Genomic DNA, 57,671 nt, shown 5'->3' with positions numbered 1-57,671 from the left:
GGATGTACAAGTAAAACTTTCCCAACCTATTTTAAAGAGTTTTTATCACTTTCAACACAAGACTCAATCAAGTAAGCTTATCATACTATTGAATGTATTTAACTAACGTGTATGGCTTGTAAGGTTATTTAATTAAAATGAAAAATGAACAAATTGATGTGCCAATTATTACCGTCGATGGACCAAGCGGTGTTGGAAAAGGAACACTAAGCCAAGCATTAGCTCAGCATTTTGGCTGGACACTTTTAGATTCTGGTGCTATTTATAGAGTATTAGCGCTATCTATTCTAAATAAAGGGTTGGAAAATGCACCAGTAAAACAACTAGTGGAAACAGCAAAAGCCTTAAATGTTGAATTTAAGTCTCATGAAAGTTCTATTGAAGTATATCTTGACGGTGTAAATGTTACTAAGGCAGTTAGGCAGGAAAGCACTGGTATCGCAGCCTCGAAAATAGCCACAATTGCAGAAGTAAGAGACGCACTATTACAACGCCAAAGAAATTTTGCAATCAAACCAGGATTAGTTGCTGATGGCAGAGATATGGGTACAGTCGTTTTTCCTAATGCAAGCGTGAAATTATTTATTGATGCTAGCACACAAGCTCGTGCTGATAGACGTATCTATCAACTCAAACAAGCTGGTGCTCCTTGTAATCCAGAAGAGGTCTTGCAAGATATAATAGAGAGGGATAAACGCGATCGTAACCGAGCTGTTGCGCCTCTCATTGCGGCGGTTGACGCATTGATAATTGATACCACTCATTTAACCATTACCGAAGTGTATGAAACTGCTTTGAAGTTTATTATGAATAAATTCAGCTTAGGTAAGTAAATGAATATTTTTTGGTAAATTATAGATATTATCTTGTTTTATTGGCTAAAAAGTGTTAGATTTCTGTGCCTTTTAATCAATTTGAATGTATTGTTTCTGTGCAATAGCACTTAAAATTAACAAACAAATTGTTTATATTATATGTAAATGTTTCATTATGTTTACATTTTTACTCTCTTAGTTATTGACTGTGATTAGAGGCTTCCCTCCTACTCACATTAAAATAGCATGAAGACTATTGTCTCATGTGCAAGGAAGCTGATGGCTAAGAGTTTCATTCACAACCCCAAGCGGCAGGAAGCCTGCTGGCTGTTAAACTTAAAATATTTGAAGATTATTAATATGACTGAATCTTTTGCTCAACTGTTTGAAGAATCCCTAAAAGTTGTTGAAACTCGTCCTGGTACAATCGTTAAAGGTACGGTAGTTGGTATTAACAAAGATGTTGTTTTTGTTGATGCAGGCCTTAAATCTGAATCTGCTATCCCTGTAGAGCAATTTAAAAATGCACAAGGTCAACTAGAAGTAGAAGTTGGTGACCAAATTGATGTTGCATTAGATGCAATAGAAGATGGATTTGGTGAAACTATCCTTTCACGTGAAAAAGCAAAACGCCATGAATCATGGATTGTACTTGAAAAAGCACATAATGACGCTGAGACTGTTATCGGTCTAATCAACGGCAAAGTTAAAGGTGGTTTTACAGTTGAGTTAAATGGTATTCGTGCATTCTTACCAGGCTCGCTTGTTGATGTGCGCCCTGTTCGCGATACCTTACATCTCGAAGGCAAAGAATTAGAATTTAAAGTTATTAAGCTTGATCAAAAACGTAATAATGTTGTTGTTTCACGTCGTGCTGTTATTGAATCAGAAAGTACAGCTGAGCGCGATCAAGTTCTTGAAAACCTACAAGAAGGTGCAGAAGTTAAAGGTGTGGTTAAAAACCTTACTGATTACGGTGCATTTGTTGATCTTGGTGGTGTTGATGGATTACTTCATATCACTGATATGGCTTGGAAACGTGTTAAACACCCAAGCGAAGTCGTTAGTGTTGGTGAAGAAGTTACTGTTAAAGTGTTAAAATTTGACCGTGAGCGTACTCGTGTGTCATTAGGTCTAAAACAATTAGGCGAAGATCCTTGGTTATCAATTGCACGTCGTTACCCTGTTGATTCACGTCTAACAGGTAAAGTCAGCAATTTAACTGATTATGGTTGTTTTGTTGAAATTGAAGAAGGCGTTGAAGGTCTTGTTCACGTTTCTGAAATGGATTGGACTAACAAAAATATTCATCCTTCAAAAGTGGTCAGCTTAGGCGATACAGTTGAAGTTATGGTTCTTGAAATCGATGAAGAACGTCGTCGTATTTCTCTTGGTTTAAAACAATGCAAAACTAACCCATGGTTGCATTTTGCTGAAACGTTTAACAAGGGCGACCGTGTTGAAGGTAAAATTAAATCAATTACTGACTTCGGTATCTTTATCGGACTTGAAGGCGGCATCGATGGCTTAGTTCACTTATCAGATATTTCATGGAACGCAACTGGTGAAGATGCTGTTCGTGATTATAAAAAAGGTGACGAAATTGCCGCTGTTGTTTTACAAGTTGATGCAGAACGTGAGCGTATCTCATTAGGTATTAAACAACTGAATGAAGATCCTTTTAACAACTATGTTACAGCAATGAAAAAAGGTGCGATTGTAACTGGTAATGTGATTGCTGTTGATGCTAAAGGTGCAACCGTACAATTAGCTGATGGTGTTGAAGGGTATGTTCGCGCTGCTGATATTGCTAAAGAAAAAGTTGAAGATGCAACCACAGTTGTTAATGTTGGTGATGCTCTTGAAGCAAAATTCATGGGTGTTGATCGTAAAAACCGTGTCGTGACACTTTCTGTAAAAGCAAAAGATGATGCTGATGAGAAAGAAGCAATTGCAGCTGTTAATACTAAGGCTGAGGAAACTCCGTCAACTAATGCAATGGCTGAAGCTTTTAAAGCAGCTAAAGGTTAAACTATCCTAAATTAGGATATATTTTCCAGTGTGATAGCGCACTGCTATCACACAATTACTCATGAGGTTAATATTATGACAAAATCTGAATTAATCGAGCGTTTAGTTAGTCAATTTAACGAACTGAGCGTTGCTGAAACAGAATCATCTGTAAAAGAAGTTTTAGAATTAATGTCTTCAAACTTAGCTTCAGGTGAAAGAATTGAAATCCGTGGATTTGGAAGTTTTTCTCTTCATCATAGAGCACCTAGAATTGCACGTAATCCAAAAACTGGTGATAAAGTAAAATTAGAAGATAAATTTATACCACATTTTAAACCTGGAAAAGAATTACGTGAGAGAGTTAACACTCTTAGCTAAAGCTAATATATTTTAAGAGACACCCTAGTGATTGACTTAACCTAGTATTTAAGTCAATGCCTAGGGTGTTTTTTGTTTTACAAGATAAATACTAGGGAAAGTGCTAGAAAATTAAATGGATGCATCATGTGGTAATTAAAAAATAATAGAGGTCCAAAATGGAAATGTTATCTGGCGGAGAGATGTTGATAAGGTCATTGACCGATCAAGGTGTAAAATACGTATTTGGTTATCCTGGTGGTGCTGTACTTGATATTTATGACGCAATCCATACCGTAGGTGGGATAGATCATATTTTAGTACGTCATGAACAAGCTGCCGTTCATATGGCTGATGGTTATGCAAGGGCAACTGGGGATGTAGGGGTTGTATTAGTCACCTCAGGTCCTGGCGCTACTAATGCGATTACTGGTATTGCTACTGCATACATGGACTCTATTCCGCTTGTAATTATTTCAGGACAAGTACCAAGTAGTTTAATAGGGTATGATGCATTCCAAGAATGTGACATGGTTGGAATTTCAAGGCCTATTGTTAAACATAGTTTTATGGTTAAGCATGCTGAAGAAATTCCAGAGCTAATAAAAAAAGCATTTTATATCGCCTCAACTGGAAGACCAGGGCCTGTTGTTATTGATATTCCAAAAGATACAGTGAATCCAGCTTTGAAATTTCCTTATGTATTTCCTAAAACTGTTAGTATGCGTTCATATAATCCTACAACTCAAGGACATAAAGGACAAATCAAACGAGCTGTTCAAACACTAATGGATGCTAAAAAACCAGTTATGTATGTTGGTGGTGGGGCAATTACAGCTGGCTGTCATGCAAAATTAATTAAAATTAGTGAGAGATTAAATTTACCTGTTGCAAGCTCTCTAATGGGGTTAGGTGCATTCCCAGCAACACATAAAAATAGTGTTGGCATGCTAGGGATGCATGGCACTTATGAAGCAAATATGACCATGCATGATGCAGATGTTATTTTTGCAGTAGGGGTAAGGTTTGACGATAGAACAACCAATAATTTAACTAAATATTGTCCAAATGCGACAGTTATTCATATTGATATTGATCCTACTTCGATCTCAAAAACAGTAACAGCACATATTCCTATTGTAGGGGATGCGAAAAATATCTTGGCAAAATTAGTCGAAGGTTTGGATGAAAGTTCACACAAACAAGATAAAACAGCAATCAATACTTGGTGGGAATCAATTGAACAATGGCGTAGTAAAAACTGCCTAGAATTCAATCGCAATATGACAGTTACAAAGCCACAAGCTGCAATTGAGATGATATATAAATTGACAGAAGGTGATGCTTATATCACTTCTGATGTAGGCCAACATCAAATGTTTGCCGCTTTATATTATCCCTTCGATAAACCAAGACGTTGGATAAACTCAGGTGGTTTAGGTACGATGGGATTTGGTTTGCCGGCAGCACTTGGTGTTAAGTTAGCTTTCCCAGAAAAAACGGTTATTTGTGTGACAGGTGACGGTAGTATTCAAATGAATATCCAAGAATTATCAACTGCTATGCAATATAATTTACCAGTTATTGTATTAAATTTAAACAACCGTTATTTAGGTATGGTGAAGCAGTGGCAAGATATGATTTACTCTGGCAGGCATTCGCACTCTTATATGGACTCATTACCTGATTTTATTAAATTAGCTGAAGCATATGGCCATATAGGTATACAAATTAATACCCCTGAAGAACTAGAGCCTAAATTAAAAGAAGCACTCAGTTACAAAGATAAATTAGTTTTTGTTGATGTTATTACAGATGAAACTGAGCATGTCTATCCAATGCAAATCAGAGGCGGTGCTATGAATGAGATGTGGCTAAGCAAAACTGAAAATACACTAAGCTCAGAGGGGAACTAATCATGCGTCGTAGAATTATATCAGTACTTTTAGAAAATGAGTCAGGTGCGCTATCTAGGGTAGTTGGATTATTTTCACAGCGTGGCTATAACATTGATAGTCTAACAGTTGCTCCAACAGATGACCCAACGCTTTCAAGGATAACTATCCAAACAGTCGCAGATAATAAAGATGTTGAGCAAATTGAAAAACAGCTTCATAAACTTATTGATGTGTTAAGAGTGACAGAACTTGTACCCGATCAATATGTTGAACGTGAAATTATGCTTGTTAAAGTGAAAACAGCAGGTCATGCAAGAAGCGAAGTTAAAGATATTGCAGATATTTTTAGGGCGCAAATTGTTGATGTTACTTCTAAGCTATATACTGTTCAATTAGTTGGAACTAGTGCAAAGTTAGATGCATTTAATCATGCAATTGGAGAGGTAGCTGAGATTGTTGAAGTTGTTCGCTCTGGAATTGTTGGAATTGCTCGTGGAGATAAGATAATCAGGTAACTAAAAGATATAAATAAAACAATAATATAAAAAACCGCAAACAGAAATGTTGCGGTTTTTTTTTGCTTGCTTGTAACATATTGTAAAAAATATATTTTATCAGTAATACTGTATGAAATTACAGTAATAAAAAATAATGGTAACGAATTTTACAATTTAAATTGGTGTAAATTAAAAGGAAATGAATAAAAAAGTGGGGAAATGTGGTATAAAGTGGTAGAAAATCCCACTGAATTGAAATGAGTCATTCTAAATTAGGATTGTAAATGAGTAACACTGTAAATTGCCGTGCTGATTGAATAGAAATAATGAGATAAAAATACATGGTGGCGAATTGTTAAGAGGTGCATCAGCAGTTAATCTTGATAATAAAGGGCGTATCGCTATACCGACACGTTATCGAGATGAGCTAACAGAGCAAAATGAAGGTCAATTAGTCTGCACAATTGATCTCCACCAGCCCTGTCTGTTGTTGTATCCACTTGCACAATGGGAAGTGATCGAAAAAAAATTAGCTACGTTATCAAGTTTAGATCCGACAGAAAGACGAGTTAAGCGACTACTCTTAGGACATGCAAGTGAATGTCAAATGGATAGTGCCGGTAGAGTATTGATTGCGCCTACTTTAAGGCAACATGCAAACTTAGATAAATCTATTATGTTAGTCGGACAATTAAATAAATTTGAAGTGTGGTGTGAAGCTGCGTGGCAGGCACAAATTGATGCAGATATAGAAGCTGAAAAAGCAATGGAATCAGTGCTAACAGATAGATTAAGAGATTTTTCATTATAACAGGTCAGCATGAGCAATATAGAATGAATGATTTAAAAGTACATACACCAGAGTATTTACATCAGACTGTAATGCTTAATGAAGCGGTAGATGCATTAAATGTTAAAGCTAATGGAATCTATATTGACGGTACATTTGGCAGAGGAGGGCATAGCCGTCTTTTACTTTCTAAATTATCAGACCAAGGGCGATTAATTGTTGTTGATAGAGATCTTAGAGCAATTGATGCAGCAAGAAAACTGAATGATAAGAGATTAACCATCATCCATGATGGCTTTGCTAATTTAAGTGCTCATATAGATGAATTGGGGTTAATGGGACACGTTGATGGGTTGTTGCTAGATTTAGGCGTGTCTTCTCCTCAGCTTGATGATGCAGAGCGTGGATTTTCATTCATGCGTGATGGACCATTAGATATGCGAATGGATACTACTCGCGGATTGAGTGCTGAAAAATGGTTGCAATTAGCAACTGAACAAGAAATTGAAACAGTTTTAAAAGAGTATGGTGAAGAACGTTTTGCAAAACGTATTGCGGCAGCTATTGTCTTAAGAATGCAAACTAATTCTATGACAAGGACATTAGAACTAGCTAATTTAGTGGCAAGTACTGTGCCTATCAAAGATAAAAATAAACACCCAGCCACGCGTACTTTCCAAGCTATACGAATGAAAGTTAATGAAGAGCTTCAGCAAATTGAATCAGTATTAAGTGATTCTTTGGATATATTAAAAAAAGAAGGGCGATTGAGTGTAATTACCTTTCACTCATTAGAAGATAGGTTAGTGAAAAATTTTATTCGTAATCATTCACGGTTACCTAGTTTACCAAGAGGGTTACCACTTACTACCGAACAAATTTCGCAAAGGGCTATGGCGTTAAAATTACGTGAAATCCCAAAGAAAAAACCATCTAAAGAAGAAATTAATTCTAACAATCGCTCTAGAAGTGCGATGCTTAGAATTGCAGAAAAATTAATCTAATATGGCTAAAACGAAAAGTTTAATTAGAATCATTGGTAATGATTTTTTAAGAAGATCAAAACTAACTATTTTGTTATTTATTGGTGTGATCATTACTACTCTAATGACAATTTTAACTACCAATGAAACTCGTATATTAAGACATGAACAAGAAAAAAACACTGTCGTAAAGCGGTCATTAGATATTGAAATGCGCAATTTAATATTAGAAGAAAATACGCTAGGTGAACAGAAAAGAATAGAGTCGATAGCAACTCAAGGTTTAAAAATGGAACATATTGTCCCTGAAAATGAAAGGATTCTGATGATTCCACCAAGACCATAAGGGATAGTAAAATTAATATAAAAAGCAACTATTTGGCAAAATATTCTATAGGTCAGATAGGTAACGTAGTTGATATAACATTTAATATATAAGACAGAAAAAAATGAACGTAGCTTACCATAAAAAAAACTTGCGAAAAGAAACGCCTAAAGCAAATCAAAGTTGGCGATTTATGATCGTTTATACCGTATTAGGAGCGGTATTCATTTGTCTAGCATCTTATATAGCTATGATACAAATTATTTCGCCTGAGTATTCTATTGCGCAAGCTAATAAAAGGTCATTGCGAGTGCAAGAGATCCCCCCTACAAGAGGCATGATAACTGATAGGGAGGGTAGACCATTTGCAGTGAGTATCCCTGTTAAAGCTGTTTGGATTGATCCTAAATTTGTTTTAGAACAAGGTGGGGTAGAGCATAACGATAAATGGCAAGCACTTGCTGATACACTTGGCATTACTGTACAGGAAATTTTAGCTAAAGTGGCTGATAACCCTTCAAGTCGATTTACCTATCTTGCGAGACAAGTTTCGATTGAGAAAGCAAACTACATTCAACAATTAAAGCTAAAAGGTATTGGTTTTAAAGAGGAATCTAAACGTTATTACCCTACAGGACCATTAGTAGCGCAAATCGTTGGAATCACTAACCGTGATGAAAAAGGGATAGAAGGTATAGAACTCAGTTTTGAAAATTGGTTGCAAGGTGTGCCAGGAGAGCGAACAATTCGTAAAGATAAATCTGGTCGAGTCGTTGAAACCTTGGATACAATAGATAGTTTATCAGGACAAAATTTAACTTTGAGTATCGATGAACGTCTGCAAAATATTGTATTTCGTGAAATCAGCAAAGCGGTTGAAGTAAATAAGGCAGTAGCAGCCACAGCGGTATTGCTTGATGTGCATACAGGTGAAGTATTAGCGATGGCAAGTGCACCGACTTATAATCCTAATATGAGACAAAGTGTTGATGATGATTTAAAACGAAATAGAGCAATTACCGATGTGTTCGAACCAGGATCAACTGTTAAGCCATTAGTTGTGATGGCAGGGTTAGAACGCGGTGTTATCCAGCCAAATACGGTTTTAAATACTATGCCATTTGTAGTAAATGGCAAGCAAATTAAGGACGTTTCTAGACAAGCTCAACTATCTATTACAGGAGTATTACAAAAATCAAGTAATACAGGTGTCTCTCGCATTGCCTTAGCTTTGCAACCAGATGATTTAGTGGATATATATAAAAAGTTTGGGTTTGCACAGCCCACTAGATTAGGATTAGTTGGTGAGCAATCTGGATATTATCCAACAAAAAATAGGTGGTCAGATATTGAACGAGCATCATTTTCTTATGGGTATGGATTGATGATAACACCTATGCAACTTGCTAAAGCTTACGCGACAATTGGGAGCTATGGGATCTCAAGACCACTTTCAATTACTCGAGTTGATCCCCCTGTTTCTGGTGAACAAGTTTTCAATCCAGACACGGTCAGAACTGTACTACACATGATGGAAACTGTGACCCATCCTGGTGGCGGTGGGGTTAAAGCTGCGGTAAAAGATTATCGAGTTGCCGTGAAAACAGGGACAGCTAAAAAAGTTGAAAACGGAGTATATGTTGATAAATATATTGCATATACAGCCGGAGTCGCACCTGTGAGTAATCCTCGTTATTCTCTTGTTGTTGTGATTAATGAACCAAGCGCTGGTGAATATTTTGGTGGTGCAGTTTCTGCTCCAGTATTTAGCTCAATCATGGGTGGTGTTCTTAGAACTATGAATATTCCGCCAGACGGAATAGAAATGTCGATTGAAGATCCTAAAATTGTAGTCAATACCCCGCAACCAGTAACGCTTAAAAACAGTCGAGCTGTGGGGGGCTAATGAATTATTCACCTAAAACATCGATGAAATTATTGGCTCTAATAGATAAATTAGAACTAAAGTTAGAGGTTCAAGGCCGTGAGCGTTTACTTCAATTAAATACTGTAATTGAACACTTAACGCTTGACAGCCGTGATGCTACTCATGGAAGTCTTTTTTTTGCTGTGCCAGGTACAAGTTTAGATGGTAGGAATTTTATTGGATCGGCAATTGAACAAGGTGCTAGTGCTATTTTTATAGAGTCGGCAACTGATAAGGTATTTGAAATTACATGGCATAATGATACGCCACTAATTGAAATTCCTAACCTTACCAAACGTTTATCTGAAATTGTTGGGTATTTTTATTCAAATTCATCATTAGAAATGAAGTGTATTGGTATAACAGGCACTAATGGAAAAACAACTACAAGTCAACTAGTTGCTATGTGGGTGAGCTTGTTAAATCAAAAAGCTGCAGTGATGGGTACAATTGGTAATGGCCTATTTGGTGAATTAACAGCAAGTAACAATACAACACCCTCGGCACTCGACATACAATTTAATTTATCAAAGTATAATGATTTAGGTGCTGCACTCTGTGCTATGGAAGTTTCTTCCCATGGTCTTGTACAGCATAGAGTTGAGTCTATTTGTTTTGATGCAGTTGCTTTTTTAAATTTGAGCAGAGATCATTTAGATTATCATGGTACGATGATTGAATATGAAGCTGCAAAGTTTAGATTGTTTAATGAATTGAGTTCACAACATAAAATTATTAATATTGATGATGCAATTGGAGAAAGATGGTTCAAATTATTCCCAGAGGCAACGGCTGTTTCTTTAGAATTCGAAAAATTTAGCAAAACGGTTACTTCAAATTTTGTTTTTGCAAAATCAATACACTATCATCAAAACGGCGCTGATATAGAGCTAGTTAGTTCTTATGGAAAGGCTAGGATAACCAGTCAGTTATTAGGAGAGTTTAATGTCACTAATCTATTAAGTGCAATGGCGATATTACTCTCAATAGGCTATGAATTTGATAAATTAGTTAGCGTTGTACATCTGTTAAAGCCAGTTGCCGGTAGAATGGAAGTATTCGCCAAACCTAATAAGGCTACAGTTGTTGTTGATTATGCTCATACCCCTGATGCTTTAGAAAAAGCACTACTAGCGTTAACCATTCACCAAACGGGTAAGTTATGGTGTGTATTTGGTTGTGGAGGTGATAGGGATAAAGGTAAACGCCCTTTAATGGCTGCAATTGCAGAGCAATATGCTGATAAAGTCATCGTGACGGATGATAATCCACGTACTGAAAATAATACTGAGATAACAAAAGATATTGAGCAAGGTTTTTTAGGTACACATTACCACGTAATTCATGATAGAACAGACGCGATTATTTATGCCCTTAATCATGCACAAGCAAATGATATCGTTTTGATAGCAGGCAAAGGGCATGAAGATTATCAAATTATAGGCCATAAAAAATTAGACTATTCAGATAGGGTTTTAGTCTCACAACTTTATGATAATAAGGTTGGATTAGCATGATTACCTTTAATTATGAATTTTTATTAAAGCAACTTGCTATTATATCGGCGAGTGAAACATCATCTTTAAATAATTCACTAGAGTTTAGGCCAAGTGATGTTGTTATTGATTCTAGAAAAGTGACTAAAGGCAGTCTTTTTATCGCTCTAAAAGGTGATAACTTTGATGGGCACGACTTTATCCAAGATGCATTTTCGAAAGGCGCAAGTCTTGTTATTATGAATGATAATAACAAGGATCAGGTTTTAAATAAGCTTGAACCATATTCTTCAGAATATGTTAATGTTATTACTGTTCTTGATACCAAAATTGCGCTTGGACAAGTTGCTGCATTAGTAAGAAAGTTATCATCTGCAAAAGTTGTTGCATTAACTGGCTCATCAGGTAAAACGTCTGTGAAAGAAATGACGTATAGTATTTTGTCACAAATGGGACGAGTGATTGCAACGCAAGGTAATTTCAATAATGAAATAGGGGTACCTCTTACCTTATTGCAACTCACAGGCCAAGAAGATTATGCAGTTATTGAGCTAGGTGCAAACCACATAGGCGAAATTGCTTATACAGCATCAATGAGTGCACCTCAGTCAGTTTTGATCAATAGCATCTCTGCGGCGCATCTAGAAGGTTTTGGTTCTTTATTAGGTGTTGCTCATGCTAAAAGTGAAATATTTACATTCACCCCGTTGCTTGAGACATCAGCACTTAAGTTCATAAAAACACCAAAAGCATTTAATAACAAAAATGTAGCGCTAATGATGAATGCTGACATTCTTTTAGAAACAAGCATGCTGCATGATGATTCACAATCTATTTCTGCTGTTTGGGCAGATGAAATCAATCTGTTTTGGCAACAAGCTCTAGAAAATCATAAGAATGTGTCATATTTTAGCTCAAAAAGCACCTCGGTTTTAGTTGGATCACAACGATTATCTATAGATTTCACAATCACTAATTTAGTCTTAAAAGGTAATGGCAGCTGCTTTACTCTTAATACACCTAAAGGTAGCATCGAAATCACATTAGGCCTGCTTGGAAAACATGCAATTAGTAACGCATTAGGCGCAGCAGCACTCGCTTTGAGTGTTGGGGCTTCACTTGATGCGATTAAATTTGGTTTAGAGTCGGTAAAACCCGTTTCAGGTCGATTAAATCCAATCTTACTTGCTAAAATTGGGGATCATGAACAATGGCTAATTGATGATAGTTATAATGCAAACGTAGGATCGATGAAAGCTGCTATCGAAACATTATCAGAGTTATCGGGTTATAAAATTTTTGTTGTTGGAGATATGGCTGAATTAGGTGACTATAGTCAAGTCTGCCATAAAACAGTCGGACAGTTTGCATCGCATGCAAATATTGATGCTGTTTATTCTGTTGGCGAGCAAAGTCATTATATTTCAAATCAACATAAAAATGGACGCCATTTTAGTTCAAAAACTGAATTAATTAATACACTAAAAAATGATTTAAAAACTCATTCATCTTCTACTTTCGTTGTTAAAGGCTCAAGAAGTGCCTCAATGGAAGAAATTGTTAAAGCATTAAAGGAGAAATAATCAATGCTTGTTTGGTTAGCCGATTTACTAGTCCCATATTTCACTGTTTTTAATGTTATTTCGTATTTAACATTTAGAGCAATTACGGGGCTGTTAACAGCACTTGTTATTTCTTTATGGTTAGGACCAAAAGTTATTCGTTACCTTCAATCACTACAAATTGGCCAGGTTGTTAGAGAAGATGGTCCTGAATCACACTTAAAAAAAGATGGAACACCTACAATGGGAGGCGTTTTAATCTTATTATCTATCGCTATTTCTGTGTTTTTATGGGCTGATTTATCTAACCCATATGTTTGGTATGCAATGTTTGTGACATTCGCATATGGGGCAATCGGATTTGTGGATGATTACCTTAAAGTTGTGCGTAAAAATAGTAAAGGCCTAATCGCAAGGTGGAAGTATTTTTGGCTTTCTGTTGTAGCATTAATAGCTGCTTTTGTACTTTACGTAACAGGTAAAGATACACATGTTACTATGCTTGTTGTCCCATTTTTTAAGGATGTCATGCCACAGTTAGGTCTGTTATTTATCTTACTTACCTACTTTGTGATTGTAGGCACAGGTAATGCTGTTAATTTAACAGATGGATTAGATGGATTAGCTATCATGCCAACAGTGCTTGTAGCTGCAGGGTTTGGATTAGTTGCATGGGCAACAGGTAATGTGAATTATTCTGCCTATCTACATATTCCCTATATCAGACATGCAGGAGAACTTGCGATTATTTGTACTGCAATAGTAGGTGCTGGATTAGGATTTTTATGGTTTAATACCTACCCTGCCCAAGTATTTATGGGAGATGTAGGCTCATTAGCGCTTGGTGGTGCACTAGGGATTATTGCAGTCTTACTCAGACAAGAGTTTTTATTAGTGATTATGGGCGGGGTATTTGTTGTTGAAGCATTATCAGTTATTTTACAAGTGGGATCTTTTAAATTAAGAGGCCAAAGAATTTTTAGAATGGCACCAATTCATCATCACTATGAATTGAAAGGGTGGCCTGAGCCTCGAGTGATAGTGAGATTTTGGATTATCTCTCTTATGCTAGTACTTATTGGGCTTGCAACATTAAAACTACGTTAAATATTAATGATCTAATCTAGTAAATCATTGGTTATTTTATTTTTTCAGTTAAGGTATAAAGGTAAAACAATGGACTATCAAGGCAAACAAGTTGTTATCATTGGCCTAGGTTTAACTGGCTTGTCATGTTTGGATTATTTTTTATCTCAGGGTGTTACCCCTAAAATAGTAGATACTAGAAAAAAACCTGTTGGGATTGATAAATTACCCCCAGAGATAGAGGTGCATGTAGGTTCACTTAATGCTCAGTGGTTATTAGAGGCTGATTTATTAGTTGTGAGCCCTGGTGTGGCTATCTCTACACCTGAAATTAAAGCTGCGATTGATAAAGGAATTGAAGTTGTAGGTGATGTTGAATTATTTTGCCGTGAGGTCAACCAAGCTAAAGCAAATATTATTGCTATTACTGGATCAAATGGTAAAAGTACAGTCACGACATTAGTCGGTAAAATGGCGAGCTCTGCAAGAATTAAAACGGCTGTTGGTGGCAATATAGGACTACCTGTATTATCTTTTTTAGAAGACAAATATGATCTCTATGTATTAGAGCTTTCAAGCTTTCAATTAGAAACAACCAGCAGCTTACAAGCTAAATCAGCGACGATACTTAATATTAGTGAAGATCATTTAGATAGATATAGTAAAAATCTAGATAAGTATGTAGAAGCTAAACAGAGAATTTATCAAAATGCTACAGTCTGTATTTATCATGAAGGTGATATTTATACCCATCCAAGGCACGCTAAACCTGATGCCAAATTCATCGAATTTGGTGAAAAAGGATGTGCTTATCGATTAGATAAGATAGAGGGTGAACTTTGGTTAATTGTTGAAAATGAACCGCTGATTCGCTGTAGTGAAATTAAAATGACAGGTAGACATAACTATCTGAATGCTTTAGCAGCAGTTGCACTTGCACTCTCGGCAGGAATTTCAAAATCTGTTTGTATTGATACATTAAAGCATTTTAATGGTCTGCCTCATAGGTTCCAGCTTGTTAATGAGGCACATGGGATTAAATGGATAAATGATTCTAAAGCAACGAATGTTGGAAGTGTAGTAGCGGCATTAGATGGTTTAGAAATTTCAGGCACAATGCATCTATTAATGGGTGGGGATAGCAAATCTGCTAATTTAATGCCACTTGCTCCAATTTTAAGGCAAAACAATAAAAAAGTTTATTGCTTTGGTACTGATGGAGAATTGATACATGCAATAAGCCCTGAAAATAGTAACTATTATTATACAATGGAAGAAGCCATGTTTGCCGCTCGTAAGAATGCAAAAGAAGGAGATTGGATTATCTTATCGCCTGCTTGTGCAAGTACCGACCAATTTGATAATTATGAACAACGTGGTCGGGTATTTACAGAGGTTTCTTATAAACTGGCATAAATTAGAATAAATCAATAGTGATAAAATACTTAAGGTGCCAATTTAACAATAAGCACCTTATTTTTTTATCAGTTATTTATAAATTAAACGCAACTTAGGTAGATCAGAACTCCTTCACTTTAGGCAACATTAAGATGTTATTGAATTTTTCAAGATTAAATCTATTTAGTCGTAATAAATTAAAACCAAGACGTGCAGATGTGCTTTATGATTCTGTACTGGTCTGGTGCTCTTTAGTCTTGTTAGCAATAGGATTTTTAATTGTAACATCCGCATCTGTTTATAATCATTCAGGCGATGTTATTTTTTATGCAAAGCGTGATATTGCATACATAGCAATTGCCTTAAGCTGTGGTTTAATTGCTTTAGTCGTGAATATTGGTTTTTTGGAAAGAGCAAGTGGATTTATTTTGTTGTGCTGCTTTTTTTTATTAATTTTAGTTTTAATAATAGGTAGTGAGATAAATGGTGCAAAACGCTGGTTGAGTTTTGGAATCATGAACTTACAACCAGCAGAATTTGCTAAACTTGGATTGTTTTGTTATATGTCGAGTTACTTAGCAAGAAAAGGAGAAGAGGTTCGTAATCGCATTTGGGGATTTTTAAAACCACAGCTAGTTATCGTTCTAATGGCTATTTTCTTATTAATGCAACCAGACTTTGGCACAGTAATTGTTATTTATTTAACAACGTTATCTCTGTTATTTATTTCAGGGGCAAAGCTTTATCAATTTGTTGTACTAGTAGCTTTGGCAAGCATTGCATTTTTGCGTTTGGTTATTTTTACGCCTTATCGACTAGCAAGGTTGACAGCCTATTTGGACCCTTGGGACGATGATATGAAATATAACGAGACATATCAGATTACAAACTCATTAATGGCATTTGGTCGGGGTGGATACTTTGGTGAAGGAATTGGTAACTCAGTTCAAAAATTAGACTATTTACCTGAGGCTCATACTGATTTTGTATTTGCTATTCTAGCTGAAGAGATGGGATATATCGGTGTATTCATCACAATTGTACTACTTCTTGTATTAATTATCAGAGCATTAATGATTACAAAAAAATGTTTATTACAAGAAAAATTGTATGGCGCTTATCTTTCTTTTGCGATAGCAATATGGTTTAGTTTGCAGACTTTCATCAACATAGGCGCTGCGGCAGGTATGTTACCGACTAAAGGGCTAACTCTTCCTCTCATAAGTTATGGAGGGTCTAGTTTATTGGTCATGACCGTTGCGGTTGCTATATTAATTAGAATAGATTTTGAGGCGCGGTTAGATGACGCTCAGGCGTTCGTGAAAGGAAGTCGAGGATGAAAAATCAACCTAGATTGTTAGTTATGGCAGGTGGAACAGGCGGACATATTTTCCCTGCACTCGCTGTAGCACAATATTTAGAACGCCAAGGGTGGAGAATTGATTGGTTAGGGACTCAAGATAGAATGGAGGCAGCCTTAGTACCTAAATATGGTATTAAATTGCATTGCATTGAAGTGCAGGGCTTAAAAGGTAAAAATTTTCTATCATTGATCAAAGCACCTTTAATGTTGTTTAAAGCAATTTTACAAGCTAGAAAAATTATAAATGAGATCAAGCCTGACGTAGTGCTTGGTATGGGCGGGTATGTATCTGGTCCAGGTGGAATTGCTGCATATTTAACTAAAACGCCATTACTTATTCATGAACAAAATGGAGTTGCTGGATTAACTAATCAGTGGTTAAGTAAATTAGCCACAACCGTTATGCAGGCATTTGGAAGCGCTTTTGATCCAAATTACGCAGAAGTAGTCGGAAATCCAGTCAGAGAGATTTTTTTTAAATTACCTTCACCAAGTGAAAGATACCCCTCACGTGTAGGAAAATTAAAGATCTTAATTGTTGGGGGCAGTCAAGGTGCTAAAGTGCTCAATGATGTGATGCCACCAGTTGCAAGTAAATTAAATGAAATGATTACGATAACACATCAAGTAGGTAAGGGGAATGTTGAAAAAGTTAGGCAAGCTTACGCTCAGTATAATATTTTAGATAATATTGTGACAGAGTTTATCGATGATATTCAAAGTGCTTACTTAGAAGCTGATCTGATTATATGTCGTTCAGGTGCTTTAACTGTGAGTGAACTTGCAGCTATTGGTGTGCCAGCTATTTTTGTGCCTTTTATGCATAAAGATAATCAACAATTACTTAATGCCAAGTGGCTAGCTGATAACGATGCAGCTATTATCTTAGAACAAAAGGATCTTACAGCAGATAAATTAACAGAACTTATTACATCGTTAGACAGAACTAAATTACTTGCCATGGCTGAATCTGCAAAACTCAGAAGTATGCCAAATGCAACTAGAAAAGTTGCAGAGAAACTCATTGAGCTTGCTCAAAAATAAATATGTAAATTGAATGACGTAAGAAAATTATTTTAAACTGTAGCAATGCTATTATCTTAACTATTTTAGACACTAATCGTATTATAAGGAAAGTCCGTGAACATAGAAGCCATTACTCGCTTGAGAGCTATAGTCCCAGAAATGCATAAAGTTAAACACATCCATTTTATTGGAATAGGTGGTGCAGGTATGGGCGGAATCGCTGAAGTGTTGGCAAATGAAGGTTACGATATTAGTGGTTCTGATTTAGCTCCTAATGCTGTAACAGATCATCTACATGAACTAGGTGTGACATTACATTTTAATCATAAGCCAGAAAATATTACCGGTGCAAGCGTTGTTGTTGTCTCTAGTGCGATTAATGAGCATAATCCAGAAATAGTTGCAGCAAGAGAATCTAGAATACCAGTTATTCGTAGAGCTGAAATGTTAGCAGAGTTAATGCGTTATCGATACGGAATTGCTATAGCAGGCACTCATGGAAAAACAACCACAACTGCAATGATAACTAATATTTATGCAGAAGCAGGGCTAGATCCTACTTTCGTCAATGGTGGGCTTGTCAAATCAGCTGGTACACATGCCAGATTGGGAATAAGCCGTTATTTAATTGCTGAAGCTGACGAGAGTGATGCCTCTTTTTTACATCTTCAACCAATGGTTTCAGTGGTGACAAACATTGAAGAAGATCATATGGAAACTTACCAAGGAGATGTTGAAAATCTTAAGCAAACATTCATTAGATTTTTACATAATCTTCCTTTTTATGGCCGTGCTGTAGTGTGTTACGATTCACCTTTAGTAAGAGAAATTTTGCCGAAAGTTGGAAGGCATGTGACAAGTTATGGGTTTCATGCTGATGCAGATGTTAGAATAACAGACTTTAATCAATCAGGTTTTGAAACTAAATTTTTAGTTCATAGACGTGATAGAGAGCCATTGCAGGTGCACTTGAATGCACCAGGGCAGCATAATGCACTCAATGCTACTGCTGCTATAAGTGTTGCAACGGAAGAAAATATAGAAGATAGCGCCATATTGCGAGCATTGAATAATTTCCAAGGTACAGGTCGTCGTTTTGATATTCTTGGACAATACCCCCTTATGCCAGTGAATCAAAGCCAAGGGGAAGTAACATTAGTTGATGACTATGGCCATCATCCAACAGAAGTACTTGCAACCATCGATGCAGCAAGAGCAGGTTGGCCTGATAGTCGTATTGTGATGATTTTTCAACCACATCGCTATTCTAGAACAAGGGATCTATATGATGATTTTGTCAATGTACTTGGCCAAGTAGATTTATTGATCATGCTAGATGTTTATTCTGCTGGAGAAGCGCCTATTGCAGGTGCTGACAGTCGTGCATTGTGTAGAGCAATAAGAGGAAGAGGTAAACTCGATCCTATTTATGTACCTGAAATTGAAAATGTGCCATCAGTACTAGCGCCATTATTACAAAATGGAGATTTGATTTTAGTGCAAGGCGCCGGAAATGTAGGTAAGGTTGCAAAAACGTTAGCTAATAATGAACTTGTTGGATAAAAAATAATCCCGTCAAGATGCGTTATTTAAGACCCATAGATATTGAATAAATGTCTGCAGCGATGAAATTAAAATTGAGAATAATGAGAAATTAAAGTTATGTTTACTAAAATTGCAGTGCTTATGGGCGGTGAAAGCTCTGAAAGAGAAGTTTCTTTAAATTCTGGTAAAGCTGTACTCGATGCACTACTAGAAAATGGATTAAATGCAATTGCAATAGATCCAGCTGATTATTCGTTAATTAATTTAAAATCAGACGGATTTACCAGTGCTTTTATTGCGCTTCATGGCAGCGATGGTGAAAATGGAACGGTTCAGGGTGTATTAGATTACCTAAATATTCCATACACTGGAAGCGGAGTTCAAGCCTGTGCTGTAGGATTAAATAAGCATTTTTGTAAGGTATTGTGGAAAGCAGCAGGGTTGCCAGTTGCAGAGTATGTTGCTTTATCACAATCGGAATATCGTGATTTAACTACAGATAAATTAATTGAAAGTGTCAGTAAGCTTGGATTGCCAATTTTTGTTAAACCTAATACAGAGGGTTCTAGTGTTGGTGTTTCAAAGGTATCTGATTATTTGGAACTGAAAGCTGCGCTTGATGAAGCATTTAAATATGATGATTTAGCGTTAATTGAAACTTATTTGCCAGGAGATGAGTTTTCTGTTCCTGTTGTCCTAGGAAAAGTGTACCCGTCGATTAGAATTAAATCTATGAATAGCTTTTATGACTATGAGGCAAAATATATTTTAGATAATACCAACTACCAATGCCCTAGCCTGTTAAGTCAAGAAGAAGAAGCTAAAATTGGGGATATAGCATATAAAGCTTTTAATGTTATTGGATGCCGTGGATGGGCTAGAATTGATTTAATGCAAGATGCTAAAGGTGAATTTGTATTATTAGAGATAAATACATCACCGGGTATGACAAGCCATAGCCTAGTACCAAAGTCTGCAAATTCAATTGGTCAAACATTCCAAGAATTAGTTGCAAAAATAATGGCATCCGCTCAGACATCCTAAGTTCGGTTTAACAATTAAATAGATATAATTATGCATGCACAATACCGAACTAAAAGTTTCTCTAATGATGAATTATTTGAGACAACGAGAATAAGATTTGTTGGTGGAATTGTTTTTTTGCTGATGCTCATATTGAGTGTTTTGATTGCAGCAATTTGGGTATACAAATGGATGGGTGATGAGCAAAGTCAACCGATAGCTGAAATGATTATTTCTGGTGAAAGGTTCTTCACATCAGATGAAGATGTTAGGCAAGCTTTACTTGCTTCTGGAACGCTCAAAACCCTAATGAACCAGGATATTAATGTTTTGAGAACTCAAATTGAGCGATTGCCTTGGATTAAAGAAGTTAAACTAAAAAAACGCTGGCCAAATCGACTTATTATCAATATTGAAGAGTACAAGCCTTATGTAAGATGGAATAAGAATTATCACTTAGATATTGATGCTAATGTATTTAGCATACCGGCTGAGCGAACGATTAAACTTCCACTTGCTTTTTTATTTGGTCCAGATGGCAAAGAAAAAGAAGCATTGAAAGGATATATGGCACTCCAGGCATTATTTAAAAACAATCAAATCGTATTGATGAGTGCTAATATGAGCGATAGGTATTCTTGGTTATTGTCAGTTGTATTAACCACAAATGGACAGCACCAGATTGTAGAAGTTGATTTAGGCAGGACAGACTATATTGGCAGAGCACAGAAATTTATCAATATATTTAGAGAGCTTGAGAAAACACCAGAAGTAAGTCAAAATATAAGACGGATAGATCTACGTTATGAAACTGGTGCAGCTATATCTTGGCATACACCAGCTGATATGAAAGACACACAATAGATCGAAATTTTTTGTTTAATTTACATCACTTGACGTTTTGGGTTTTTATACACGTCATAATAGCGACATAAATGGACGTATTATTGCCCTAATGGCTATTAAAAAATAAAATTAAAGAAGCTAATCAATTCAATGAGTGAAGCCAATGAGTAAATTCAATGATAGAAAAGCCAAAATGGGCTTATATGTAGATAGAAAGCTGATTGTTGGTTTAGAAGTAGGAACAGCAAAAGTGACAGCCGTGGTAGGAGAAGTCTTACCTGATGGCATAATAAATATTATTGGTGTTGGGAATAATCCTTCCCGCGGCGTTGATAAAGGTGGAGTGAATGACTTCGAAGCTGTTGTAGCAAGCGTAAGAAGAACGATTGAAGACGCAGAATTGATGGCTGATTGCCAGATTACCTCTGTTTATTTAGCGCTTTCTGGAAAACATATAGATTGTCAGAATGAAGTAGGAATGGTGCCAATTGCAAATGGTGAAGTAACAGAGGATGATGTCTCGAATGTTGTTCATACTGCTAAAGCGGTAAAAGTGAGCGAAGAAAATCGAATTTTGCATGTCATACCACAAGATTACAAGATTGATTACCAAGAGGGTATAAAAAATCCAATAGGATTATCAGGTGTTAGAATGCAGGCTAAAGTTCATCTGATTACTTGCCATCAAGATATGGCAAAGAATATCACAAAGGCAGTTGAAAAATGTGGTCTGAGTGTTGATCAGTTGATTTTTTCAGGTTTAGCATCAGCACATAGTGTGTTGACTGAAGATGAAAAAGATTTAGGTGTTTGCTTGATTGATATAGGAGCAGGCACGATGGATATCGCTATCTATACTGGTGGTTTTTTGCGCTATTCAGCTGTTATTCCTTACGCAGGCAATCAAGTCACCTCTGATATCGCGTATGCGTTGAGTACACCGCTAAATGATGCGGAAGATATTAAAATTAGGCATGGCTCAGCCATGTCACTATCAGTTAGCCGTGAAGAAACAATTGAAGTTCCAAGTGTAGGAGGGCGTTCTGCTAGAACGCTTCAGCGTGAAACTTTAGCCGGTGTAATTGAAGCACGCTATAAAGAACTCTTATCATTTGCAAATAATGAGGTTTTGAAGGTGCAGAACTCACTTAAAGCTAAAGGCGTAAAGCATCAATTAGCCGCTGGGTTTGTATTAACGGGAGGAGCTGCTCAAATTGAGGGACTAGCTGAATGTGCCGAAAGTGTGTTTCATAATCAAGTCAGAATCGGTACACCACTAAACATTACAGGATTAACTGATTATGCTGCTTCCCCTGCTTTTTCTACCTCTCTTGGGTTGCTTTTTTACGGTAAAAATGTTTTTTCTGACGATGTGGTGGAAAAACAATCAAATATTAAGATAAAATCGTTCTTTAGCAGTGTTAAAAACTGGCTAAAAAAAGAGTTTTAGCTGTATAATAGGGATATTAAATAAATATTAAATTATTAGCGTGTGAGCGGAGAAAATAAAATGTTTGAACCAGTTGAAACGTCAAATCAAGAAGCGGTAATAAAAGTCATTGGAGTAGGTGGTGGCGGTGGTAATGCTGTTGAGCATATGATCCGTGAGCACATAGAAGGTGTTGATTTTTACGTTATCAATACGGATGCTCAAGCATTACGAAAATCAACGGTTAGCCAAACTATCCAGATTGGTAATACCGTTACTAAAGGATTGGGGGCCGGTGCTAATCCAGAAGTAGGGCGTATTTCTGCTGAAGAAAATCGTGAGTCGATTAAGCAAGCACTTGAAGGTGCAGACATGGTTTTTATTGCAGCAGGAATGGGGGGCGGAACGGGAACGGGAGCTGCACCTGTTGTTGCTGATATTGCAAAGGAATTAGGTATATTAACTGTTGCAGTTGTGACTAAACCGTTTAATTTTGAAGGTAATAAACGTCTAGCTCATGCAGAGCAAGGTATCGCTGAGTTATCTAAACATGTTGACTCATTAATTACCATTCCAAATGATAAATTACTTAAAGTGCTTGGTAAAAACATTACATTATTAGATGCTTTCGCGGCAGCAAATGATGTTTTAAGAAGTGCAGTGCAAGGTATTGCAGAGTTAATCACTCGTCCAGGTTTTATGAATGTTGACTTTGCTGACGTAAGAACTGTCATGTCTGAAATGGGATATGCAATGATGGGATCAGCAACTGCTAAAGGTGAAGATCGTGCAGAAGTCGCAGCGCAAAAGGCGACAGCAAGCCCATTATTAGATGATATTGAATTATCTGGTGCAAGGGGTGTGTTAGTTAATATTACTGTAGGATACGATTTTGGTATTGAAGAGTTCCAAACAGTTGGTAATACTATTAAAGCATTTGCATCCGAAAATGCAACAGTTGTAATCGGTACGTCATTTGATCCTGAAATGCAAGATGAATTGAGAGTAACAGTAGTTGCTACTGGTATTAATATGGTTAAGCCAATAGAAAACCAAGTAGTTGTAAATGGCTTAAATAAAACTCAGCCTACGTCTAGTCAAATGGCTCAAAATCAAGCATCAACCTCTAGAGAGTCAGCAGCTGCTTACGAGCGTGCTGTGGGTGGACCAGATACGGCAAGTAAAGAATATGATGTAATCGATATTCCAACATTTTTAAGAAATCAAGCAAATTAATAAATGATATAGGATTTAAGCATGATAACGCAAAGAACCGTCAAAAAAATGACGAAAGCCGTTGGAGTAGGTCTTCATACTGGAAAAAAAGTGACATTAAGCTTTATTCCAGCAAAGGCAAACACAGGCATAATCTACAGAAGGGTTGACTTAAATCCAGCTGTTGATTTTCCGTTAGATGCAAAATCTGTTAAAGATACCTTATTATGCACTTGTTTAGTTAATGAAGATGATGTGCGAGTGTCAACTATTGAACATCTAAATGCTGCACTAGCTGCATTAGGAATCGATAATATTATCATTGAAGTTAACGCACCTGAAATACCAATAATGGATGGTAGTTCAGCACCTTTCATTTTTTTATTACTTGATGCAGGAATTGAAAATTTACCAGCTTTGAAAAAATTCATTAAAGTTAAAGAAACAGTTCGTGTTGAAGAAGGTGATAAATGGGCTGAAATTAGACCTTACAATGGATTCAAGCTTGATTTTACAATTGATTTTGATCATCCTGTTATCAATAAAACTGGACAACAATTTACATTGGATTTTTCTGCTGATAACTTTATCAATCAAATTAGTCGTGCAAGAACCTTTGGATTTATGAAAGATATTGAGTATTTACAATCTAAAGGACTTTGTCTTGGCGGTAGCTTTGATTGTGCAATTGTCGTTGATGATTACAGAGTCATGAATGAAGATGGATTAAGGTTTGAAGATGAGTTTGTTCGTCATAAAATGCTAGATGCAGTTGGCGATCTATACGTAAGCGGTCACACAATACTAGGTGCATTTAGTGCTTATAAATCTGGACATGCATTAAACAATAAATTGCTACTGCAACTGTTACAGACTGAAAGTGCTTGGGAATGGTCAACATTTGATTCAGAAGTTGAAGTACCATTTAAATTTGTTATTAATAACAATACACTCCTTGCTTAATTAGCAGTGTAGATAAAAGCGGCTCTCAGATAGTCGCTTTTTTTTTGTCTCCATTTTAACCTTATCTTAACTAAATTTATGAAAAAAATAATTGTAGTAATACTATGTTTTATTAGTTTAATATCCCCTTTAGCTGCAAAAGATAAATCTTCTCAATTATTTGAAATTGCATCAACTAGTGCATTAGTATTTGATATGCAAGGACAAGAGGTTCTTTATAGTGAGCAGCCAAATAAAATTGTTCCAATAGCATCAATTACCAAGCTAATGACAGCATTAGTGATTCTTGAAGATAACCAACCATTTGATGAGTTATTGACGGTTGATATCGATAAAACTAAAGAGTTAGTTGGAGTGAAATCAAGGGTAAAAGTTGGTAGTCAACTAAGTAGAAAGGATCTGCTTATTATCATGTTGATGTCATCTGAAAATAGAGCAGCTTCAGCTTTAGCACATCATTATTCTAAGGGATACGATGCTTTTATCACACAAATGAATCGCAAGGCATCAGAGCTTGGTATGATTAATACAAATTTTGTTGAACCGACAGGTTTATCCGAAAAAAATATTTCAACAGCAGAAGATTTAACCCGTTTATTAATCGCGCTTAATAAACAGCCTTTGATTCAACAATGGAGTAGAATAGATACATTTGAAGCAAATTTTCAAAAGCCTTCCTATACTCTCCCCTTTAGAAATACTAATCACCTTGTATTTAATGATAAATGGGATATAAGGTTGACTAAAACGGGATTTACGAATGCAGCAGGACACTGTTTAGTGATGTTAACAACAATCAATAATAAGCAGGTTACATTAGTTGTCTTAGATGCATTTGGTAAGCAAACTCATTTTGCTGATGCAAATAGAATTAAAACATGGCTTGAGACAGGAGAAATTAAGCCAGTGCCCGATTCAGCTAAACAATATAAAAAGACACGATAATATAATAAAAGGACTTGATTATGACGGATGAAAAAAACGAGAGTAATTTGATGTCAGCACGGCAGGTATTATTTATTTTTGCTTCAATAGTAGTCTTATTAGCTGGGATTAAAACAGCCGGATCTATAGTCATTTTGATTTTATTAGCCGCTTTTTTTGCAGTAATTCTGCACCCAGTTGCAGCAAAATTACAACAACTTAAAGTGCCAAGAGGGATAGCTATTACTTTTATTGTGCTTGTTATCATTTCTGTTTTTATGGCAATTATGACAATGTTAGCAAGCTCATTAAATGATTTTATCAGGGCTTATCCTGAATATGCACAAATATTAATGAGTAAACTGAATCAGTTGGAAGTTCAAGCTGCTAAGTTTGATATTCATTTTTCCGCTGAAGAAGTCATGAAAATTTTCGATCCTAGTTCATTATTTACTTTTGCTACCGGATTATTATCACATTTGTCAGGCGCAATGAGCAGAATTTTGTTAGTCACCATGCTATGTGTTTTTATGTTATTTGAAGTACGATTAATTCCGATTAAGTTAAAAAAAGTACTTACTGAGCCTGATGTCAGTATGAAACATTTTCAGCGAGCCGTGAATGCAGTTAGTAAGTATTTATTAATAAAAACTTTTGTTAGTATGGTAACAGGAATTATTATTTGGATATTTTTAACTTATATGGATGTTAGGTTTGCTTTTTTATGGGGTGTTTTAGCATTTGCTCTAAATTTTATCCCTAATGTCGGCTCTATATTAGCTGCAATTTTTCCGATCATCCAAGCTTTATTGTTAGGTGGTTTTTATGATGCTATCATTATCGCAATAGGGTATCTGATTGTTAATATTATTATGGGTAATATAATTGATACCAGATTAATGGGAAAAGGGTTAGGGTTATCTACTTTGACAGTTTTTATGTCGCTTATTTTTTGGGGATGGCTGCTAGGACCAGTAGGAATGTTTTTATCTGTACCACTTACAATTATTATAAAAATTATGCTAGAAAATAATCATCATGGGAAAAAAATTGCCATTTTAATGGGAGATGGTAAATCTATTTAATACTTTTGTATCGAAAACTATAAGGTGATTGCATTATGAATAAAATTAAGTTATCAACAGGGCTATTGCTACTAGTTATCTGCTTTACTATTGTACAGCTTGCAAGTTCTGGAATCAGTTTTAATAGAGCTAAACATGCTTTCCATGGATTTGAAACAACATTAGGTGTAAATGAACAGCATGACACGTTAGTGCAAGCATGGGTTGATATTTTACATACGCAAATTCATCTAAATCAAGCGGCATATTTTAAAGCTATTTCAGATAATGCTAGCTTGGAAAATGCATTGAAGAAAACAGCTGATAGTTTAAATAAAAGTAAATCAAGCTTTGAGGCTTTTTTAGATGTCAACCGTGAGCTTGGTTATAATTCAACTGAAACTGAAGTTATAGCTAAAGAATTTAATGATTTACTATCACTTGTTCTTCAAAAAATGGAAATGATAAGGTCTAATGCAACTCAACCACTTGAGTTAGAAAAATTAGTAACCTTGCAATTAACACTTGAAAATAACATGCAAAATTTTGCGATGAAGATGGATGGAATTGTAGGTAAATTATCCATTCAAAATGAAAAAGAGCATAGTGCCTCGTTAGCTCAACTTATTCTTATCATTATTTTATGTTTAATTGGAACTGTTGGTTCTATTTTTTGGATCAGAAAAGCGATTACACACCCATTAGAAACATTATTATCACAATTTAAATCGATTACTGAAGGTGATTTGACGCAATCTATACAAAGTGAAGGTAGTGCTGAAATGGTCAGAATATTCAGTTATTTTAAAAAAATGCAAAGCTATTTAATAGAAACAGTGAGTGCAGTGCGCGATTCAACTCATATCATGGTTGATGGAGTGACGGACATGATGAAACGAAATACTGAAGTAGCAGCAAGAACCGATCAACAAGCAGCAGCTCTTGAACAAACAGCATCGAGTATGGTTGAACTTACGTCAACTGTTAAATTAAATGCCCAAAGTGCACATGCTGCAGCTGAAGTTGCAGCAGAAACATCTAAAGCGGCACAAAAAGGCGGGGAGATTACACAGTCTGTAGTAACAACTATGGCCGAAATTTCGGAAAGCTCTCATAAGATAGGTGCTATCACAGCAGTGATTGATGGTATTGCATTTCAAACAAATATCCTAGCATTAAATGCCGCTGTTGAAGCAGCAAGAGCAGGGGAACAAGGTAGAGGTTTTGCGGTTGTTGCTGGTGAAGTCAGAAATCTAGCACAAAGAAGTGCCCAAGCAGCAAGAGAAATTAAAGCATTGATAGATGATTCAATCCTCCACGTTGAAAAAGGTGTTGAACTTGTTCAAAATGCAGGAGTTACTATCGATGAAATTGTCACAGCTGTCGAAAAAGTTACTGAAAATATTGGTAATATTTCAGACTCTTCAGATGAGCAAAGCAGAGGCATAGATATGATTGCTCAAGCCGTGAACGAAATGGAGAGGGTAATCCATGAAAGTAGCGATTTAATGCATGTATTAGAGCAAGAAAGTATGGAACTTGATAACGAAGCTGATAAGCTCTCTGCTGCTGTAGCTATGTTTAAGCTAGCTTAAGTAAATTTAGTTTACCTAGAGGGCCATGGTACAATTCATGGCTCTTTTGTACTTAGTATTTAATTGTCTTTTTAATACTCACCTTTCACTTACATCCAACAGTAGAATGCTTACTTGTATAATTAGCTATATAGTGCCTCTTTGCAAGGTATGAGTATGACATACTCTGCACATCGACCGATAACTCTCATTGCCACCAATCTGAATTTGTTGAAAGCCAAGATCAATTTCGCCATTCTCGAAATAACGTACCACATGTGTTGCTTTTTTACCACAACGACAAATTGTCTTTACTTCTTTTAAACTATCAGCGTTTGCCATGAGAATAGAAGAAGCCTCAAAAGCTTGGCCTTTGTAGTCATTACGCAGCCCATAGCAAATAAAAGCTTGATCATGCATGACTGCGTGATTTAGAAGGTCTTTAGCTTGGTGAGCCGTTAAAAAATGAATTTCATCAACAATAACAATGTCAGGTTTTTCAGCTAGATCTAATAATAATCCTGAGATAGTTTGGTCTGGTCCTAGTAGCAGGCAGGGCTGGCTTAGGCCAACTCGAGATGCAATTGAAGCATCTGTACCTGTTCTTGTGTCGATACTAGGTTTAATGATAATAGGCACTAAGCCTTGTTCTTTGTAGTTAAAGGCTGCTTGAAGTAGTAAGGTAGTTTTACCAGCATTCATGGTACCGTAATAAAATGTAACTTTGCTCATGTTCTAAAATTATCTTAATTTATTATTTGGAAACTTTGATTAGTAATGATTATATGCATAAAAGTCCACTCATTATACAGATTGAGTAGGCTTATGGCATCCTATTTGTTTTAAGAATTCAACTGCTATTTTATTCAGGTAACGCCTACTGAAGTCAATATCTTAATTTGAATAGATTAGAATATCATTTTCTCATGAATACGCATGACTACATACAAATTAAGTAACTGAAAATTAGACTATTAGTTAATATGTTTTTATTGGGATTTTTGCAGTGCTTTATTTTCAATTGCTTATAATTGAAAATGCTTTAATGTAAGTTTATAGAATAGATATCAACGGCTTAATTTAACGTATTATCTTTAGTTTATCATTAGTGTAAAAATAATTTTATAAAAAAGTTAAAAAATATTGCGTTAAGCTCATTTTCTCATTAAATTATGATATGAGTCACATTTTTATAATTATCACATTCTTTTTAAATACAATCGCTAGAGGTTTTAGCATGACGGAGGTAGTAAAACAATGGATGTTATTTCTGAAATCAATCTTGTAAATACTCTTTGGATTATTCTTTCAACATTACTTGTCTTAATTATGGTCATTCCAGGTATGGCTTTATTTTATGCTGGAATGGTAAGGCGTAAAAATACACTTTCAGTTGTTATTCAAGTTACTACAGCATTTGTAGTAGGGGTAGTACTATGGTTTGTTTATGGATATTCTCTTGTTTTCACGGAATTTAACTCACTAATTGGAGGTTTCAGTCGTTTTGGGTTGAGCGGCATGATAAATTTGGCTGATAATACTTTAATGCTGACTGATGATATACCAGAATTAAATTTTATGCTTTTTCAAGCAATGTTTGCAGGACTAGCTTGTGCATTAATTGTTGGTGCGTTAGTTGAAAGAATTAAGCTAGGGAGTTTACTTATATTTATAGCCATCTGGTTTACACTCTCATATCTGCCTATCGCACATATGGTTTGGTATTCTAGCGAACTTAATCCAGGTTGGTTATTTGAACGAGGAGCGCTTGATTTTGCAGGTGGGACAGTTGTACATATTAATGCAGGTGTTGCGGCTATTGTTGGCGCTTTTCTAATAGGTAAAAGAAAAGGATTTGGTCGAGATAATCTCAAACCTCATAATTTAGTTATGACATATATTGGTGTCGCTTTTATGTGGTTAGGGTGGTTTGGCTTTAATGCTGGCTCGGCGCTTGGGATTTCATTTAGTATGTTAGTTGCATTTGCAAATACCCTAATAGCAGGAGTTGTCGGTATTGTAACCTGGGCAATAATAGAAAAAATGATGCATGGTAAAGTATCATTATTAGGTCTTTGTTCAGGTTTAATAGCAGGATTAGTTGGGATCACCCCTGCAGCTGCATTTGTAGGTTTGTGGGGGGCATTTGCAATTAGCTTGCTGACTACAGTTGGCTGTTATTTTATAGTTGAAATAATAAAACATCGTTACAGGATAGACGATAGTTTAGATGTTTTCGGTATCCATGGGGTAGGGGGGATTTTTGGCGCTTTCCTAACAGGTATATTTTGCTTTAATTTTTTAGGAGGAACTGAACTGGGTAACTTTAAGGATCTAATTTGGCAACTATGGATTCAATTAGAAGGTGCTATTTTGACAATGATTTGGTCAGCTTTAGTCAGTGTTTTTGGTATAAAAGTAGCATGTTATATTTTTAAAGAAACGCGAGTTAATCATGAACAAGAATTAACAGGGCTTGATATCAGTCTTCATGCTGAATCTTTGCATTAATTGTATGATATTTTCCTTTTAATCAACTGATTAAGGGGAACATATAAACTAATTATTTTGTAGAACGTTAACTATCAAGCTTAGCAATATGAATTATTTTAACCATGAAGAATATTAATAATAACGAAATTATTGAAGAGTTATTAATCGGATGGGTTTAGTTTGAATTTAATTTGATATGGTGCGCCCTGCTGGATTCGAACCAGCGACCTACGGCTTAGAAGGCCGTTGCTCTATCCGACTGAGCTAAGAGCGCGAACATTGGGTGTATCTGTTTACGGATGCGAATGATACATAAATTCACTTCATTACGCAATCGTTCAATGTAATTTGTTGTTCAATTGCATAATAATTCCCCACTTTTGGCTTATTTGAGAAATGGGTTATAACGTTTTTCTCTACCAAAAGTTGAACTACTACCATGACCTGGATAAAATTCAATGTCATCACCAAGTGGTAATAATTTATTTTTTATAGAAGAAAGAAGATCTGCGGTATTTCCTCTTGGAAAATCAGTACGCCCTATGCTGCCATTGAAAAGAACGTCGCCAACCCACGCTTTCCCTTGTGTTTTCTCGATAAAAACAATATGTCCAGGTGTATGGCCAGGGCAGTGTAAAACATCAAATTTTAATTTCCCAATTTCGACTGAATCACCTTCTTTTAACCATTTACTTGGTAGGTAAGCTTCAGTTTCGGAACTTAAACCAAACCTAGCTGCTTGCTCAGGTAACGATTCAAATAGAAAAGTATCTTCGATATGAGGACCTAGTATCTCGATATTATATTTATCAGCGTAGTATTTTCCAGCTCCAGCATGATCCCAATGCCCATGGGTTAGCCAAATTGCTTTTATTGAAAGATTAAGTTCGGTTATTTTTTTCTCCAGCTCAGGAGATGAACCGCCAGGATCAACAATCACAGCTTCATTAGTAACAGAACACCAAATTAAACTACAGTTTTGCTCAAATGGTGTGACTGGGAACCAAAGATATTGAATACTTCCGCTTGAATTTACCATGTTCTAACTGGACCCGTATCAATATGTACAAAATTACTTTTAGCATAGTAACCTACACCACCAGCTTTGATTTTGAGCATTGCGTTGCGGATATTACTAAGTTGTACGCCTTCAATTCTAAAGTCCATTGCTTGTGCTTTCGTATGATAACTATCTTTAGCTACACCACGTTTCTTGCCACGCATAGAATTGTTAGTTTCTTTTGCTCTGTAACCAGAAATCAATAAAATAGGTTTTTGAACACCAAGTAAAACTTGTAATCTAAAGAGTTGATCAAATAAACCTGGATCAATAGTCTTAGTTTTTTCACTTCTGTGATCTCTAAACAGGTATGACAGATCAGATAATTGATGTTGATCAACATGTTGTTGTGGAAACATCTCAAATTTTAATGATTCGCCCGTGTTTATATTCTTAATCATAAGCGATTGTGGTCTATCCGTCGAAACAATTGCTAATGATTTTTTTGGCAGTAAAGCTGTTGCACCGAGTGTTAATGCACCTAGTGTCAACCATTTACGTCGTTCAGTATTTATTGTTTTTGTCATAACCTGTTATCCATGTAGATTAAATGTACAACTATACTAAAGTATTTTTTCTGCTATTGGAATGATATTGATCCCATTTTTTGAGATTTTATCATATTGGTAGATATCGGTTCTAAATTGTGTTGTACCTACATCATCAATCCAAGCTGTCATATAATAGAGTTCAACTGGCACCCTGTTTGCTAAATTAACAGGCGTTGTATTTCCTTTTTTAACTGTTCCAGCAATTTTATCACTATCCCAATTTTCAACATTTAGTAGTAAGTTAGCAAGTTCCGTTGATTTATTCACACGTATACAACCAGAGCTTATTGCTCTTATATCTTTTTTAAATAAGTTATGATTTGGGGTATCATGTAAATAAATTGCTTGGTCGTTTGGCATATCAAATTTGTAACGCCCTAATGAATTACCAGAGCCTGGTGATTGTCTTATTGCAAACGGAAAACTATCTGCACTAACATTTTCCCATAAGATATCATCTACACTGATAGGTTGACCATTTGATAACTCAACTAATGAGTAACCGTTTCTGACAAAATAGTGTGGATCTTTAATGCCTTTAGGTGCAATATCTTCTTTTGCTAATCTTGTTGGTACACTCCAAGGTGGATTAATCACAACCCTATTTATTGAGTTAGACATAATCGGAGTTTTTCTTGCAGGCGAACCCACAATTACTTTTGAGTCTAGGATTATTTCACCTTCTTTAAAAAAGCGCAGTGAGTAGTCAGGAATATTAACCATAATCCCAGTTTCAACATTTGCTGGAATTAATCTTAATCGCTGCATGTTAAGGGCTAAAAGTGAAATTTTATGTTCCGGAGTCACATTTAACCATTCAGCTGTACGAGGACCGATTACTCCATCTGATTCAAGTCCATAGCTTTGTTGAAAATATTTAATGCCATTGATTAATTTCTGGTTATATACGCCAGCGGTATTATCAAGTGCCACAACATTGTCTATTTCAGCCGTCTCACTATTATCCTGCTCTTCTGCGTTAACAAACACTGGTAAATCAAGCATGCCATAATAATTTAGAACAAAGGCGATGTTATCTCCTTGGGTTGTTGGGGTATTTGGTTTCAGCGACTTGGATATTTCAATGGTTGGCCATTCAACTTTAGGTGCATTGATCAACGTTTGTAATTGCTGGAACATTTTCTCAAATTGTGCATTTTGTGGGTTGAGGTCATTAATGAATTTTGTTTGTTGATTGGATTTTATTGAATTTATCCAGCTTAACAAAGTAGACTCATCGGCGGCCATAAGATTGTATGAATTATTTTTATACAGCCATTTATCACCCTGTTTAGGTGCATTTTGAGTAAAGTGTAAATAACCTATCATGGCATCAGTTAAAACGAGCTCTTTGACAGAATCAGGAAGGGAATCATTTGATAATGTCATTAACCACTCTTGGTATTGAGAGCTAATACCAGAAAGTGCCATTAAAGATAGTTGAGTTTTAAATGCATTAATATCATTGGTAGAATTCCAAAAATGCATTGGATTTTGTGTGTAAAGCGATTCGATTTTTTTATCAAAGATAAATTTGATATCTAATTTAGATGCCTCTGCTTTTGCAGCTTGGTAATCAAAATCTGTAGCCGATATTTGATTAGTATTTATTTCTTGGCTCGTAATCGATTCAGAAGACTTAGTTTCAGTTGGAACACTATTTACATTAGAAGGCAAAGTTGTTGCTTCTGTAGTCGTTGATTGAGTCTGAATAAGCTCTTGTTGTGTATTTTCACCATCAGAATGCGTAACAACCCCGATTAATTTAGCGCCTTGTGTTTCAACTGGTGTCGATGAGATCTGTTCATTTTCAGCGAATAAAATTGTTGGTGTAGTTAACAATAAGTATGAAGTAAAAGAATTCAGTAAAAGTTTTTTAGTGTAATTTTGCATATCTACTTGTATTATTTAGGTATAGCTAACCAATCGGAAATGTTATGCATCTAATTGAAAATTAAATGCACACACTATTACTCAATCAAATTTGACTGATATTTTACAATGCTTTGCACACATTTGAAACCTTTAAAAAATTAATTTACTTTCATTATTTAATTTTCAGATGTTTGAGCAAATCCCTTTAAGCCGACAACATGCACATACTCATTATTTTGATGAACTTTGCGCATAAGTTTATAAGTTGTTCCTTTCTCTGGGCTAATATTTTCAGGAGCAGCTATTACTAGTTGCATATTAAGTCTATCACAAAGCTCGAATAAGGTTGCTATGGATTTTGCATCTAGTCTCGCAGCTTCATCTAAGAAGAGTAGGCGGCAAGGAAGAATATCTTTACCTCGCATACGCATGGATTCATCTTCCCAGCTTTGAACGACCATAACCAATATTGACATTCCCGTACCAATCGCTTCACCAGTTGATAGCGCGCCACTTTCAGCACGTAACCAACCATCTGTTCCTCTAAAAATTTCAACTTCCATATCTAAGTAATTACGATAATCTAGTAGTTCTTCACCTAAAGTTTGTGGTGCTTTTTGACCAATATCAATTTGTGGATGTAGGCGTTGATACAATTTTGCAAGTGCTTCAGAAAAAGTGTATTTAACATTACTAAATAAATCTTGATTATCTTGTTCATTATCTGAAAGTGCGTCTAGTAATACAGCATGAGATTCCCTGATATTTACATTTAAGCGCACGCTTTGTACTTGTCCAAAGGCAACAGATTGTAGTCCTTGGTTTAATTGTCTAATACGGCTTTGCTCTCTGTGAATAGTTTTTCGGATGATATTCGCTACCGCATGTGAACTTATTGATAATGTTTTTTCTCTAGTATTTAGCTCTTCAGTTAGCCTACCAAGTTCAATTTCCATTTGTTCAATTGCATCTATAGGATCGTCTGTATTGACAATATCTTGCCTAATTCTTTCTTTCAGATGTAAATAAACAGCGATATAGAACTCAACTTTTTTAACAGGATGCTTAGGATCTTCTGACGCTCTTAATACATCTCTTAAATGCTCATTATTCATTACTGCAAGGCGCAATGAACCTAGAGCTTTATCAGACATTGATCTAAGAGTATCAGCATCAAAATATGCATAATCACGTTTATGAAGTCGCTTTTCTATATTATGAGATTTTACTAGTGCCATCACTTTACACCAAGCGAGTTTAGTTGCATTCACCTGAGAGCGTAACTCTTTATAAAGCTTTTCATCTGTTTTTAATTTTTTTGAAAGTGACTCGACTAAAGCCTCACACGTGACTAGTTGTCTGTCAAATTGTTGATGTTTAATCCTGTTTTGATTCAAATTATTTGATAAATAGTCACGTCTTTCAACTGCTCTAGCCTCACTACCTTCATCAGCTGTTATGCCTATAGCAGATTTCTCTTGTTCTAACTCAGATAGCAGATCTTGTTTAGTATCATACGCGCTTTTTAGTGAAGCAAAACTTTGAGAAGCGGCATTTAAATTTGCTTGATACTGTTTTAACTGCTCGCGGGCATGTTGTCTTTCTTGTTCGGCTATTGTCAGCTGTTCTCTTAACTTAGCAATCAGTTCAGGGTTATCCCCTTCATCATTATTCGAGGTGGCTATTAATGATGCATAGGCAAAATATTGTTTTCTCTGAATAAGTTCTCTTAACGCTACAGATTGTTCTTCTAATGTTATTTGAGTTTCAAGTAGTGATTGGTAGGCTGCTTGATTAAAATCCTGTTTAAGTGGGTCAGATTGCAATCCATCAACAATTTGTGCGAGCCTGGCAAGTGTCTTCGCATGCTTAGCAAGATATTGTGCTGATATTTCAGCTTCGATTTGTTCTTCTTTGAATTCTTCAAGTAGGTCTACAAGTGCTTCATCTAAGAGAAGATCAACACGTGCAGATAATCTATTGAGGATAGTTGCCTGCTCCTTAAGTTGCTCAAATTCATTTTTTTGTTGCTGATGTTTGAAATGATGCTCATTTAAAAAACGCTCTAAATTATTTTGTTCTTGCTGTAATGCGCTGATAGTGTCTTCTGGATTTGGAGAAAATACTATTGCTAAATGTTTACCTACGAAAGCACTAAAGATTTGTATTAATCGTTGTGTTTTTTGCAAATCAAAAGAGATAACAGCATAGCTTTCATTAGCTTCATCTCGTAATATGCGCAATTCTTCTAAGCGTTTTTCCCTTGCCGCGTTACCAAATAAAGGCGCCTCAGGAAAACGTGAGTAACGCCATTGATTATCAGCTGCTTTGACAAGAACTGCGTTATTAAGCTCTTCTTTATTGAAAACACTATCATCAAATGCGGTAGGATCTCCTTCAATTAGATAGAGGTCATCTGGGCATTCTTGAATGTCCTCAAGTAAATTTCGCACAGCGTTAAGATCAGGTACAACAATTGCATGTCTAGCAGGACCATATAAAGCAGAAAAATAAGGGGCGTCTTCAAGTGAAATATCATCATAAATTTCAGATAATAAAATACCTCCAAATTTCTCAGCAAGAGCAAGGAGCTGCTGTTCATCACTTCCATTAGCTTGACTTAAATAGTCGATTTCAGATTCAATTTTATCTTTTTGTAATTGAACTTTTTCTCGCTTAATATTGAATTCACGTTCATCGCTAATCAATTTTTGCATATATTCAGTTAATTCATCACTAGAATTAAAGGTTCTATCAATTTGGTTTGTTATTTTCTCTAATTCGTCTTGTGCGGCAATCCAACTTGGTGCAAATCGCTTTTGATCTTCTATCTGAGACTTAATTATTTCAATTTTTTGCTGAAATTCTATTCTTGTTTCATTTGCAGATTCAACTGTATCAGCAAGAGCTTGTGTCATTGCTTCTATATTATCTATATGATCAATAATTTCTTCAGGAGAAAGTGAAAGATTAAAGCGTTTGTTAAACTCATTAAGTTGCTTGCTTGCTTCTTGTTGTTGGTGCAGCTTTTGCTGTATTTCATTAATTTTATGCTGTAAATGAACAAGCTGATCGGCTTGATGAGCATGTTGCAATTGCTCTTGTAGAGCGAGCTTAGCTTGAGCATAGGCTTCATCACGCTCAACCTCACCATAAAGGGACTTAACTAAAGTATAAGCTTCTTCAAATTGGTTTGAGGTAGCATCTGATATGCGTTTTTTTTGTTCAAAGCTAACTAGTTTCTGTGTTAAGTCCTCTAGTTTATGAACAATTGATTTAAGGTGCTGCTCAGCATCATCCACAGTCATATTAGGATCATTAAAGATATTTTTAACTTTAGCTAACGCTTGTTCTGCTTGTTGATATTGAATAACTCGTGTTTGTTGTGCATCTAGAGCTTGTTGATAATCTGCAAGCTGAGATTTTAAATCGTCTACTTCTTCTTCTTTTATGTGTGCTCTTTCTTCACATGCAATTTGGTGTTCTTCGGCATCTGCAACAAGTTCTTGTTGCTCTTCAAGTCTAAAGCGTAATTCCTCTGCTTCTTCTTGGTAACGAATGATTTTTTCTTGGTGCCTTAGCGCATTTTGTACAAGTGATAAATGATCGGCTGCAGCTTGGTAGTCGATTTCAAGATCTCGTTCTTGTTCTGTGATTTCATGTAAGATACGTGCTAGCTCAACTTGCTTATGTTGTTCTGAAATCAGTTGATTACGAGTATTATTAAGTTCTTGTCTTACAGATAGAGCTTGTTCAATGAAGACCCTTCGCTCATTGAGATGACGCATGTAATCAGCAGCGACATATTGTGTTGATTCTGTTATTAGGTGTTTAAATAAATCTCTGTCTGATTGTGTTACTCGAATCGCTTCAAGCGTCATACGGTTTTCACGTAATGCCGATTCCATATCAGCAAATGCTTTTCTCACACCACTATTTTCGGGTAGTAAATAGTCACGTAATGAACGAGTGATAGCACTTGATATACCACCATAGAGAGAAGCTTCAATCAACCGGTAGAATTTACTTCGATCAGCACTACTTCTTAATCGTCTTGGAAGTAAGCCTAAATCAAACATTACAGCATGGTAGTCTGTAATTGCATTAAACTGCTTGAATAATATTCCCTCATTGGCTTCACATTTATCTTTTAGTTCTTGTAAGGTCAATATTCTGGCTTGTTTATCGTTAATGCGCTCTGTTACCCACTCTGTTGGGACAACGGACATTGGTAAACCTTGAATAATAAAAGGTTTGATATCAACTTTTTTATCTCTACCAGCAACTTGTTGTAACCTGACACCAGCAATCACTCTTTGATTTCTGGAATTGACTGTGTCAAGTAGCGAGTAGCAGACGCCAGCTTTTAATTTACCATGCAATCCTCTATCTCTTGAGCTAGACGTTGCTCCTGCTTCTGTTGTATTTCTAAAGTGAAGTAGGGTTAAGTCAGGTATTAAAGCGGTCACAAATGCTGCCATTGTAGTTGATTTACCAGCACCATTTCCACCAGAAAGCGTTGTCACTAACTCATCTAAATCAAATGTTCGGGCAAAAAAGCCATTCCAGTTAATTAAAGTAAGTGATCTAAATTTTCCACGCTGTATCATTCGCTAACCTCACTGTCTAAATCATTTGGAAATGTATGTGCGCTGTGTCTGCTTGCATCCCGAGTTTCATCGTCAATTACTATTTCTGATGGTGAATCATCAATTATAAGTGGACTTTGTAATGAAATTGCCTCACCATCTCTAATTAAACGTAACTGTGCCTCAAGAGGATCATCACCTGCTCTAACATCTGCTCCAAATCTAAATACAGATTCACTTATTGTGAATTTACTGGTATCTGTTCCTAAAAAGCGGACCATGCCTAAACGTCTAAGTCTATTAATAGATGAACGTAATTTTTCTTGTAATTTCTGTCTATCAAGATCAGAGCCAGTTGAACGTTGGTTAACTAGTCTAAGTAGCTTTATTTCATCTGTTAACGTCAATAATTCTTCATACATGTCTTGATAGGTAAAAATGCCGTTATTAGCTAATCGTTCTGGGCTCAGATAGAGATAGCACAGTATTTTACCAACAAGCATATCAAGTTCAGTGAGCACTGAACGAGGAATAATAGTTGTTGAACGAGGTCTTAAGTAAAAGAATCCTTCTGGTGCTCTAATAAGCTCAACACCATATCTACTATAAAATTCCTCTAAAGCTTCTTGATAATCCATTAAATAAGCATGGTTCTCTAACTCTTCAATACTGATGTGTCTGCCCGCTCTAAGCTGGCTATCTAAAAGAGGAAATAAAGGACTCATTAACGCGAGCATAAGTTTAGGAGGCATAGCCGTGTGCGCAGGTTTATCAGAAGGTAAACTTGGAGCAGTTTCGTAAGTGTTTTGTGATAAGCTATTGTCGGTCATGTTTCGTATCTATTTATTTTAAAATGTGTGGTTAGATCACTTTCAGCTTCTAATATTAAATTAAGTCTCTATCATAGGAGTAAAAGCTGTGATGGTATGTGCTTGTACTTTAGCACCAAAATCATTAATTGATTGCCATTTAGCTGGTAACCCAGAGAAGTCAGCCTCGGCTACTCCTAACCGTACTGCTTGGTCTACAATGATTCTAGCAAGGTCAAAATGATTTGATCTTGGATATTGTGCAAGGTATTGTCGTAAAATTTCCCCTAGATCAATTGGAATATTTTGTTCAGGATATTTTGTCAAAGCTTCTGCTATCATCGCAGTTAATTGCTCTTTAATGCTATTAAATTCTTCAAATTCTAATTCATCTGGTAACTCACCTGTTACTTCATCTTCGCGAAGTCCAAGCTCTTCATCTCTCATGTCAAATAGACGATCAGCGTTCACTGTCGTTAGAGCCCAAGGTGAATCAAAATACTGAGAAATAGATTGTCTTAACCGTGAAGCAAAAACTCGATTTTTATCAAGATCTATCGCTGTTCTAATAAATTTATGCACATGCTTATCAAAACCAATCCATAAGTCAATCGATTGTTGACCCCAGCTGATAATCCTATCCAGTTTGTTTTGTAATTCAAAAATGAGCTTATCAATTAAATTTTGTCCTGCAATTTGAGAGGCATCAGGCTCTGCTAAAATAGCATCCTGAATACTCAAAAGATGAGTTTGTAATTTGTCAGCAGCCGCTTCAAGGGTATCTTGCAGTTCTCTTAAAGTATTTGATGTAGATGATAATAGCTGCTCACTACTTGCCATTGCGCTTTGCCAATTCTGACTGAGTAAGTCAGCAATTTGTTGTTTAACTGATTGTTGTTGTTCATCAAGCATTCTTTGTGATAAATCGATACTATCAAAAATTTCAGCAACAGAATATTTAAGAGGTGCATAAACATGTCTATGCCAATGAAATTCATCTCCTCCTTCTAAAGCAGAATCTGCAGCTCGCTTTAATTCATGTGCGACAACAGCTAACTGCATTGAAAGTTTTAATGTAGAAAACTCTCTTTGCCGAATATAATAATCACTGATACCAATACCTAATGGAGTTAATCGATAAATAGCGTTGCCTTCAACAGATTCACTGACAAAACGGTTAAGCAGTCTTTGTTTAACCATGTCATTTATGGCGTTATTAGCTCTTAAATTGATAGTTTCATCTGCCTGTGCAAAACTTTGGCTAACATGGCGAAATACATCAATTAAATCACCTTCACCCATTTCACCATCTACTCTCTCTGCATTAAGTGTTGCAAGGGCAAGTAAAAACACAAGACGTTCTTGTGGTAATTGAATAGCAAAATCATGGGTTTTAGCCCAATCAACAAGTTCTGGAATACTGTGACTAATTTGTTCGCTCATAGTGATAAGTATAATTTCATTTTTCTATGTTCAGTTAATTTATGCAATACAGTTTAGTATCAAATATCATGGCGGACTGATGATTCACGACTCGCTAAAACATGTATATAACGGCCTAAATGAACAAAAGGGAACTCTCGGCAATACCTTTGCTCTAACGCTAGTAATGCTTCAAATTCGTTTATTTTTAATTTCGGATCGTGTAGGTAGTCATGAAAAACGCGAACCCCTGTTTTAGTTTTAATTGATAATCCTAACGATTCAATTAAATCATATACAACAGGTGGAGATAATGGATACATAGGAACAAGAGAATTATCGACTCTTTTCACTTCACCCTTTACAAGAGCTTTAAGATTCCCCATTATCGTATTACGAAAAAAAGCCGCATCTGCATTGTAGAACATTAATGATAAGGTACCATCTTCTGCTAAGCAGTTGCAAAGTGCACGCAAAAATGAAGGTTGATCTGCTACCCACTCAAGCACAGCATGGCATATAATGATATCAGCTTTTTGTGTAATATATTTTGAAAGCAGTTGCGCGGGTGCATGAATACAAGTCACTAAATGATCAACCTGTTCTGATTTCGCTAAAGACTCGGCACGTTTGACCATTTCATGAGATAAATCACAAAAGGTGACTTTATGTCCTTTTTGAGCCCATTCAATCGCAAGTCTGCCATCACCACCTCCAGCTTCAATAATATTAAGTTGGCCTTTTTGTGCGATAGTTGTGCTATTTAACCAATTATCTAAATCCTCGTTCACAATAATTTGTCGAAGTTTGCCTTTAGTTGAACCATATATATTACGACAAAATTTTTCTGCGAGATCGTCAAAATTTCGGTCGTAATTTGCATTACAACCGAAAATTTGGTCTGGTCTAAAATACGGTCTGTTTGATTGATGATTAGGCATTATTTGATTCAGACCATGTATCCCTTAAACCAACTGTACGATTAAAAACAGGCATTTGCTCAGTACTAAATTTTTCATCTAAGCAGAAATATCCCTCACGTTCAAACTGAAAAGTCTGTCCGCTCGTAGCACTTTTTAAACTTGGTTCAATCAGTCCTTGCTTGATAATAAGCGAATCTGGATTGATGGTTGTTAAAAAATCTTCAGCTGCTCCAGGATTAGGAACACTAAAAAGGCGTTCGTAAAGATAAAATTTAGCGCTTAAAGCATCACGATTAACCCAGTGAATAACACCTTTTACTTTACGTCCATCAGCAGGATCTTTTCCTAACGTTTCAGGGTCATATGTGCAGTAAATAGCTGTAATCTCACCTTGTTCGTCTTTATCAACATTAATAGCTTTAATAACAAAGGCGTTGCGTAAACGTACTTCTTTCCCAAGTACAAGGCGTTTAAAATGTTTATTAGCTTCTTCTTTAAAATCAGCCCTATCAATATAAATTTCTTTAGTGAATAAGGCATCACGTGTACCCATATCAGCATTATTAGGGTGATTCGTTAATTTAATTGCAATATCATCAGATAAATTTTCAATAACAATTTTAACAGGATCAAGTACCGCCATAGCACGAGGTGCATTGACATTAAGATCTTCTCTAATACATGCCTCTAGCGCACTCATTTCAACAGTATTATCTTGTTTTGTTACCCCTATTCTAGAGCAAAATTCTCTTATGGAAGCAGGAGTATAACCACGTCTACGTAATCCAGAGATTGTTGGCATACGAGGATCATCCCATCCATTAACATGATTTTCCATCACTAATTGATTTAATTTGCGTTTAGACATAACAGTGTATTCTAGGTTTAGCCTTGAAAACTCGTATTGTCTTGGATGACAATCAATAGTAATGTTATCGAGTACCCAGTCATATAAACGGCGATTATCTTGAAACTCAAGAGTACAAATTGAGTGAGTAATTCCTTCTATAGCATCGCTGATACAATGGGTAAAATCATACATAGGGTAGATGCACCATTTACTACCAGTTTGATGGTGGTCAGCAAATTTTATGCGGTAGATGACAGGATCGCGCATAACGATAAATGAGGAAGCCATATCAATCTTAGCCCGTAAGCATGCTTTACCCTCAGGAATTTCGCCTAATCTCATTTTTTCAAAAAGTGCTAAATTTTCTTCAACAGTACGATTACGATAAGGGCTTTCTTTACCAGGTGCTGTCAAAGTGCCTCTATACTCCCTAATCTCATCAGCACTTAGTTCATCTACATATGCTAAGCCTTTTTCGATTAGCTCCACGGCATAAGCGTGCAGTGTTTCAAAATAATCTGAAGAATATCGAATGTCCCCGTCCCAATTAAAACCTAACCAAGTCACATCTTGTTTGATTGAATCAACATACTCAATATCTTCTTTAACAGGATTAGTATCATCAAAGCGGAGATTACACTTGCCTTTATAATCGCGAGCAATTCCGAAGTTCAAGCAAATGGATTTAGCATGGCCAATATGCAAATAACCATTAGGTTCAGGCGGAAAACGGGTCTGTATATGTGTATGTTTACCTGAAGCTAAGTCTTCATCAATGATTTGGCGTATAAAATTTGTTGGTCGAATTTCGTTTTCACTCATTAGATTTACCTTGCAGACAATATGAATTAGATGAATGTTATCAATACAGTAACAGTTCTCGAGTAACGGTAATATATCACTATTTGTCGTATTTACGAAAAAATAGCATTCTAATATTCGTTCTGTTTAGCCGCGTATGATGCACTATTTTGCAACTTTTCGCCAATATTTGTGACTTGAAAGTCATTTATGTTTATAAGTTTCGTTTTTACGCCTAAATTAAGGAATGCTTTCGCTGTAATTTCCAATTGTAATGCAATTCAATCATCCCCCAAATAGGCTTTGATCTCATCATCCGTATCAGGATAATTGCTTACCATATAAATTGATAATTCATGCCACATTAAGCAAGTAAATTGAAAATTAATCAATCAACTAAACTTCTAAGCTGGTATCACTACATAAGCCATTATCACAACAACTTACAAGAACAAACTATATATTAATCTCGGTATATTTTGGTTTATTTGCGTTAAGAGTGTAATCACAGATATATTTTTGTAGATAGAAATTCCTTTTTTAAGTTATTACGCCTATTTGCCACACTGGTTGGGGGTGATTTTTAATAATAAATTAATGAGTTAGTTCTGTTATTTAAGTTAAGTTTTTATGAGGGGGCAATCCTTAGTCTTGCGTTCGTTGAGCTAATCTATTAATCATTTATGCATTTAATAAATCTAAACAAGGTAAAAATATTTTGTTTAGTATTCATTTCGAATAATTACCCAAAAAAAACAAGTTATTGGAAATTAATTATTACAATAAGTTACATTGATTTATCATTATGTTTGTTTATTGTTCATTAGGTATGTTTTTTTTGGTTTTTTGTTAGCAAGGTGTTGAAAAGTATTTCTAATGTGTTAATTTTGGTAAAAAAAACTAAATGTGATATTTGAAAGAGTATCTTTAAGGGGAGTCTCAATGCCTGTTATCAACACAAATATATTTTCAATTGCATCACAAATGAATTTAATGCAGTCTAACTCAAGTTTATCAACAGCTATTGAAAGATTATCATCTGGACTTAGAATTAATAGCGCCAAAGATGATGCAGCTGGGCAATCAATTTCTAATCGATTTACGACCGGTATTAAAGGTTACTCACAAGCAAAACGCAATGCGGCAGATGGGATCTCAATTTTACAAACTTCTGAAGGTGCAGTTTCTGAAATTAATCATAATGTTCAACATATTAGAACATTAACTGTACAGGCAGAAAATGGCAGCAATAGTCTTACTGATAGAAATTCTATTCAAGCAGAAATTCGTCAGCGATTAGATGAAATTGATAGAATATCAGCACAAACTCAATTTAATGGGCGGTCTCTCCTTGCCAAAAATGAGCAACTACCAATCCAAACAGGCATGAATGATAATCAAACTGTTACAATTAATACACAAGAGATGAATACTGACACATTAGGGATTCGATATTTGAATGTTAACACAATCGAGAATGCTGAAGTGATTTCGAATGATGATGCACAATATTTAACGCAAATTTCACAATTTCCTTCTTCGGCTTTAAAAGTAGATTTATCATCAGCTAATGATGCACTAACAAACTTTGCGCTAGAGAGCGGGTTGAATCTGAGTACTTTTTTGCTAGATGACCAGATTTATTCAAATGGTAAAGGTAATTATTTTATGCGAATTGACATACTTAAGCCTAACAATGATGAGGCAACTTTAAAATCGCTTAGAATTCCAACTGACACAACCCCTACAACGGTATTATTTGCTCCTATTGATCCTACTTCATTTGATGGGGTGGATAGTTTTAAAGTTAAGTCTATAAATATTAATTCTATTAATCCAGGTAATGCAGTTGATAGACGACAATACTTTGGTCCAAATGGACCTGACTTTGCTTTAGATCCTAATACAATCAAGCAAGGAGAAACGCTTCGGGCATTTTTATTCGACCAGTATAATCTATCAAGCCCATTTCCTGGAGATGTGAATGCAAGTCAGGAGCAATTAACAGTCGTAGATTCAAATGATCCAATAGGTGATTTTCCAATTGGCGCGATTGATAAGCGAGTGGATAACTTACCTCTTTATACGGATGGAAACAGACTATATGCACTTTTTAAAGGGGGAAGCGCTGCAGGCGATATAGACTTGCTCACAGGTCAAGAGGTTTTGATAGATATTACCTATTATGTTGATGGGGATGATTTTAATACTATAAATAGTAGTTCACCGCCAGGGACATTACATGTCCTTGAGGCGAATTATTATATCAATGAAATTCAATTGACAGATATTTATACTTTTGCTCAGGATACTGCAAATATTGGTATCATGGATTATAAACCCATTGCTATGTTGGATAATGCGTTGTTAAGTATCGATACTTATAGAGGGGAGCTTGGTGCCGTAATGAATAGAATTGAGTCAAATATCAATTCGATAGATATAACACGAGTGAGTTTAGAGGCTGCCCGAAGTCGTATTATGGACGCAGATTATGCAGTTGAAGTTGCAAATCAGACTAAATATCAGATAATGCAGCAAGCAGGTAACTCCGTGCTTACTCAAGCAAACCAAATTCCAGATTTAGTCTTGCAGCTACTTAAATAACCCGTCCCATAATATTTTTTCATTAGAGCGTCAAACTTTCACCCATGAGCGCAGAGATTTTACACTTGAATGATAAATAAAAAGACAATAACAATAGGGCTGATGTATTTAATGGATAAAATCATCCACATTTTAGCTAAAGGATGCGTAATATTAGCCGCTTTAAGCATATTATCCATTCCCCAGATATAACCCGTAAATATGGTAATGAATAGTGCACCAAGTACAATTAAATAACCAGCTGTCAATGTATCCAAAAAATCAAATACGGATTGATTATAGATTGATAAAAATCCTGTAATAATGACTATTAAGAATGTAATTGTCATTGATTGATGCCTTGACAGTCTCATGTAAGCACTTAATGTACTGATTACTGCTTCAAAGACAGCTAAAGCTGAGGTAAACGCCGCAATATAAAAACCAATATAGAATACTGTACCTATTAACTGACCATATGGCATATTTTGGAAAATTAGCGGTAGTGTTATAAAGGTGAGTTGTGGGCCACCTGTTGGATCAAAACCATAAGCAAATACAAGCGGGAATATCATCAGTCCTGCTAATATGCCAGCAATAATAATAGCTAAACAAATCGTAGTTGACAGTGAGAGCAATGGTTTATCTTTCCCTTTAATATAAGAACCAAAAACCATTGAGCCAAGCATGCCGATGCCAATTGCAAAAAAGGCTTGTCCTAATGCTTCTTTGATACTACTTAAAGAAAATTCAGAGTGATTAAGATTAAATATAAACTTAACCCCTTCTATACCACCTGGTAAAGTTAATCCAACTATTGCAATGGCAATCATGATGACTGCTAGCATTGGCATTAAAATTTTAGACCACTTTTCAATTCCATTTTGTAGGCCCGCTTTTAATACTAAAAACAAAAGCGCCCAATTAATTACTGCAAAAATACTCAAAGCTGGAGTATCAATCTGATTTTCAAAAAATGATTGAACAGAATTTTGGTCAATTTCTTTAAAGGTGCCAATGCTTGTATTGTAAAGAAAATTTAAAATCCAAGTATAAACTGGTACTGTGTAAGAAATAATAATTATCGCAGCTGCGATATGTAGCCAACCAAAATAGTGCCATTTTGTATTGGGTTTAATCGTTTTGTAAGAATTACTACCAACACTCTTGGAATGATAACCAAGCGCCATTTCAGCAGTGAGTAGCGGTATACCAATAATTAAAATTAATAATGTGTAGGCGAGTAAAAAATATGAGCCACCTTGACTGCCCATAATGTAGGGAAATCGCCATAGACTACCTACGCCAACGGCAAAACCGATGATAACCATCAGAAAGCCGAAAATAGAGGTAAATTGAGGGGAGTTTTCTTTTGACATATAAATATAAAATCCTATTAATTTGGTTCATTCAATTTTAAATGGCAGCGAATAAATATGAATTAGACTCGAGTATGCGTATAGATTGAATCATACTTGAGTCTATTGAAGTCAGACTAGCGATAAATTATCTGCTCACTGAGTCGGTAGGCTGATTCAGTCGGTGTAATAGCATGCTCTTTAGCATAAGTTAGATTCTCAATTGTTTTCTTTGGTACAATCTCTTCTATTTTTGCGATTAAATTCTCATAAGTCGCATTTGGACCATGGAAATATTCTTCAGCCCCGCACAAAACCCCTGCTGTATTATGCCACCACTCAATTTGATATAATATGCCTGCTTTTTCAAGCTGTTTAGCTAATTTTATTTCAGTCTCTTGGCCTGTCGCGCGTAATTGATTATTAGCTGGACCAAAAATGAGTTTAAAGGGTAGGGTATTAATGTTTTCCTCTGTGATAATTCCGCCCATTGCACATGGACATAAGATATCTGCAGGAGTTGATAATATTTCGTCTGGCTCAACAATTAAAATCTTCGCCAGAGGATATTTAGTTTTTAATTGCGATGACCTATCCTTGTTGATATCGGTCACTATAAGTGATGCACCAGCTTCGATTAAGTGTTCAGCCATATACCAACCTACTGCTCCAAGCCCTTGAACAGCCACACTCATTGTTGATAATGATTTACTAGAGTCTTGATAATGAAATTTAACTGCTTCTTTTAAAGCGACAAATGTACCATAGGCTGTAGGTTTACCTGTTTCACCAAGAGGTGCATTAGGTCCTCCTGTAAATTGAACTGAGAAGTTTTTCCCCATAACATCTGCCATTTCTGTTGGAAAGTTCATGTCAGGTCCAGTCATTGAACGAGATCTATCGAGTGCAAATGCTAAAAAACCCATGGTATGCATATCGTTTAAATCTAAAGGATCCATGTGCACAGTTGTTTTACAACCGCCAAAGGCTAAGCCAGCGGCGACATTTTTAAAGCTCATTGCTCGCCCTAAATTCAGCCCATCAATAATAACGTCTTTCTCCGGTTCATCTAATGGGTGTCTTCTAATCCCACCAGCCATAATCGCATGTGATTTATTGTTGATACCAAGACCAAGACTATGTTGATTGCACATAAATCGAATATTACGATCAGCTAAAAAGTAACATTCAATTCCATGATGTCGCCCCTCTCTGATTAAAGATTTAATTTCATTTAAATACTCAGTTTGGTGATATTGATTAAACAGCTCCTCTACTTCATTTGTATTGAGATAAATAGCTTGATTGGTGTAAAGCCCATCTGCAAAAAACGTTTTATTATATTGACTAAAATTAAATGAATTTTCCCACTCCTTGGCAGCAAATAGGTTGAAAATATCAGTTTTATAATCATAACGAATTTTTAATGTTGTCAGGTTTTCTTGTTCTAAAGGATAAAATAGGCTGCGCGTCATAGTGAACTCCAAAATGAACTCTTAATTATTGAATGATATTAAAAAGAATGAGTTAGTTATAATGTATATGAAGAATGAATTAACAATATTTGTCAAATAAAATTTTAAGCATAAAAGTAAATTTTAAATAAAGCAATTATTCTTAAATAATAAATAAAAAAAGCCCTATAAAATAGGGCTCTTTTTGAATTCAAAAAATATTAACGGGGAAGGTTTTTCATAGCTGAGGCAATCGCTTCGGCTCTCATGCCAACTACGATTTGAACTGAACCTTGACCTGGTCTTACTACTGCTGCTGCGCCTAATTGACATGCTTTAGCATCTTGAACGATAGAATTATCTTTAACAGTTAATCTAAGGCGAGTAATACATGCATCAATTTCAATAACATTATCAAATCCACCAGCAACCTGTAAGTATTCTGCAGCTAGCTGTTTAACATCAACTGATGCCGTGCTAGATGATTCATTATCTGAATCTGAATCATTGCCTCGGCCTGGAGTCATTAAATTAAATTTTGTAATCGCAAATCTGAAAGAAAAATAATAAATTGCTGCGAATACTATCCCTTGTGGGATAAGCATATACCACTGTGTGGCGAGTGGATTTCTTGAAGATAACGCTAAATCGACTAGACCTGCACTGAAACCAAATCCAGCAATCCACTGCATAGCAGATGCGATATACACAGAAATTCCAGTTAAAATTGCATGTAGTAGATAAAGGGGTGGTGCAACAAACATAAAGGCAAATTCTAAAGGTTCAGTTATACCAGTGAAAAATGATGCAAATGCACCTGCTAGCATAATACCTGCGATTTTTGATTTGTTTTTAGGTTTCGCACATTGATAAATTGCTAAAGCTGCGGCAGGTAAACCGAACATCATGATAGGGAAGAATCCTGCTTGATAACGACCTGTTTCACCCACAACAGCTACCCCGTTCTTAATTGACTCAGCTCCTCCTAAGAAATTAGGAATGTCATTAATGCCTGCGACATCAAACCAGAAAACAGCATTAAGAGCATGATGAAGGCCAACAGGAATTAATAATCGATTGAAAAAAGCGTAAATGCCAGCGCCTATATCGCCCATAGAGGTAATTGCCTTACCAAATGACACAAGCGCGGTAAAGACAGTTGGCCAGATATACATCAGGATTACAGATAAACCTATCATGACGAATGATGCAATGATTGGGACAAGGCGTTTGCCATTGAAGAAAGATAATGCTTTTGGCAGTTCAACATCACTAAAGCGGTTATAGAGTATAGAAGAGATTACCCCTACTAAAATACCAATAAATTGGTTATCAATTTTATTATACGCCAGGATGTTAGGATGACTTGGTGTAGGTTGTAAAATATTATGCAGCTCACCGTTTAGCATTATGGTTGCATTGGTTAGACTCTCAAGCGGCATACCAAGAATGATACTGACAACTTGGTTATGCACAGCTTGCCAACTAGGTACATCAGGTATACCAATTATCCAACTCACTACTGTTGGGGCACATAGCGTTTTAACCACCATAAACGAAACAAATCCAGTTAACGCTGCTGAGCCATGTTTATCTTTTGATAGACCAAAAGCAATACCAATTGCAAATAACATTGGCATCTGATCAATAATCGCTGCTCCAGATTTGATTAACAATGCGGCAAGAGGATTTCCGCTGCCCCATCCATCTGCATCAATCCAATAACCCACTCCCAGTAAGATAGCTGCTGCCGGTAAAACTGCAACTGGCACCATCAAGGCTCCTCCAATTCTTTGGAAGTATTTTAATATATTCATAGATATTTCTCTTTTATTAGGTACGGTCATTTATGACCATACGGATAAAAAACATGTGTTAGTAGCTTTAATTCACTCCAACATTAAATCATGTTACGTGTAAAATTGCGAGGTATGAATGTTTGCCAAAATAACATAATCGTGCCAGCGAAAATGTTTACTTTTAAAATCGATCGTAAAATGAACTGTTTTGCTAAATACTTATTTATTTTCAATTGTTAAGGTGTGTTGGAAATAATTAATGGTAACTGTATACGGTATTATTTTTTGCAAAAAAAGCATGTCAAAGTGACATGTAGAATTAATCTTTAGTGTAAAAAGTAACTTAAATACGTAACTGTACGGACTTGAGTCTATCTGAGTCAAACTGAACAGTACAATATTAATGTATATTATGTGAGTTAAATCACCTATAGGCATACATTATTAGCAGATAAGTAAAATAAAGGTTGCTATTTAAGTCAACTTATTTTTTAATATAAAAAAAGTTTTTCTTTTACCATAAAGTAGTGTTTTATTTTCTTAAACAGTTTTTTTTGTCAACATGTTCGCACATGTATTGAGATACTAGGCTATCTCATGTGAAATAAGAGTAATCTAGTATTAAATTTCAAAATTATTCAATCTATAACATTAATTGGAGAATCATATGCGTTTAATTCCTTTACATAACTCTGCTCAGGTTGCTAAATGGGCTGCACAACATATTGTTTCACGCATCAAAGCATTTAATCCTACTGCTGAAAAACCATTTGTATTAGGATTACCAACAGGCGGTACACCTGTAGAAACGTATAAAGAATTAATCACTATGCATAAAGCTGGCGACATTAGCTTTAAACATGTCGTGACATTTAACATGGATGAATATGTCGGTTTACCTAAAGAGCATCCTGAAAGTTATTATAGTTTTATGTTTAAACATTTTTTTGACCATGTTGACATTCAAAAAGAGAATATCAATCTTCTTAATGGTAATGCACCTGATCTTGCTGCTGAATGCCAGCGTTATGAAGATAAAATGCGTCAATTAGGTGGCGTCCAATTATTTATGGGCGGAGTAGGTAATGATGGTCATATCGCCTTTAATGAACCCGCTTCTTCTCTTGCCTCAAGAACACGTCAGCAACCGCTTACAGAAGAAACACGTGTTGCAAATTCGCGTTTTTTTAATAATGATGTTAATCAGGTACCAAAATCTGCACTCACTGTTGGTGTTGCAACTTTAATGGAAGCTAAAGAAGTGATGGTGTTAGTGACTGGTAGAAATAAAGCGTTAGCGTTACAAGCCGCAGTAGAAGGTAATGTGAATCATCTTTGGACTATTAGTTGTCTGCAAATGCATCCAAACCCTGTAATGGTATGTGATGAACCTGCAACAATGGAATTAAGAGTTAAAACACTTCGCTATTTCCAGGAGCAGGAGCGTGAAAGCATTACAGCTTTAAAATAAAGCTTAAATGAATTGTTTAGGTAATAATAACTGAATGTGTATTATTACCTATTTATTGAATGATGAGGATGAAATATATGTTTGCGTTAGTGAATGCTAAAATTTATACAGGGGATAGGCTTCACTCAACCCCTTATCTTAATGATTTTGCTGTTATCGTTGATGGAAATAATATAAAGGCACTTTGCCAAGTTAAAGATTTACCGGCTGGCATCAATCAGATTGATTTAAAAGGACAAAATTTAGCACCTGGACTAATCGATTTACAGCTTAATGGGTGTGGTGGTGTGCAATTTAATGATGATCCAGAGCAGATCACTGAAAAAACATTAGATGTTATGCAGACGACAAATGAACGTTTTGGATGTACTAGCTATTTGCCTACACTTATTACAAGTGATAACCATTTGATGAATTTGGCCGTTAAAACGATGCGCGCTTATTTAAGTCAAGATGATAAACAACACCGAGCATTAGGACTGCATCTAGAAGGACCTTATTTGAGCTTAGCAAAGAAAGGAACTCATGACGCTAATCTTATCCGTCCTGCAGATGAAGAGATGATTACATTTTTATGCAATAATGCTGATGTGATTAAGATGATCACGCTTGCACCTGAACAAGTCAATCCTGATGTAATTACTCGTTTGTCTCAAGCAGGAATCATAGTGTCTGCTGGCCATTCAAACAGTACTTATCAGGAAGCTAAAATAGGGTTTGCAGCTGGCGTGAGCTGCGCGACACACCTTTTTAACGCAATGCCTTATGTGACCGGTAGAGAGCCTGGACTAGTTGGTGCACTTTTTGACACGCCTGAAATCTATGCAGGCATAATTGTTGATGGGCATCATGTTGCGTGGTCGAATGTTCGATTGGCAAAACAAATGAAAGCAGATAAATTAGTGCTAGTCACTGATGCAACGGCTCCGGCAGGAACAGAAATGGAAACATTCCACTTTGCGGGTAAAACAATATATCATCGCGATGGTGCATGCCTTGATGAAAATGGTACGTTAAGCGGATCGGCTGCAACCTTGATCAAATGTGTTGAAAATAGTGTGGAGAAAGTGGGTATTCCATTAGATGAAGCCATTCGTATGGCGACATTATATCCTGCTAAAGCGATACGAGTTGACGACAGATTAGGTTCAATAGAAGCAGGGAAAATTGCTAATTTAATGGTATTTAACGATGCCTATGAAGTAACACAAACAATTGTTGCTGGAAAATTGGATTAAGTGCGTCACTTAAAGGATCTGGACATAACTCTTTAACAGGGTAGTTAGAGCAAGCTATGACATGGCTTGCTCATAAAAAAAACAGAGCTCAGTAGCGCATTTAAAGTGAGAATCATCACATTTAGATAAGAAAACTTATCCTAAAAATAGGGAATAATGTGTGATTGAGATAAATAGTGCTTTCGAAAAAACCAACCGAGTAGTCGTCATTAGTTTAAATCCAGCTATCGATTTAACCGGTATGCTTGATTCAATCAATTTGGGTCATGTCAATGCTATCAATAATTCTGAGCAGCACCCTGCAGGTAAAGGCATCAATGTTGCCAGTGTGTTAGTATCCTTAGGCGCAGCTGTCACACTAACAGGCTTTTTAGGCCAAGATAATGCGAATGATTTTACTAACCTATTTAACTCTATAGGTATCGTTGACGATTGTATTAAAGTTCCAGGTTCAACAAGGACTAATTGTAAGTTAGTTGATAGTCATAATCAGGTTACAGAATTTAACTTCCAAGGGTTTATTGTTACAGAAACTTTGATAGAAAAACTGGAAAAAAGAGTATTGGCGCTCACTAATAATCATGACTATTTTGTGATTAGTGGAAGTGTCCCCCCTGGCTTTAAAGAAATGTATTTGTTTGATTGGATAACCAAACTTCGAAAAATGAATAAGCGTGTTTTATTCGATAGTAGTAAAGATGCGTTAAAGCAAGGCATGCAAGCATTACCTTGGCTGGTTAAGCCTAATGAACATGAGCTCTCATCATACTCAGGTAAGCTTCTCATACATGAACAAGATTATCTTATTGCTGCAAAAAATCTATTAGCACAAGGGATTGAGCAAGTTGTTATTTCAAAAGGCGAAAAAGGCGTATTGTGGGTCAATCAAGAAGGAATATTAATCTCAATTCCTCCCCCAATGAATATTGTCAGTACTGTAGGGGCAGGAGATACTCTAGTTGCAGGTCTATGTTGGTCTTTTATGCAGCAGTTTAGTCGTACTGAAACCTTATCCTTTTCAACGGCTCTTGCAGCATTATCAGTAACACAAGTAGGTGTTTGTTTGCCAAGCCTCGAAGAAATATACGTGACTCAAAAGAGCGTTGCAATAAAAAAATTTGACCGAGCAGGTTAATTGGTGTTTATAATATTTAATCACAAATAAGCCTATTAAATCATTTTTTGCATAATAGGAAATGGAAATAATGGAGGGAAGGGGAATTAATCCACAACATCATACTGCTGCTAGTTTGGATTTAGTGAAACAAATTAATTTAGGGACTGTCTTTCGATTATTAGATAAAGAAGAGCCCATATCCCGCATTCAACTTGCCAAATTAAGTCAACTTGCCCCTGCAAGTATTACCAAAATTATACGTCAATTTTCAGAGATAGGTCTAATTAAAGAAGTTGCAACGCAAGTGTCAACAGGTGGAAGACGTGCAGTTTCATTAGCACTCAATAAACATTCCCTACGGGCCTTAGCTATTCGACTAGGTCGCAGGAACATGACATTAGGCATGTATGATTTATCTGCAAAGCTCATAAAAGAGCATACCATTCCTATTTCCGGTCTAAATCAACAGGCAGTTGAGAGTGAGTTGGTTTTACATACCGAACAGTTTTTAACACAATGTACTTGCGATCAGAATAACTTAATCGCAATTTCAATTACGTTACCTGGCATTATTACTGATGTAGTTCATTACATGCCGCATATGAAAGTTAATCAATGGGATATTGCAGCTAGACTCAAACAACATTTTAAAGTTAATGCATTTATTGGGCATGATATAAGAAGTTTAGCTTTAGCAGAGCACTATTTTGGTGTGACAGCGTCATGCAAGGATTCTATTTTTATTCGTATTCATAACGGTATAGGAGCAGGGATTATTGTTGATGGTAAAATGTTTTCAGGAAAAAAGGGACATCTGGGGGAGATAGGTCATATTCAAATGGAACCATCTGGCATACAATGTCATTGTGGCCATATTGGTTGCTTGGAAACGATTTTGTCAAATCGAACCATTGAACAAGAAGCCCAAAAACGGATTGAAGCTGGTTTAAATACAAGTATTCCTTCAAATCCAGACATTCATGACGTAATCAAAAAAGCTTTATTAGGAGATGAATTAGCCTTAGATTTAATTAACCGAGCTGGATACTATTTGGGTAAAGTCATTGCGCAATTAGTCAATTTATTGAATCCCGAGAAAATCGTACTGTCTGGTGAATTGACTCAAGCACATTCATTGCTATTACCTAATATTAAGAAACTTATTCAATCTGAATCTTTGCCTAATTTTAACCAAAGTGTCGAGCTGGGCATCTCTACCTTAGATCATAATAGTGCTATAGGATCTTTTGCCATCATAAAACAAGCTCTTTTGGATGGTACTTTATTGATGAAATTAATCACTGATAATGAATGAGTGTTTTTGATTTTTCTCTCGTTTGATAAATAGCGATCTGCATAGATTATTAATATCCACTTTACTTCCATATGACCGATTAATTTATTCATTCACATTTACTTGGATGATAATCGTTACTAGCAACCCAATATCAGGCAATGCTATAATCCTCTGAGGTTAAATTACCAATTAGGTATTTGAATTATGTGTAAAATTGAAGTACAAAGGAGAATCTTTGATGAATGTGTACATGAAAAGAAATGTGCTGAAAAAAACTTTTTTATTGGCAGGTATAGGTGGCGTATTTGCACTTACAGGATGTAGTTTCGGTTCAAAAACAGAAACAAAAGCTGCTGAAGCATTAGAATTTCAAATGGAAGAAATGGCAACGGTGATTGCAGGGGGGACTTTTTTGGCAGAAAAATGCGGCGAACCTAATATGGTTACAGGCGCTGCATTACAGGCTAAAGTGGTTCAATCAGCTGCCTTAAGAGGATTAGATGTTGAAGCATACCGTGATCCAGCCTCGGAGCAATCACAAAAACTTGCGACGGTATCAGATCTATTTTATAAAAAAATCATACAAGATCCAAATGCGACGTTGCCTTATAATATTAATAAAAACTGCTTTAAATTAAAACAGATGCTAGCACCTTTTATTTGATATTTTAGTGTTACTTTTTGACTCTCTATGGTTTCTTTTTAATTTTAATTGGAGTGGTGGGTATGCAACAAACTGAATCTGGAAATGTTATTGATTTTAATAGTAAAGTTTATGTTTTTTATATCGGGGGGAGTGCGGGTAAATCAAATATCGAGGTTCACGATATTCAATTCGTAGTTGGCAAAACTCCTGAAAGTTGTTTCGATACCTTAAAACAAAATTGGTATGGCATACCTGCAAGTTTGCATATTGATGGTTACCGTGAATTAAATTGGGCAGATGGTTATCAGATAACACTAAGTGAAACTCCCTCCGAATCGGAAGAAAAACTCTTTTTTGTGAATGTAGGCGCTTATATGGAATCAACATTAGCTGAATTGCATGCTTTTGATTTTTTCGTTGGAACTGACATGCAAAGCGTAAAAAAAACGTGCTTTAGAAGTTTTATTAAAAGGTACAAAACAAAAGCATAAAGATGATCTTTTTGATGTTGATAATTGCCTTGAATTAACCCAGATTGACAAGTGCTACATTCATTTAACGCCTAATCCCACTGGTGAAGTTGATAAACCGCTGTTCCAAGGATATTTACCGATCGGTAAATAATAATTTTTCCTTGTATAAAGACAAAATCACTTAAGAATCCGATAAATGTCAAACCTCTTTTGCATTTTGTCCATAATTTATCTCGCACTAACAAGTTATTCATACCGCAATTCTTTGGAATGCTGTTAGTGCTAAAATTAATCGATTTTGATTAAAACATCCTAGCTGCCACACTAGTCTTCTATAGTCTTCTATACTTTTGCTTTTTGATAGGCAGGTCATACTGATTACTTAGAATTCCAATAATCTCTTTTAGTTAAGAATACAATCAAATTCCTTGAGTGCTCTAAGCATGCGTAGGCATATTGGTTATTGTAAATTGTATTTATTCACTAGCACAAAGGTTAATACGATAATAAAACTAACCTACTCTTTGTTTGTCTCAACTATTTGTCATGTATAACAAATGATTGAAGCATCAATACGTTTAGTGTTAGAAAAGCATTCAGATGAATTGGGTTAGGATTGCAGGCGATACAAAGCAGTCTTAATCCCTTAACAGTCAGGAAAGTATTCAGATATTGGAACGTATGAAAATGGTTCGGCAATTGCGTCTTAATCCCTTAATAGTCAGGGAAGTATTCAGATT

At 35.8% G+C, this 57,671-nt stretch carries 44 protein-coding genes, 1 tRNA gene and 1 pseudogene (1 of these 46 only partly in view); 33 read left to right on the top strand and 13 right to left on the bottom strand.

What is annotated here, in order from left to right; all coding sequences use genetic code 11:
* The 25 genes and pseudogenes from aroA to BMW37_RS02540 all read left to right on the top strand — a co-directional run.
* On the top strand, positions 1 to 75 hold the 3' end of the coding sequence (gene aroA, locus BMW37_RS02660) for a 3-phosphoshikimate 1-carboxyvinyltransferase (RefSeq protein ID WP_093317592.1). The gene continues 1,230 nt to the left of window position 1, outside the view; the window shows 75 of its 1,305 coding nt (coding positions 1,231-1,305); its start codon lies off the left edge, out of view; the stop codon is at positions 73 to 75.
* Positions 76 to 137: 62 nt separating this feature from the next.
* The gene (gene cmk / locus BMW37_RS02655; protein ID WP_093317590.1) at positions 138 to 833 is read left to right on the top strand and encodes a (d)CMP kinase; all 696 of its coding nucleotides are present in this window, start codon (positions 138 to 140) and stop codon (positions 831 to 833) included.
* A gap of 342 nt (positions 834 to 1,175) precedes the next feature.
* Entirely contained in the window at positions 1,176 to 2,846 is a 1,671-nt protein-coding gene (gene rpsA / locus BMW37_RS02650; RefSeq protein ID WP_093317726.1) for a 30S ribosomal protein S1, read from the top strand.
* A gap of 75 nt (positions 2,847 to 2,921) precedes the next feature.
* Positions 2,922 to 3,206: an integration host factor subunit beta gene (locus BMW37_RS02645; RefSeq protein WP_093317589.1), complete on the top strand. Its 285-nt coding sequence runs from the start codon at positions 2,922 to 2,924 to the stop codon at positions 3,204 to 3,206.
* A gap of 158 nt (positions 3,207 to 3,364) precedes the next feature.
* The gene (ilvI, locus tag BMW37_RS02640; protein ID WP_093317587.1) at positions 3,365 to 5,101 is read left to right on the top strand and encodes an acetolactate synthase 3 large subunit; all 1,737 of its coding nucleotides are present in this window, start codon (positions 3,365 to 3,367) and stop codon (positions 5,099 to 5,101) included.
* A gap of 2 nt (positions 5,102 to 5,103) precedes the next feature.
* A complete protein-coding gene (gene ilvN / locus BMW37_RS02635) occupies positions 5,104 to 5,598 on the top strand; it encodes an acetolactate synthase small subunit (protein WP_093317586.1) in 495 nt (164 codons plus the stop codon).
* A gap of 334 nt (positions 5,599 to 5,932) precedes the next feature.
* Positions 5,933 to 6,391, top strand: coding sequence for a division/cell wall cluster transcriptional repressor MraZ (mraZ, locus tag BMW37_RS02630; protein WP_093317725.1), 459 nt, complete (start codon positions 5,933 to 5,935; stop codon positions 6,389 to 6,391).
* A gap of 23 nt (positions 6,392 to 6,414) precedes the next feature.
* Complete coding sequence (gene rsmH / locus BMW37_RS02625) at positions 6,415 to 7,374, top strand: 16S rRNA (cytosine(1402)-N(4))-methyltransferase RsmH (protein WP_093317584.1); 960 nt, start codon at positions 6,415 to 6,417, stop codon at positions 7,372 to 7,374.
* Between the two features lies 1 nt (position 7,375).
* Complete coding sequence (ftsL, locus tag BMW37_RS02620) at positions 7,376 to 7,699, top strand: cell division protein FtsL (protein WP_093317583.1); 324 nt, start codon at positions 7,376 to 7,378, stop codon at positions 7,697 to 7,699.
* 103 nt (positions 7,700 to 7,802) lie between these two features.
* Positions 7,803 to 9,584, top strand: a complete 1,782-nt coding sequence (gene ftsI / locus BMW37_RS02615) for a peptidoglycan glycosyltransferase FtsI (protein ID WP_093317581.1) — start codon at positions 7,803 to 7,805, stop codon at positions 9,582 to 9,584.
* Positions 9,584 to 11,122: a UDP-N-acetylmuramoyl-L-alanyl-D-glutamate--2,6-diaminopimelate ligase gene (gene murE / locus BMW37_RS02610; RefSeq protein ID WP_245711005.1), complete on the top strand. Its 1,539-nt coding sequence runs from the start codon at positions 9,584 to 9,586 to the stop codon at positions 11,120 to 11,122. The genes ftsI and murE overlap by 1 nt, the downstream gene beginning before the upstream one ends.
* Positions 11,119 to 12,684, top strand: coding sequence for a Mur ligase family protein (locus BMW37_RS02605; RefSeq protein WP_093317580.1), 1,566 nt, complete (start codon positions 11,119 to 11,121; stop codon positions 12,682 to 12,684). Before murE ends, BMW37_RS02605 begins: the two co-directional genes overlap by 4 nt.
* A 3-nt stretch (positions 12,685 to 12,687) precedes the next feature.
* Positions 12,688 to 13,770, top strand: a complete 1,083-nt coding sequence (gene mraY / locus BMW37_RS02600) for a phospho-N-acetylmuramoyl-pentapeptide-transferase (RefSeq protein WP_093317578.1) — start codon at positions 12,688 to 12,690, stop codon at positions 13,768 to 13,770.
* 69 nt (positions 13,771 to 13,839) lie between these two features.
* Positions 13,840 to 15,165, top strand: coding sequence for a UDP-N-acetylmuramoyl-L-alanine--D-glutamate ligase (gene murD / locus BMW37_RS02595; protein WP_093317577.1), 1,326 nt, complete (start codon positions 13,840 to 13,842; stop codon positions 15,163 to 15,165).
* Between the two features lie 134 nt (positions 15,166 to 15,299).
* Positions 15,300 to 16,487 (top strand): putative lipid II flippase FtsW, encoded by a 1,188-nt coding sequence (gene ftsW / locus BMW37_RS02590; RefSeq protein ID WP_093317575.1) that lies wholly within the window; start codon positions 15,300 to 15,302, stop codon positions 16,485 to 16,487.
* Complete coding sequence (gene murG, locus BMW37_RS02585) at positions 16,484 to 17,554, top strand: undecaprenyldiphospho-muramoylpentapeptide beta-N-acetylglucosaminyltransferase (RefSeq protein WP_093317574.1); 1,071 nt, start codon at positions 16,484 to 16,486, stop codon at positions 17,552 to 17,554. Before ftsW ends, murG begins: the two co-directional genes overlap by 4 nt.
* 141 nt (positions 17,555 to 17,695) lie before the next feature.
* Positions 17,696 to 19,099 carry a UDP-N-acetylmuramate--L-alanine ligase gene (gene murC / locus BMW37_RS02580; RefSeq protein ID WP_281241256.1) on the top strand — a complete coding sequence of 468 codons (1,404 nt, stop codon included), beginning with the start codon at positions 17,696 to 17,698 and terminating at the stop codon, positions 19,097 to 19,099.
* A gap of 99 nt (positions 19,100 to 19,198) precedes the next feature.
* On the top strand, positions 19,199 to 20,125 hold the full coding sequence (locus BMW37_RS02575; protein ID WP_093317571.1) for a D-alanine--D-alanine ligase: 927 nt from the start codon (positions 19,199 to 19,201) through the stop codon (positions 20,123 to 20,125).
* Between the two features lie 30 nt (positions 20,126 to 20,155).
* The gene (locus BMW37_RS02570) at positions 20,156 to 20,968 is read left to right on the top strand and encodes a cell division protein FtsQ/DivIB (RefSeq protein WP_093317570.1); all 813 of its coding nucleotides are present in this window, start codon (positions 20,156 to 20,158) and stop codon (positions 20,966 to 20,968) included.
* A gap of 175 nt (positions 20,969 to 21,143) precedes the next feature.
* Positions 21,144 to 22,400, top strand: coding sequence for a cell division protein FtsA (gene ftsA / locus BMW37_RS02565; protein ID WP_093317723.1), 1,257 nt, complete (start codon positions 21,144 to 21,146; stop codon positions 22,398 to 22,400).
* Between the two features lie 60 nt (positions 22,401 to 22,460).
* Positions 22,461 to 23,424: pseudogene (gene ftsZ / locus BMW37_RS02560) on the top strand (cell division protein FtsZ); the annotation flags it as partial.
* A 212-nt stretch (positions 23,425 to 23,636) separates the two neighbouring features.
* Positions 23,637 to 24,557 (top strand): UDP-3-O-acyl-N-acetylglucosamine deacetylase, encoded by a 921-nt coding sequence (gene lpxC, locus BMW37_RS02555; protein ID WP_093317567.1) that lies wholly within the window; start codon positions 23,637 to 23,639, stop codon positions 24,555 to 24,557.
* A gap of 78 nt (positions 24,558 to 24,635) precedes the next feature.
* A complete protein-coding gene (gene pbpG, locus BMW37_RS02550) occupies positions 24,636 to 25,502 on the top strand; it encodes a D-alanyl-D-alanine endopeptidase (RefSeq protein ID WP_093317566.1) in 867 nt (288 codons plus the stop codon).
* A 20-nt stretch (positions 25,503 to 25,522) separates the two neighbouring features.
* Positions 25,523 to 26,566 carry an AI-2E family transporter gene (locus BMW37_RS02545; protein WP_093317565.1) on the top strand — a complete coding sequence of 348 codons (1,044 nt, stop codon included), beginning with the start codon at positions 25,523 to 25,525 and terminating at the stop codon, positions 26,564 to 26,566.
* A 35-nt stretch (positions 26,567 to 26,601) separates the two neighbouring features.
* Entirely contained in the window at positions 26,602 to 28,140 is a 1,539-nt protein-coding gene (locus tag BMW37_RS02540) for a methyl-accepting chemotaxis protein (RefSeq protein ID WP_093317563.1), read from the top strand.
* A 126-nt stretch (positions 28,141 to 28,266) separates the two neighbouring features.
* On the opposite strand, the gene BMW37_RS02535 is transcribed toward BMW37_RS02540, so the two are convergent.
* The gene (locus tag BMW37_RS02535) at positions 28,267 to 28,851 is read right to left on the bottom strand and encodes a thymidine kinase (protein WP_093317562.1); all 585 of its coding nucleotides are present in this window, start codon (positions 28,849 to 28,851) and stop codon (positions 28,267 to 28,269) included.
* Positions 28,852 to 29,376: 525 nt separating this feature from the next.
* Between BMW37_RS02535 and BMW37_RS02530 the strand changes: the two genes are divergently transcribed.
* Positions 29,377 to 30,630 (top strand): ammonium transporter, encoded by a 1,254-nt coding sequence (locus BMW37_RS02530; RefSeq protein ID WP_093317560.1) that lies wholly within the window; start codon positions 29,377 to 29,379, stop codon positions 30,628 to 30,630.
* Between the two features lie 179 nt (positions 30,631 to 30,809).
* On the opposite strand, the gene BMW37_RS02525 is transcribed toward BMW37_RS02530, so the two are convergent.
* From BMW37_RS02525 to glnS, 9 genes are all read right to left on the bottom strand, one after another.
* Positions 30,810 to 30,886 (bottom strand) — tRNA-Arg (locus BMW37_RS02525).
* A 111-nt stretch (positions 30,887 to 30,997) separates the two neighbouring features.
* Entirely contained in the window at positions 30,998 to 31,630 is a 633-nt protein-coding gene (locus tag BMW37_RS02520) for an MBL fold metallo-hydrolase (protein WP_093317722.1), read from the bottom strand.
* 14 nt (positions 31,631 to 31,644) lie between these two features.
* Positions 31,645 to 32,199, bottom strand: a complete 555-nt coding sequence (gene mepK, locus BMW37_RS02515; protein ID WP_093317559.1) for a peptidoglycan L,D-endopeptidase MepK — start codon at positions 32,197 to 32,199, stop codon at positions 31,645 to 31,647.
* A 36-nt stretch (positions 32,200 to 32,235) separates the two neighbouring features.
* Positions 32,236 to 34,116: a L,D-transpeptidase gene (gene ldtD, locus BMW37_RS02510; protein WP_093317558.1), complete on the bottom strand. Its 1,881-nt coding sequence runs from the start codon at positions 34,114 to 34,116 to the stop codon at positions 32,236 to 32,238.
* Positions 34,117 to 34,274: 158 nt separating this feature from the next.
* On the bottom strand, positions 34,275 to 38,708 hold the full coding sequence (mukB, locus tag BMW37_RS02505; RefSeq protein WP_093317556.1) for a chromosome partition protein MukB: 4,434 nt from the start codon (positions 38,706 to 38,708) through the stop codon (positions 34,275 to 34,277).
* Positions 38,705 to 39,439 carry a chromosome partition protein MukE gene (gene mukE / locus BMW37_RS02500; protein WP_093317721.1) on the bottom strand — a complete coding sequence of 245 codons (735 nt, stop codon included), beginning with the start codon at positions 39,437 to 39,439 and terminating at the stop codon, positions 38,705 to 38,707. The genes mukB and mukE overlap by 4 nt, the downstream gene beginning before the upstream one ends.
* A 138-nt stretch (positions 39,440 to 39,577) precedes the next feature.
* A complete protein-coding gene (gene mukF / locus BMW37_RS02495) occupies positions 39,578 to 40,939 on the bottom strand; it encodes a chromosome partition protein MukF (protein WP_093317555.1) in 1,362 nt (453 codons plus the stop codon).
* 59 nt (positions 40,940 to 40,998) lie between these two features.
* Positions 40,999 to 41,859: a methyltransferase domain-containing protein gene (locus BMW37_RS02490; protein WP_093317553.1), complete on the bottom strand. Its 861-nt coding sequence runs from the start codon at positions 41,857 to 41,859 to the stop codon at positions 40,999 to 41,001.
* Positions 41,852 to 43,513: a glutamine--tRNA ligase gene (gene glnS, locus BMW37_RS02485; RefSeq protein ID WP_093317552.1), complete on the bottom strand. Its 1,662-nt coding sequence runs from the start codon at positions 43,511 to 43,513 to the stop codon at positions 41,852 to 41,854. Before glnS ends, BMW37_RS02490 begins: the two co-directional genes overlap by 8 nt.
* 921 nt (positions 43,514 to 44,434) lie before the next feature.
* Between glnS and BMW37_RS15710 the strand changes: the two genes are divergently transcribed.
* The gene (locus tag BMW37_RS15710; protein ID WP_093317550.1) at positions 44,435 to 46,099 is read left to right on the top strand and encodes a flagellin N-terminal helical domain-containing protein; all 1,665 of its coding nucleotides are present in this window, start codon (positions 44,435 to 44,437) and stop codon (positions 46,097 to 46,099) included.
* Positions 46,100 to 46,158: 59 nt separating this feature from the next.
* On the opposite strand, the gene BMW37_RS02475 is transcribed toward BMW37_RS15710, so the two are convergent.
* The 3 genes from BMW37_RS02475 to BMW37_RS02465 form a co-directional block, all read right to left on the bottom strand.
* The gene (locus BMW37_RS02475; RefSeq protein ID WP_093317549.1) at positions 46,159 to 47,457 is read right to left on the bottom strand and encodes a sodium-dependent transporter; all 1,299 of its coding nucleotides are present in this window, start codon (positions 47,455 to 47,457) and stop codon (positions 46,159 to 46,161) included.
* A 116-nt stretch (positions 47,458 to 47,573) separates the two neighbouring features.
* Entirely contained in the window at positions 47,574 to 48,911 is a 1,338-nt protein-coding gene (locus BMW37_RS02470) for a Glu/Leu/Phe/Val dehydrogenase family protein (protein ID WP_093317548.1), read from the bottom strand.
* A gap of 200 nt (positions 48,912 to 49,111) precedes the next feature.
* Positions 49,112 to 50,707, bottom strand: coding sequence for a PTS transporter subunit EIIC (locus BMW37_RS02465; protein WP_093317547.1), 1,596 nt, complete (start codon positions 50,705 to 50,707; stop codon positions 49,112 to 49,114).
* 649 nt (positions 50,708 to 51,356) lie between these two features.
* On the opposite strand from BMW37_RS02465, the gene nagB reads away from it, so the two are divergent.
* The 6 genes from nagB to BMW37_RS02435 all read left to right on the top strand — a co-directional run bounded on the left by nagB (position 51,357) and on the right by BMW37_RS02435 (position 56,949).
* Positions 51,357 to 52,160 (top strand): glucosamine-6-phosphate deaminase, encoded by an 804-nt coding sequence (gene nagB / locus BMW37_RS02460; protein WP_093317545.1) that lies wholly within the window; start codon positions 51,357 to 51,359, stop codon positions 52,158 to 52,160.
* 77 nt (positions 52,161 to 52,237) lie between these two features.
* Entirely contained in the window at positions 52,238 to 53,398 is a 1,161-nt protein-coding gene (gene nagA, locus BMW37_RS02455; protein ID WP_093317544.1) for an N-acetylglucosamine-6-phosphate deacetylase, read from the top strand.
* Positions 53,399 to 53,558: 160 nt separating this feature from the next.
* Positions 53,559 to 54,533: a 1-phosphofructokinase gene (gene pfkB, locus BMW37_RS02450; RefSeq protein ID WP_218139449.1), complete on the top strand. Its 975-nt coding sequence runs from the start codon at positions 53,559 to 53,561 to the stop codon at positions 54,531 to 54,533.
* 61 nt (positions 54,534 to 54,594) lie between these two features.
* Positions 54,595 to 55,830, top strand: a complete 1,236-nt coding sequence (locus BMW37_RS02445) for an ROK family protein (protein WP_093317542.1) — start codon at positions 54,595 to 54,597, stop codon at positions 55,828 to 55,830.
* A 220-nt stretch (positions 55,831 to 56,050) separates the two neighbouring features.
* A complete protein-coding gene (locus BMW37_RS02440; protein WP_093317541.1) occupies positions 56,051 to 56,476 on the top strand; it encodes a hypothetical protein in 426 nt (141 codons plus the stop codon).
* A 62-nt stretch (positions 56,477 to 56,538) separates the two neighbouring features.
* On the top strand, positions 56,539 to 56,949 hold the full coding sequence (locus BMW37_RS02435) for a DUF1543 domain-containing protein (RefSeq protein ID WP_342721291.1): 411 nt from the start codon (positions 56,539 to 56,541) through the stop codon (positions 56,947 to 56,949).
* Positions 56,950 to 57,671 lie beyond the last annotated feature (722 nt).

Origin of the sequence: Thorsellia anophelis DSM 18579 (assembly GCF_900111395.1) — a bacterium.
Classification (GTDB): Bacteria; Pseudomonadota; Gammaproteobacteria; order Enterobacterales; family Thorselliaceae; genus Thorsellia; species Thorsellia anophelis.
This window is presented reverse-complemented; position numbering and strand designations above follow the sequence as displayed.

Excerpts from the sequence above, each read along its gene's own strand:
- cmk (WP_093317590.1), top strand. The coding sequence starts at position 138 with ATGAAAAATGAACAAATTGATGTGCCAATTATTACCGTCGATGGACCA.
- rpsA (WP_093317726.1), top strand. The coding sequence starts at position 1,176 with ATGACTGAATCTTTTGCTCAACTGTTTGAAGAATCCCTAAAAGTTGTT.
- BMW37_RS02645 (WP_093317589.1), top strand. The coding sequence starts at position 2,922 with ATGACAAAATCTGAATTAATCGAGCGTTTAGTTAGTCAATTTAACGAA.
- ilvI (WP_093317587.1), top strand. The coding sequence starts at position 3,365 with ATGGAAATGTTATCTGGCGGAGAGATGTTGATAAGGTCATTGACCGAT.
- ilvN (WP_093317586.1), top strand. The coding sequence starts at position 5,104 with ATGCGTCGTAGAATTATATCAGTACTTTTAGAAAATGAGTCAGGTGCG.
- rsmH (WP_093317584.1), top strand. The coding sequence starts at position 6,415 with ATGAATGATTTAAAAGTACATACACCAGAGTATTTACATCAGACTGTA.
- ftsL (WP_093317583.1), top strand. The coding sequence starts at position 7,376 with ATGGCTAAAACGAAAAGTTTAATTAGAATCATTGGTAATGATTTTTTA.
- ftsI (WP_093317581.1), top strand. The coding sequence starts at position 7,803 with ATGAACGTAGCTTACCATAAAAAAAACTTGCGAAAAGAAACGCCTAAA.
- murE (WP_245711005.1), top strand. The coding sequence starts at position 9,584 with ATGAATTATTCACCTAAAACATCGATGAAATTATTGGCTCTAATAGAT.
- BMW37_RS02605 (WP_093317580.1), top strand. The coding sequence starts at position 11,119 with ATGATTACCTTTAATTATGAATTTTTATTAAAGCAACTTGCTATTATA.
- mraY (WP_093317578.1), top strand. The coding sequence starts at position 12,688 with ATGCTTGTTTGGTTAGCCGATTTACTAGTCCCATATTTCACTGTTTTT.
- murD (WP_093317577.1), top strand. The coding sequence starts at position 13,840 with ATGGACTATCAAGGCAAACAAGTTGTTATCATTGGCCTAGGTTTAACT.
- ftsW (WP_093317575.1), top strand. The coding sequence starts at position 15,300 with ATGTTATTGAATTTTTCAAGATTAAATCTATTTAGTCGTAATAAATTA.
- murG (WP_093317574.1), top strand. The coding sequence starts at position 16,484 with ATGAAAAATCAACCTAGATTGTTAGTTATGGCAGGTGGAACAGGCGGA.
- murC (WP_281241256.1), top strand. The coding sequence starts at position 17,696 with ATGCATAAAGTTAAACACATCCATTTTATTGGAATAGGTGGTGCAGGT.
- BMW37_RS02575 (WP_093317571.1), top strand. The coding sequence starts at position 19,199 with ATGTTTACTAAAATTGCAGTGCTTATGGGCGGTGAAAGCTCTGAAAGA.
- BMW37_RS02570 (WP_093317570.1), top strand. The coding sequence starts at position 20,156 with ATGCATGCACAATACCGAACTAAAAGTTTCTCTAATGATGAATTATTT.
- ftsA (WP_093317723.1), top strand. The coding sequence starts at position 21,144 with ATGGGCTTATATGTAGATAGAAAGCTGATTGTTGGTTTAGAAGTAGGA.
- lpxC (WP_093317567.1), top strand. The coding sequence starts at position 23,637 with ATGATAACGCAAAGAACCGTCAAAAAAATGACGAAAGCCGTTGGAGTA.
- pbpG (WP_093317566.1), top strand. The coding sequence starts at position 24,636 with ATGAAAAAAATAATTGTAGTAATACTATGTTTTATTAGTTTAATATCC.
- BMW37_RS02545 (WP_093317565.1), top strand. The coding sequence starts at position 25,523 with ATGACGGATGAAAAAAACGAGAGTAATTTGATGTCAGCACGGCAGGTA.
- BMW37_RS02540 (WP_093317563.1), top strand. The coding sequence starts at position 26,602 with ATGAATAAAATTAAGTTATCAACAGGGCTATTGCTACTAGTTATCTGC.
- BMW37_RS02535 (WP_093317562.1), bottom strand. The coding sequence starts at position 28,851 with ATGAGCAAAGTTACATTTTATTACGGTACCATGAATGCTGGTAAAACT.
- BMW37_RS02530 (WP_093317560.1), top strand. The coding sequence starts at position 29,377 with ATGGATGTTATTTCTGAAATCAATCTTGTAAATACTCTTTGGATTATT.
- mepK (WP_093317559.1), bottom strand. The coding sequence starts at position 32,199 with ATGACAAAAACAATAAATACTGAACGACGTAAATGGTTGACACTAGGT.
- ldtD (WP_093317558.1), bottom strand. The coding sequence starts at position 34,116 with ATGCAAAATTACACTAAAAAACTTTTACTGAATTCTTTTACTTCATAC.
- mukB (WP_093317556.1), bottom strand. The coding sequence starts at position 38,708 with ATGATACAGCGTGGAAAATTTAGATCACTTACTTTAATTAACTGGAAT.
- mukE (WP_093317721.1), bottom strand. The coding sequence starts at position 39,439 with ATGCCTCCTAAACTTATGCTCGCGTTAATGAGTCCTTTATTTCCTCTT.
- mukF (WP_093317555.1), bottom strand. The coding sequence starts at position 40,939 with ATGAGCGAACAAATTAGTCACAGTATTCCAGAACTTGTTGATTGGGCT.
- BMW37_RS02490 (WP_093317553.1), bottom strand. The coding sequence starts at position 41,859 with ATGCCTAATCATCAATCAAACAGACCGTATTTTAGACCAGACCAAATT.
- glnS (WP_093317552.1), bottom strand. The coding sequence starts at position 43,513 with ATGAGTGAAAACGAAATTCGACCAACAAATTTTATACGCCAAATCATT.
- BMW37_RS15710 (WP_093317550.1), top strand. The coding sequence starts at position 44,435 with ATGCCTGTTATCAACACAAATATATTTTCAATTGCATCACAAATGAAT.
- BMW37_RS02475 (WP_093317549.1), bottom strand. The coding sequence starts at position 47,457 with ATGTCAAAAGAAAACTCCCCTCAATTTACCTCTATTTTCGGCTTTCTG.
- BMW37_RS02470 (WP_093317548.1), bottom strand. The coding sequence starts at position 48,911 with ATGACGCGCAGCCTATTTTATCCTTTAGAACAAGAAAACCTGACAACA.
- BMW37_RS02465 (WP_093317547.1), bottom strand. The coding sequence starts at position 50,707 with ATGAATATATTAAAATACTTCCAAAGAATTGGAGGAGCCTTGATGGTG.
- nagB (WP_093317545.1), top strand. The coding sequence starts at position 51,357 with ATGCGTTTAATTCCTTTACATAACTCTGCTCAGGTTGCTAAATGGGCT.
- nagA (WP_093317544.1), top strand. The coding sequence starts at position 52,238 with ATGTTTGCGTTAGTGAATGCTAAAATTTATACAGGGGATAGGCTTCAC.
- BMW37_RS02445 (WP_093317542.1), top strand. The coding sequence starts at position 54,595 with ATGGAAATAATGGAGGGAAGGGGAATTAATCCACAACATCATACTGCT.
- BMW37_RS02440 (WP_093317541.1), top strand. The coding sequence starts at position 56,051 with ATGAATGTGTACATGAAAAGAAATGTGCTGAAAAAAACTTTTTTATTG.
- BMW37_RS02435 (WP_342721291.1), top strand. The coding sequence starts at position 56,539 with ATGCAACAAACTGAATCTGGAAATGTTATTGATTTTAATAGTAAAGTT.